Source organism: Actinoplanes sp. NPDC049599 (assembly GCF_044465625.1).
Lineage (GTDB): Bacteria > Actinomycetota > Actinomycetes > Mycobacteriales > Micromonosporaceae > Actinoplanes.
The window spans coordinates 65,017-108,269 of sequence record NZ_JBITLX010000031.1; the positions used below are offsets into that span (position 1 = coordinate 65,017).

31 protein-coding genes are annotated in these 43,253 nt (G+C 74.1%); 14 read left to right on the forward strand and 17 right to left on the reverse strand.

Annotation, left to right across the window (positions count from 1 at the left end; translation table 11 throughout):
* Positions 1-198: 198 nt before the first annotated feature.
* The gene (locus tag ACIBQZ_RS36285; protein WP_396093400.1) at positions 199-1,047 is read right to left on the reverse strand and encodes a LysR family transcriptional regulator; all 849 of its coding nucleotides are present in this window, start codon (positions 1,045-1,047) and stop codon (positions 199-201) included.
* Between the two features lie 94 nt (positions 1,048-1,141).
* On the opposite strand from ACIBQZ_RS36285, the gene ACIBQZ_RS36290 reads away from it, so the two are divergent.
* Positions 1,142-1,873 carry an SDR family oxidoreductase gene (locus ACIBQZ_RS36290; RefSeq protein WP_396093401.1) on the forward strand — a complete coding sequence of 244 codons (732 nt, stop codon included), beginning with the start codon at positions 1,142-1,144 and terminating at the stop codon, positions 1,871-1,873.
* A 2-nt stretch (positions 1,874-1,875) separates the two neighbouring features.
* Here the strand turns inward: ACIBQZ_RS36290 and ACIBQZ_RS36295 are convergent, their stop codons facing one another.
* A complete protein-coding gene (locus ACIBQZ_RS36295) occupies positions 1,876-3,141 on the reverse strand; it encodes a vanadium-dependent haloperoxidase (protein WP_396093402.1) in 1,266 nt (421 codons plus the stop codon).
* Between the two features lie 245 nt (positions 3,142-3,386).
* Between ACIBQZ_RS36295 and ACIBQZ_RS36300 the strand changes: the two genes are divergently transcribed.
* A complete protein-coding gene (locus ACIBQZ_RS36300; protein ID WP_396093403.1) occupies positions 3,387-4,457 on the forward strand; it encodes a hypothetical protein in 1,071 nt (356 codons plus the stop codon).
* A gap of 10 nt (positions 4,458-4,467) precedes the next feature.
* Here ACIBQZ_RS36300 and ACIBQZ_RS36305 read toward each other — a convergent pair whose 3' ends face one another.
* A complete protein-coding gene (locus ACIBQZ_RS36305) occupies positions 4,468-5,748 on the reverse strand; it encodes a methyl-accepting chemotaxis protein (protein WP_396093404.1) in 1,281 nt (426 codons plus the stop codon).
* A 178-nt stretch (positions 5,749-5,926) separates the two neighbouring features.
* Here ACIBQZ_RS36305 and ACIBQZ_RS36310 point away from each other — a divergent pair, with 178 nt between their 5' ends.
* The 3 genes from ACIBQZ_RS36310 to ACIBQZ_RS36320 all read left to right on the forward strand — a co-directional run bounded on the left by ACIBQZ_RS36310 (position 5,927) and on the right by ACIBQZ_RS36320 (position 8,802).
* Positions 5,927-6,490 (forward strand): RNA polymerase sigma factor, encoded by a 564-nt coding sequence (locus ACIBQZ_RS36310; RefSeq protein WP_396093405.1) that lies wholly within the window; start codon positions 5,927-5,929, stop codon positions 6,488-6,490.
* The gene (locus ACIBQZ_RS36315) at positions 6,487-7,539 is read left to right on the forward strand and encodes a hypothetical protein (protein ID WP_396093407.1); all 1,053 of its coding nucleotides are present in this window, start codon (positions 6,487-6,489) and stop codon (positions 7,537-7,539) included. The genes ACIBQZ_RS36310 and ACIBQZ_RS36315 overlap by 4 nt, the downstream gene beginning before the upstream one ends.
* A gap of 75 nt (positions 7,540-7,614) precedes the next feature.
* Complete coding sequence (locus tag ACIBQZ_RS36320) at positions 7,615-8,802, forward strand: glycosyltransferase 87 family protein (RefSeq protein ID WP_396093409.1); 1,188 nt, start codon at positions 7,615-7,617, stop codon at positions 8,800-8,802.
* Here ACIBQZ_RS36320 and ACIBQZ_RS36325 read toward each other — a convergent pair.
* From ACIBQZ_RS36325 to ACIBQZ_RS36335, 3 genes are all read right to left on the reverse strand, one after another.
* Positions 8,786-9,649 (reverse strand): P1 family peptidase, encoded by an 864-nt coding sequence (locus ACIBQZ_RS36325; protein WP_396093410.1) that lies wholly within the window; start codon positions 9,647-9,649, stop codon positions 8,786-8,788. The two genes, ACIBQZ_RS36320 and ACIBQZ_RS36325, sit on opposite strands and share 17 nt — an antisense overlap.
* Complete coding sequence (locus ACIBQZ_RS36330) at positions 9,646-10,815, reverse strand: MFS transporter (RefSeq protein ID WP_396093434.1); 1,170 nt, start codon at positions 10,813-10,815, stop codon at positions 9,646-9,648. The genes ACIBQZ_RS36325 and ACIBQZ_RS36330 overlap by 4 nt, the downstream gene beginning before the upstream one ends.
* A gap of 88 nt (positions 10,816-10,903) precedes the next feature.
* The gene (locus ACIBQZ_RS36335) at positions 10,904-11,074 is read right to left on the reverse strand and encodes a hypothetical protein (RefSeq protein WP_396093411.1); all 171 of its coding nucleotides are present in this window, start codon (positions 11,072-11,074) and stop codon (positions 10,904-10,906) included.
* 279 nt (positions 11,075-11,353) lie between these two features.
* Here ACIBQZ_RS36335 and ACIBQZ_RS36340 point away from each other — a divergent pair, with 279 nt between their 5' ends.
* From ACIBQZ_RS36340 to ACIBQZ_RS36350, 3 genes are all read left to right on the forward strand, one after another.
* Positions 11,354-12,376, forward strand: coding sequence for a 5'-3' exonuclease H3TH domain-containing protein (locus ACIBQZ_RS36340; protein ID WP_396093412.1), 1,023 nt, complete (start codon positions 11,354-11,356; stop codon positions 12,374-12,376).
* A gap of 65 nt (positions 12,377-12,441) precedes the next feature.
* A complete protein-coding gene (locus ACIBQZ_RS36345; RefSeq protein ID WP_396093413.1) occupies positions 12,442-13,806 on the forward strand; it encodes a transaminase in 1,365 nt (454 codons plus the stop codon).
* A gap of 31 nt (positions 13,807-13,837) precedes the next feature.
* Positions 13,838-15,190, forward strand: a complete 1,353-nt coding sequence (locus tag ACIBQZ_RS36350) for a serine/threonine-protein kinase (protein ID WP_396093414.1) — start codon at positions 13,838-13,840, stop codon at positions 15,188-15,190.
* A gap of 281 nt (positions 15,191-15,471) precedes the next feature.
* Here ACIBQZ_RS36350 and ACIBQZ_RS36355 read toward each other — a convergent pair whose 3' ends face one another.
* Positions 15,472-16,482 (reverse strand): LacI family DNA-binding transcriptional regulator, encoded by a 1,011-nt coding sequence (locus tag ACIBQZ_RS36355; RefSeq protein WP_396093415.1) that lies wholly within the window; start codon positions 16,480-16,482, stop codon positions 15,472-15,474.
* 59 nt (positions 16,483-16,541) lie between these two features.
* Positions 16,542-18,704, reverse strand: a complete 2,163-nt coding sequence (locus ACIBQZ_RS36360; RefSeq protein ID WP_396093435.1) for a penicillin-binding transpeptidase domain-containing protein — start codon at positions 18,702-18,704, stop codon at positions 16,542-16,544.
* Positions 18,705-19,034: 330 nt separating this feature from the next.
* Between ACIBQZ_RS36360 and ACIBQZ_RS36365 the strand changes: the two genes are divergently transcribed.
* On the forward strand, positions 19,035-21,299 hold the full coding sequence (locus ACIBQZ_RS36365) for a putative bifunctional diguanylate cyclase/phosphodiesterase (protein WP_396093417.1): 2,265 nt from the start codon (positions 19,035-19,037) through the stop codon (positions 21,297-21,299).
* Here ACIBQZ_RS36365 and ACIBQZ_RS36370 read toward each other — a convergent pair.
* Positions 21,280-22,044 carry a DeoR/GlpR family DNA-binding transcription regulator gene (locus tag ACIBQZ_RS36370; RefSeq protein ID WP_396093418.1) on the reverse strand — a complete coding sequence of 255 codons (765 nt, stop codon included), beginning with the start codon at positions 22,042-22,044 and terminating at the stop codon, positions 21,280-21,282. The genes ACIBQZ_RS36365 and ACIBQZ_RS36370 overlap by 20 nt on opposite strands.
* A gap of 140 nt (positions 22,045-22,184) precedes the next feature.
* Positions 22,185-23,945, reverse strand: coding sequence for an alpha/beta hydrolase-fold protein (locus tag ACIBQZ_RS36375; protein ID WP_396093419.1), 1,761 nt, complete (start codon positions 23,943-23,945; stop codon positions 22,185-22,187).
* A gap of 299 nt (positions 23,946-24,244) precedes the next feature.
* Here ACIBQZ_RS36375 and ACIBQZ_RS36380 point away from each other — a divergent pair, with 299 nt between their 5' ends.
* Positions 24,245-26,188 carry an endo-1,4-beta-xylanase gene (locus ACIBQZ_RS36380; protein ID WP_396093420.1) on the forward strand — a complete coding sequence of 648 codons (1,944 nt, stop codon included), beginning with the start codon at positions 24,245-24,247 and terminating at the stop codon, positions 26,186-26,188.
* On the opposite strand, the gene ACIBQZ_RS36385 is transcribed toward ACIBQZ_RS36380, so the two are convergent.
* From ACIBQZ_RS36385 to ACIBQZ_RS36395, 3 genes are all read right to left on the reverse strand, one after another.
* Positions 26,185-26,802, reverse strand: a complete 618-nt coding sequence (locus ACIBQZ_RS36385) for a hypothetical protein (protein ID WP_396093421.1) — start codon at positions 26,800-26,802, stop codon at positions 26,185-26,187. The two genes, ACIBQZ_RS36380 and ACIBQZ_RS36385, sit on opposite strands and share 4 nt — an antisense overlap.
* A gap of 87 nt (positions 26,803-26,889) precedes the next feature.
* Positions 26,890-28,008, reverse strand: a complete 1,119-nt coding sequence (locus tag ACIBQZ_RS36390) for an arabinogalactan endo-beta-1,4-galactanase (protein ID WP_396093422.1) — start codon at positions 28,006-28,008, stop codon at positions 26,890-26,892.
* Positions 28,009-28,193: 185 nt separating this feature from the next.
* Positions 28,194-28,961 carry a pectate lyase gene (locus ACIBQZ_RS36395; RefSeq protein WP_396093423.1) on the reverse strand — a complete coding sequence of 256 codons (768 nt, stop codon included), beginning with the start codon at positions 28,959-28,961 and terminating at the stop codon, positions 28,194-28,196.
* Positions 28,962-29,093: 132 nt separating this feature from the next.
* On the opposite strand from ACIBQZ_RS36395, the gene ACIBQZ_RS36400 reads away from it, so the two are divergent.
* Positions 29,094-29,795: a hypothetical protein gene (locus ACIBQZ_RS36400; protein WP_396093424.1), complete on the forward strand. Its 702-nt coding sequence runs from the start codon at positions 29,094-29,096 to the stop codon at positions 29,793-29,795.
* Between the two features lie 110 nt (positions 29,796-29,905).
* On the opposite strand, the gene ACIBQZ_RS36405 is transcribed toward ACIBQZ_RS36400, so the two are convergent.
* Positions 29,906-31,906 carry a beta-galactosidase gene (locus ACIBQZ_RS36405; RefSeq protein ID WP_396093425.1) on the reverse strand — a complete coding sequence of 667 codons (2,001 nt, stop codon included), beginning with the start codon at positions 31,904-31,906 and terminating at the stop codon, positions 29,906-29,908.
* Positions 31,907-31,954: 48 nt separating this feature from the next.
* On the opposite strand from ACIBQZ_RS36405, the gene ACIBQZ_RS36410 reads away from it, so the two are divergent.
* Positions 31,955-34,240 carry a glycosyl hydrolase family 95 catalytic domain-containing protein gene (locus ACIBQZ_RS36410; protein WP_396093426.1) on the forward strand — a complete coding sequence of 762 codons (2,286 nt, stop codon included), beginning with the start codon at positions 31,955-31,957 and terminating at the stop codon, positions 34,238-34,240.
* On the opposite strand, the gene ACIBQZ_RS36415 is transcribed toward ACIBQZ_RS36410, so the two are convergent.
* Genes ACIBQZ_RS36415 through ACIBQZ_RS36425 form a run of 3 tightly spaced genes read right to left on the reverse strand, consistent with a single transcriptional unit; the run spans position 34,230 to position 37,845 of the window.
* Positions 34,230-35,147 carry a carbohydrate ABC transporter permease gene (locus tag ACIBQZ_RS36415; protein ID WP_396093427.1) on the reverse strand — a complete coding sequence of 306 codons (918 nt, stop codon included), beginning with the start codon at positions 35,145-35,147 and terminating at the stop codon, positions 34,230-34,232. The genes ACIBQZ_RS36410 and ACIBQZ_RS36415 overlap by 11 nt on opposite strands.
* Positions 35,144-36,175 carry an ABC transporter permease gene (locus ACIBQZ_RS36420; protein ID WP_396093428.1) on the reverse strand — a complete coding sequence of 344 codons (1,032 nt, stop codon included), beginning with the start codon at positions 36,173-36,175 and terminating at the stop codon, positions 35,144-35,146. The genes ACIBQZ_RS36415 and ACIBQZ_RS36420 overlap by 4 nt, the downstream gene beginning before the upstream one ends.
* Positions 36,172-37,845: an extracellular solute-binding protein gene (locus tag ACIBQZ_RS36425; RefSeq protein ID WP_396093429.1), complete on the reverse strand. Its 1,674-nt coding sequence runs from the start codon at positions 37,843-37,845 to the stop codon at positions 36,172-36,174. The genes ACIBQZ_RS36420 and ACIBQZ_RS36425 overlap by 4 nt, the downstream gene beginning before the upstream one ends.
* 204 nt (positions 37,846-38,049) lie before the next feature.
* Between ACIBQZ_RS36425 and ACIBQZ_RS36430 the strand changes: the two genes are divergently transcribed.
* Both ACIBQZ_RS36430 and ACIBQZ_RS36435 read left to right on the forward strand, forming a co-directional pair.
* Complete coding sequence (locus tag ACIBQZ_RS36430; protein WP_396093430.1) at positions 38,050-39,258, forward strand: ROK family protein; 1,209 nt, start codon at positions 38,050-38,052, stop codon at positions 39,256-39,258.
* 198 nt (positions 39,259-39,456) lie between these two features.
* Positions 39,457-42,273 (forward strand): glycoside hydrolase family 3 C-terminal domain-containing protein, encoded by a 2,817-nt coding sequence (locus ACIBQZ_RS36435; protein ID WP_396093431.1) that lies wholly within the window; start codon positions 39,457-39,459, stop codon positions 42,271-42,273.
* Positions 42,274-43,253: the final 980 nt, after the last annotated feature.

The following is a 43,253-nucleotide window of genomic DNA, read 5'->3' on the forward strand; positions in this document are numbered from 1 at the left end:
ACGGGTCACGGCCCGGACCAACCCGCGAGGCGACGGGTCACGGCCCGGACCAACCCGCGAGGCGACGGGTCACGGCCCGGACCAACCCGCGAGGCGACGGGTCACGGCCCGGACCAACCCGCGAGGCGGCTGCCATCGGGGCGTCGCGGCCCGGATAGCCCAGCGGGGAGGCGGCCAGCGGCCCAGCGAGAAGGGCGGTCAGCGGCGCGTCGCGGCCCGGACCAGCCCCGCGAGGGCCAGGGACCGGCTGTGCGGCGGCCAGGCGATCACCGTGGTCACCGCCGGCGCGTCCGGGACCGGCACCGCGGCCAGGTCCCGGCTCAGCTGGGTCCGGCACGATTCCGGCAGCACCGCCGCCGCCCGGCCGAGCGCGATCAGCTGCAGCAGCTGCGCGTGGTCGCGTACCCGGGGACCGGGACCGTCCGGATAGGCGCCGCCCGGGCCGGGCCAGACCGGCAGCGGCAGGCCGGGCAGCGCCGCGGCCTCGGCCATCCGCAGCTCGGCCCGGCTCGCCGCCGGGTGACCGGCCGGCAGGACCACGACCTGCCCCTCGGTCCGCAGCTCCTCGGTGTCGAAGCCGGTCGTGGAGTCGAACGGCCGGTGCAGCAGCGCCACGTCGGCCCGGCCGTCGCGCAGCAGCCGCTCCTGCTCGCCGATCCCGCACAGCAGCACGTCGACGGCGACCGCGCCGGGCTCGGCGGCGTACGCGTCGAGCAGCTCCGCCAGCAGCTCGGGCGACGCGCCCGCCTTGGTGACCAGGACCAGTCCGGGCCCGCCGGTCCCGGCCAGCGCGGCCCGCCGGGTGCGCCGGCCCGCCGCCTCCACCGCATCCAGGGCCGCCCGCCCCTCGGCCAGCAGCACCGAACCCGCCTCGGTCAGGCTGACGCTGCGGCTGGTGCGTGCCAGCAGCGCCACGCCGAGCCGCCGTTCCAGCTGCCCGATCGCGCGGGACAGCGGCGGCTGGGCGATCCCGAGCCGCTGGGCGGCCCGGCCGAAGTGCAGCTCCTCGGCGACCGCGACGAAGTACCGCAGCTCCCGCGTCTCCATGCCGCCACGGTACCGCCGGACCGATACCCGGCGGGTATCGCTGCCCACCCACACGGTGTTGGTCGTCCGCCGGCCCGCGGCCAGGATCGCAGCTATGAGCGAACAGACGATCGCGCTGGTCACCGGCGCGAACAAGGGAATCGGGTACGAGATCGCGGCGGGCCTGGGCGCGCTCGGGTGGGGCGTCGGGGTCGGCGCCCGCGACCCGGAACGCCGGGAGACCGCCGTGGCGAAGCTGCGCGCGGCCGGCGTCGACGCGTTCGGGGTGCCGCTCGACGTCACCGACGACGCGAGCGTGACCGCCGCCGCGGCGCTGATCGAGGAGCGGGCCGGGCGCCTCGACGTGCTCGTCAACAACGCCGGCGTGACCGGCGGCCGGCCGCAGGAGCCCAGCCGGGTCGACCTCGCAACCGTCCGGACGGTCGTGGAGACCAACGTGCTCGGCGTCATCCGGGTCACCAACGCGATGCTGCCGCTGCTGCGCCGCTCGGCGTCGCCGCGGATCGTGAACATGTCCAGCAGCGTCGGCTCGCTCACCCGGCAGTCCGGCCCCGCCGACGATCTCACGACGGGGCCGGTGGCGGTCGCGTACTCGCCGTCGAAGACGTTCCTGAACGGCGTCACCGTCCAGTACGCCCGGGAGCTGCGGGACACCGGCATCCTGATCAACGCCGCCTGCCCCGGTTTTGTCGCCACCGACCTCAACGGCTTCCGGGGCGTGCGGACCCCCGGGCAGGGTGCGGCCATCGTGATCCGGCTCGCGACCCTGCCCGACGGCGGGACGAGCGGCGGGTTTTTCGAGGACGCCGGCGTGGTGCCCTGGTAGCCCTACCGCTGCCGGTGGAACTCGCGGGCGAGCACGTCGCGGGTCACCCTCGTGCCGACCTCGACACCCTGGACATCGGCGCTGCGGAAGTGCACGCCGGCCCAGATCCGCGCCTCCACGACCTCGGCCAGCGCCTGGGAGAAGCTGGTGAACGTCCGGGTGGTGCCCGAGTCCTGGCTGTAGGCGCTGAACGACAGGTCGTCGCGGCCGAAGAAGGTGCGCAGCGCGAGCATGACCGCCGAGGTCGAGCAGGTGTGCCCGGAGGTGTGGTCCGGGAACGGCGGCGTGACCACCAGCGGCGTCCAGGACGGGTCGGCCGTGGTGGCCGGGTTGCCGTCGGTGTCGGCCAGCGTCACCGCGGTCACCGGGCGCCAGAAGTTCCAGTGCTTCTTCTCGGCGAAGCAGGCGGTCAGGGCGTCCGCGTTGGCGATGTCGGCCATCGCGAACATCCGGGCGGTCTGCAGCGGGCTCAGCCGCCGGCTCTGCGCCAGGTCGCGCTTGATCTGCCACTCGCCCAGCCGCCGGTCGTGCCACCAGCGCGCCGCCTCGGTCTGATCCGCCGTGCGGACCGTGCTGGTTTCCGAGCCGAGGGCCTTGATCTCGGTGAACTCGCGCACCCAGGCGGCGCTGCTCAGGGCGGGCGGCCCGGCGGTGCGGTAGCCGGCCGCGTCGTCCACCACGAACGGCTTCAGGTCGGCGAGCCAGGCGCCGTCCTGGGCGTACCCGGGCGGGGTGGGCCGCCACTGCCCGGGCGCGGTGCTGACGTTCCAGGTGCCGGGGCCGAACGCGCCGTCGTCGCGGCGGGCCTCGAGCATCGCCGTGGCGGCCTGCTCGCCCACCGCGATGCCGCCGCGCTTGCCCCGCCCGTCGCGGATCGCCGCCAGCGCCTGCTCGTACTGCGCGGTCAGGGTGGCGGACTGGGCCGGGAACATGTCCAGCAGCACGCGGTAGGCCGCGGCCGCGACGGCGGCGTCGGCCGAGTCGCCGGGCCGGCTGGGCGGGGCGATCAGGTACGGCTGGTACGGCTGGCCGGCGATCGCGTTCACCGCGTCGTAGACGGCCCCCTGGACCATCGCGAAGCTCCGGCCGGTCACGTTGGGCGCCTGCCGGGCCACCTCGTAGATGGCCGTCTGCGCGTGCGAATTCCAGACGATGACGGCGTTGACGGCCGGGGTGTCACCGGCCTGCGCGGCGGCCGGCGTCGGCACCGCCGGCCCGGCGAGTGTCACCACGGCCAGCACGGCCACGGCACGACTTCTCCAGAGCATCGTTCCCCCGTCTGCTCGGTTCGCGCGGCCGGTGTGCCCGGCCGGGTTCAGCCTGCGACCCGGACCGGCCGCCGACAAGTGATCAAAATCGGGAAATGTCTGGGGTATCAGCCTCGGCGTCTTATGGCTCTTTGTCCTCGCTGCGGAGGATGCGTGCTGCATGCTGCACGACCGGTGCCGGCGCGGCACCCGCCGGGACCATGGCTATCATCGGCAGCCACGGACGCCGGTGGAGGTCGACGAGCATGAGCACAGCGCGCTCGCGGTTCGGCCTCGCCGCCGCCCTCGTCGCCGGCGCCGCCCTGCTGGTGCTGCCGGCCGGCGGGAACGCGCAGCCCGCGGCGCCGGTGACCGCGGCGGCGGCCTGGCCCCAGGCGCAGCGCGGCACGGTGCAGGCGAGCCTGCCCGACGGCGCCGCGTACCGGCCCGGCCTCTTCCTGGACGCCCGCACCTCGATCGGCACCGCCGCCACCCCCGACGACCGTTACCTGCGCCTGGTCCGGGTCGGCCCGGACGGCGCGGTCCGGCAGCTGCGCCGGCTGCCCCGCTCCCAGCACCCGTCCTTCCCGGCCCTGACCGTCACCGGCGACGTGCTGGCCTGGGTGGAGAGCACCGACGGCGGCAAGCTGCGGCTGCTGACCGCCGGGCTGGGCGGCACCGGGGCGCCCCGGCAGCTCACCACCGACCTGGGCCGGGCCGAGTTCTACCGGTCCCAGTACGACCTGGTGATCGCCGACGGCCGGGTGCACTGGGTGGCGGCCGACCGCGGCGACGTCACCCAGGTGCGGTCGGTGGCGCTGACCGGCGGCCCGGTGCGGATCCTGCGCCAGCCCGGCACGTGGAAGCTGTCCGCGTACCCGTGGCTGGTCAACGGCGTCAACGACAGCTCCGGCAGCACTCTGCTGCGCGACCTGACCACCGGCCGGGACAGCCCGGTCCGCGATGCCGGCGCCCGGACCATCACCGCGTGCAGCCCGGTCTGGTGCCGGGTGGCCTCGCTGACCCGCGACGGGCAGAACCGGATCGAGCTGATGCGGCCCGACGGCAGCGACCGGGCCCGGATCGCCGGGGACACCGCGGCCACCGTGATCGTCGACGTGGCCCCGCTGGACCGCTTCGAGGTGCTCGCCCGGATCGGCCCCAACTCGGAGCTGACCGGCAACAACGAGCTGATCGCGGTGGAGCTCGCCACCCGGCGCACGGTGACGGTCAGCCCGGACGCGGGCTCGGTGGCCTACCGCAACGGGATGCTCTGGTGGTCGACCGGCAACCTGGACGCCGTGGTCTGGCACGCCCTGGACCTGCGGACGGTCTGACCCGGCCGGGTCAGGCCGAGGCGGTGAGCTGCTCCAGCCCGACGAGCACCTGCCCGGCCGCCACCGTCGCCGCCGCAAGCTGGCGGGTCACCTCGGCCAGCACCACGGCCTGTTCCTCCACCGACGCGGCGATGTCGACCTGGATGGCGTGGATGTCGCCGACCGCACTGGTCGTCGAGTCGAAGGTCGTGGCCACGTCGCCGGTCTGCGCGACGATCGCCTGGATCACCCCGTTGACCCGGTCCACCGACTCGGCCGTCTGCTGGGCCAGCTGCTTGACCTCGTTGGCGACCACGCCGAAGCCCCGGCCCGCCTCGCCGGCCCGGGCCGCCTCGATGGTGGCGTTCAGCGACAGCAGGTTGGTCTGCCCGGCCAGCTGCGCGATCAGCGCGTTGACCTCGGCGATCTCCCCGACCGACGCCTCCAGCGCGCGGACCTTGGCCGCCGCGGTGAGCGCCGTGTCCTTGCCCGCGGAAGCGCTGCCGGCCGCCTCCTGCGACCGGGTGGAGATGTCGCGGACCGCGCCGGCAAGCCCGGCCAGCTCGGTGTCGACCGCGGCGACGGCGGTGATCGCGGCGCGGGCCTGCTCGCCGATGGCCAGCGCGTCGGCCGAGAGCCGCTCGGCCCGGGCCGAGACCTCGGCGGACCGGACCCGGTCCGCGTCGGCCGCGCGGGCCGCGGACTCCTGCTCGGCGCGGACGGTCGCCAGCCGCTGGGCCTCCGCCGCCTCGGCCAGCGCCTCGCCCTCGCGCTCGGCCTGCTCGGCGAAGTGCCAGAACACGATGATGCCGATGACCTCGAGGGCGGCGAGCCCGGCGTGCAGGACCACCTGACCCAGCCCTTCCAGCATCGACATGGGCATGCCGAACACCCGGTGCGGGTGCAGCAGGCCCAGCGAGCCGTGGTGCAGCACCACGATCACCACGGCCCAGAGCAGCGGTGTCCACTGCTGGTAGAGCGCGACGAAGATGAGCACCGCGTACAGGTGGATGTGCATGGCCATCTCGCCGCCGGACAGCTCGATGGCCGCGAAGGTGCAGGCGATCAGGCCGATGCTCGCGGCCGAGGCACGGGCTCGCGGCGCGGGCAGCACGGCGGCGGCCACGGCCAGCACGACGATGCCGGCGGGCACGGCGGCGGCCTCCCAGGCCGGCATCGGCCCGAGCAGTCCGAGCAGGACCAGCGCCGGCACGTGCAGCCACAGCAGCCTGGTGACGATGCGGTGTCGGGCGGCCCAGGACTCCTCGGAGAGCCGGGCGCCACGCGGGAGCCGATCGGCAAGCGTTGCCATGGCACCATTCTCCGGTCCGGGCCGCGCCGCGGAGCCGATTTTGGAATTTCGCCCCGGCGCAGGTCAGCGCGGTTCCCGCGGCGGCGCCGGAAAAGAAGTCGGCCGATCCGGTAACCGGAGCGCGCCGGCCGGACCTGAACCGGACGACGAGGCGGCGCGACGAGGGGAGAGGGCCGGCGTGAGCGACGAGGAGGAGTTCACGGCGATGTTCCGCCGGCACTACCCCCGTGTGCTGGCGTTCGTGTCGCGCCGTACCGACCAGGCCCGGGCCCACGACGTCGTCGCCGACACCTTCGCCACGGCCTGGCGGCACTTCGGCCGGCTGCCGGGCGAGCCGCTGCCGTGGCTCTACCGGGTCGCCCGCAACAGTCTGGCCAACGAGGAGCGGGCCGCCCGGCGCCGGCTCCGGCTCACCGAGCGGATCGCGGGCGGGGGCGTGCCGCCGGCACCCGACCATGCCGTCTCGGTGGTCGCCGACGCCGGGTTGCGCGAGGCGCTGGGCCGGCTGTCCCGGCCCGACCGGGAGGCGTTGCTGCTGATCGGCTGGGAGGGGCTGAGCCACGACGCGGCCGCGCACCTGCTCGGCTGCACCGCCGTGGCGTTCAAGGTGCGGGTGCACCGGGCCCGGCGCCGGCTGGCCCGGCTGCTCGAGGCGGCGGACCGGGACCAGGACCAGGCGCCGCCGGCGCCCCGACCGTACGAGTTGCACAGTGCCGCGAGCCCGAGGGGAAAGTCCGCATGACCGACCAGGACGCCATGGCCCGGCTGGCCGCCGCCAACCCCGTGCCCGACACCGAGCTGGCCGGCGCCGCGACCTCGCCGCGGGCGCTCTCGCTGCACCGGGCCGTGCTGGCCCAGCCCCGCCGCCGCCTGACCCTGCCGCCCGCGCCGCGATGGCGGTACGCGCTGGTCCCGGCCGCGCTCGCCGCTGTGGCGGCGGCCGCGTTCATCGTCGTGCACCGCGGTCCCCCGCCGCGGCCACCGGCGGTGACCAGCGTCGCCACCCCGCAGTCGATCCTGTCGGCGGCCGCGGCCCGGGCCGGGCAGGAGGGCCGGCGCGGGCAGTTCGTGCTCGCCACCGGCAGCGTCGCCCGGGTCGTGCACCTCGGCGCCGGGCCGGGTTACGACGTGATCCGGGTCGACTCCGTCCAGAGTGTCCAGCCCGCGGACGGCCTGCCGGGCGAGGGCTGGGTGACCATCGGCGAGCAGGGCTCGAGCGTCCGGCCGCTGACCGCCGCCGGCGCCGCCGCGTACGCCTCCGACGGCTCGCCCGGCCCGGCCGAACTGCCCGCCGACGACGACCGGGGGCTCCACCCGGACCTGGCCGGCGACCAGGCGTTCGCGGGTGAGCTGGGTGAGCTGCCCGACGATCCGGCCGCCACCGGGCCCGCGATGCTCGCCTGGCTGGCCGAGGCCGGGCTGACCACCCCGGCGGACCCGCAGGGCTGGCTGTTCCGCACCGGCACGAAGCTGCTCGACACGTTCACCGGCCGGGCCGGCGGCGCGGACCGGGCGAAGATCTTCCGGATGCTGGCCGGGCTGACCGGGGTGCGCACCCTGGACGCCGGCGCGGATCCGCTGGGCCGGCCCGCGCGGGCGCTGGCCTACACCGCGCCGACCCAGCGGTACGGCCTGGTCGAGTGGCAGGTGTACCTCGGGCCGGACTCCGACCGGATCACCTACACCCAGGCCGTGGTGCGGCAGCCGGGGCCGGACAACGCCGGCCTGCCCGCCGGCGCCGTGCAGTACAGCACCGCCGTCACGGCGGTCGCCTGGAGCGACAAGCCCTAGAACCCTGTCCGGTCCCGCCGTCGCGCCCCCGCGCCGATCGGCCGGTTCCTGCTGCCCCGACCCCGGGAGACCCCTGTGACGCTGCTCGCCGAGCCCGCGCCCCGCACCCGCCGGCGCTGGGTCCGTACCCTCGTGATCTGCGGCCTGGCCGCGCTGCTCGGCCTGGCCGTGCGCGCCTTCGCCGCGCACTACCGGTTCTTCGACATGGTGATCTATCACGACGCGATCCGCTGGTGGGGCAACGGCGGCGAGCTGTACGACTACGCCGCGCCGGTCCGCGGCGAGCTGGGCTTCACCTACCCGCCGTTCGCCGCGTTCGTGCTCCAGCCGGTGGCCCGCGTCCCGGCGGAGACGGCGGGCTGGCTGAACGCCGTCGGCAGCGTGCTGGCGCTGACCGTGGTGCTGGCGGTGCTGCTGGCCCCGATCGCCGCCCGGCACGGCCGCCCGCCGCGGCACGTGCTCGCGGCCGCCGTGCCGCTCGCGCTCTGCACCGAGCCGGTCCGTCAGACGCTCGGCTTCGGTCAGGTGAACCTGTGGCTGTTCGCCCTGGTCGTGCTGGATCTGCTGGTGCTCGGCCGCGCCGGGTCGCGGTGGGCCGGCGCCGGCGTCGGCATCGCCACCGCGATCAAGCTCACCCCCGGGCTGTTCATCGGGTACCTGCTGGTCACCGGGCAGTGGCGGGCGGCGCGCACCGCGACGCTGACCACGGCCGGGCTGACCGTGGGCGCGTTCCTGCTGGCCCCGGCCGAGTCGCTGCGCTACTTCGGCGACCTGCTGTGGCAGACCGAGCGGGTGGGCGCCGCGGCCGCGCTGACCAACCAGTCGCTGAGCGGCCTGCTAGCCCGGCTGGCCGGCACGGTGTCGGCGCCGGCCGGCTGGTGGCTGACCGGCTGCGCGGTGGTCCTGGTGGTGGGCCTGCGCCGGGCCCGGCTGGCGCACGCGGCCGGGGACGAGCCGGCCGCCCTGACCCTGACCGGCCTGACCGCGAACCTGGTGAGCCCGATGTCCTGGACCCACCACCTGGTGTTCCTGCCGGTCGCGGCGCTCCTGCTGGCCGATCTCGCGGCCCGGCGCCGCGATCCGCTGCCGGCGGTGGCCGCGGCCACGGTGTACGCCCTCAGCGTCGTGTCCCCGATCTGGCTCACCGCGGCCGGCCCGGGTGGCATGCGCACGGTGCTCCTGCAGAACACGTTCACGCTGATGCTGCTGGCACTGGTCGCGCTGCTGCCGTGGCGGGAGCCCGCCCTCAGGCCGGTGGCATGACGGCGGCGCGCACAGCGGCGGCGACAGTGTCGACGGCGACCGCGCGCAGCAGGTCAAGATCGGCGTCCACCGTGGAGCCGCCGGTCGCCAGGGCCACCACCGCGTCGCCGTCGTACCGGGAGTGGGCCGGGTGGATCGCGCGGGCGAAACCGGTGTGACCGCTCTGGGCCAGCAGGTAACAGTCGTTCTTGGACAGCCGGGCGTCGGTCAGCACGACGCCGACCGTGGTGTTCTGCATCCCGTACGCGGGCTCGGGCCGGACGGGCCCGGCGGCGCCGCCGAACACGGGCTCGCCGTCGCGGCCGATGACGTCACCCCAGGCGTTGACGGCGACGACGGCCGCCACCCGGGCCGCGCCCGCCGTCCGCTCGGCCCAGCCCAGCCCGCCCGGGTCGGTGCGGCCGCGCCACTTGCCCGTCGCGGCGCCCGTGCCGGCGCCGGCCCGGCCGGAGGCCAGCGCCACGCCGGAGTACGCGGCCAGCACGGCGGCGCGCCCGCTCGCCGCGTCGGGCGGGCCGGTCCGCACCGAGCCGTCGAAGATCGACATGCCGACGACGATCGGCACCGGGCCGGCCGGGGTGGGGAAGCCGCTGCCCCGCTCGCGGAGCAGCGCCATCACCCCGTCGGCGGCGGCGAGCCCGAACGCGGACCCGCCGGAGAGCACCACCGCGTCCACCCGGTCGACCAGCCGGGTCGGTTCGAGCAGCGCGAACTCCCGGGTGGCCGGCGCGCCGCCGCGGACCTCCCCCGAGCCGACCGTGCCGGCCGGCGGGAGGATCACCGTGACGCCGGTGCCGGATCCGGTCCAGTGCCCGGCCCAGGCGGACAACAGCTGCGGTTCGCTCATCGCCCCATTCTCCCCCGCGGTCGCGCCACCAGGGCCAGGGCCATGATCAGGTACGGCAGCGCCAGCACCGCGAAGGCGACCCCGTGGCCGGCCCCGGTGGCGAGCAGGGCGTAGCCGCCGTACACGGCGATCGTGCCGAGGTCGGTGGCGGTGCCGGCCAGCGAGGTCACCGTGGCCCGGGCAGCGCCGGTGATCCGGGCCTGCAACCGGGCGTCGGCCAGCACCGTGGCCAGCTGGAAGCCGCAGAACCCGGCCGCCACCGCCACGAACCCGGCCGGCCGGGCGAGCAGGGCGCCGGCGCCCAGCGCCAGGGCGGACCCGGCGAGCAGCACGGCGTACCCCCGGTCGGTCAGCCGCTCACCCAGCGGGGCGAGCAGACCGCCCACCGTGACCCCGGCCCAGAGCAGCAGGAGCAGCGCCGGCACCGTCTCGCGGGCGACACCGGTCTCCTCCGCCAGCAGCGGGGTGTACTCGTCCAGCGCGCCCCACACCGCCGTCACCACCGCGAGCAGGACGACGGCGGCCCGGACCGCACCGTCGGCGCGGACCTCGGCCAGCCCCGCGAGCAGGCTCGCCGCCCAGCCGAGGTCGTCATCGTCATCGTCGTCCCCCGCGCCCGCGGCTCCGCGGTGCTCGGGGAAGGTGGTGGCGACGGCCGCGGCGAGCAGGCAGGCCAGGATGCTGGCCGCGCCGATCGCCGGGTAGCCGCCTGCGGCCAGCACCGGGCCGGCCAGCACGGTGGAAACCAGCACCCCGATGGTCTCGGCCGTCCGGGCCCGGCCCATCACGCGGGCGTAGCGGCCGGCCGCGCCGAGGCGGTCGAGCTCGCTGAAGACCAGCGCCTCCAGGGCACCGGAGCTGAGCGCGCCGCCGGCACCCCAGAGCAGGAAACCGGCCGCGAAGGCCGGATACGACGGGGCCAGCACCCAGAGCGCGAATCCGGCCGCGGCCAGCAGCGGCGCCAGGCACAGCAGCAGCCGCCGGGAGACGGCGTCGGCCCAGGCGCCGGAGGGAACCTCCAGCAGGGTGCTGCCGGCCGACCAGAGCACGAACAGCGAGGAGATCTGCCCGACCGACAGGCCGGTGTCGGCGAACAGCAGCGCGTACACCGGGTAGAACACGACAAGATCACCCAGGAACGCGTACGCGTACAGGGTGGCCGCCAGCCGGCGGTCGTTACCGGAGGGTCACCATCGCCAGGTCATGCGGTGATGGTAGGCGCGGCGGTCCGGGGGCCGCCACGCCTTTTCCGGTTCAGACCCCGCCGCGCAGCCGGTCGGCCGCGTCCGGCTCGGTCTCCTGCGCTCCCGGCACCAGCAGGCCGAAGAACACCATGACGAACAGGGCGGCCCAGCCCCACCAGGGCACGCCCAGGCTCGCGATGCCGGCCATGATCGCGGCGGTGATGTCGGCGGCGGCGGCCATGGCAGCTCCTCTGTTCCGGGGTTCGGCCCCGACAATCGGACGGCCCGCGCCGCAGCTGAGGCTTTTCGCGCGGATCGGCCGGCACTGCGAGCCGCTGGAGACGCGGCCGGACGGGCGGGCCCGGGTGCGGGTCGCGGCCCCGATGGCGCTGTCCATCGCGGAGCGGCCGGCCGGCTGGGGCGCCGCCGTGCCGGTGCCGGAGCCCGCCGCGGTCCGGGCCGAGCTCACCGGCCGGGTGCGGCCCTCGTCGCGCGGTACGGTCCGGCATAGGCTGTCCGGGTGTCGCCCCCGGCCCCCCTGCTGCTCGTCCTGGACGGCAACAGCCTGTTGCACCGCGCCTACCACGCCGCGGCGATGGAGGGGCTGCTGGACCGGGCCGGCCGGCCGGTGTGGGCGCTGCGGGGACTGGTCGGCTACCTGGCCCGGGCCGCCGCGCACCTGCGCCCCGACGCGGTGGTGGTCGGCTTCGACTGCCCGCGGGAGTCGGCCCGGCGCACCGAGTATCCGGGTTACAAGGCGCACCGCCCGGACAAGCCGGCGGACCTCAGCGAGCAGATCGCCGGCGCGCCCGCGCTGCTGAGCGCGGCCGGCGTCTGCACGGTCGTGCCACCCGCCTACGAGGCGGACGACGTGCTGGCCAGCTCTGCCGCGCACGCCCGGGAGAACGGCTGGCGCTCGGTGCTGATGACCAGCGACCGGGACGCGTTCGCGCTGATCGACGAGCACACCTCGGTGCTGCGGGTGCGCAACGGCGGCTTCGACGAGGCCGTGCTGGTCGACCCCGAGGGCCTGCTCGCGCTCTGCGGCGTACGGCCGGAGCAGTACCGCGACTACGCCGCCCTGCGCGGCGACCCGTCCGACAACCTGCCCGGCGCGCGCCGGTTCGGCGCGGCCACCGCGGCCCGGCTGCTGGCCGCCTTCGCCACCGTCGACGCCGCCTGGGCCGCCATCGACGCGGGCGACGCGCAGGCGGTCCGCGAGGTGGTCGGCGCCCAGTGCACCGACGAGCTGGGCCGGCCGGAGACCCGGGCGCTGGTCGAGCGCAACCGCCGGCTCATGCGGATGCGCGCCGACCTGCCGATGCCGGGCCTGCACCGGGCCCGGCTGCCGCTGCGCCTGGGCGACATGCGCGCCGTCCTGTCCGGACGCGGCATCAACTTCGGGCCGTCGCTGTGGGCGCTGACCGGCGGGGTCCCGCCGGTGGTGGTCACCGAGCCGATGCCGGAGCTGCAACCCTGGAAGCTGCGCGGCGGGCTGACCGGCCGGCGCGATCCCACCCCGGGCCAGCTTGCGCTCTTCTGAGCCGCGGTCCGGAATCGGTCGTCCGGCCGGTCGTTGCCCGCGTGGATCATTGGTAGCGTCGCGCCATGCCGACGGATTCCATCGACCGCGCCCGCTTGCAGACCCTGACGGAGCGCGAGCGGGCCGCCTTCGCCGACCGGCACCCCCGGTCCGCGGCGGCCTACGCCCGCGCCGACCACCTGTTCGGCCGGGTGCCGATGACCTGGATGAACAAGAGCGCGGCCGGCTACCCGGTCTACCTCGACCGGGCCCGCGGGGCCCGGCTCACCGACATCGACGGCCACGAGTACGTGGACTTCTGCCTCGGTGACACCGCCGCGATGGCGGGCCACTCCCCCGCGCCCGTGGTCGCCGCGGTCACCCGCCGACTGGCCGACCTGGGCGGCGCCGGCACGATGGTGCCGACCGAGGACGCCGCGCTGGTCGGCGCCGAGCTGAGCCGCCGCTTCGGGCTGCCCGCCTGGAGTTTCGCGCTCACCGCCACCGACGCCAACCGGTGGGCGATCCGGCTGCTGCGCGCGGCCACCGGCCGCCCCCGGATCCTGGTCAACAGCTACTGCTACCACGGCTCGGTGGACGAGTCGCTGATCGTGGTCGGCCCGGACGGCCGCCCGCGCAGCCGCGAGGGCAACGTCGGCGCCCCCGGCGACGTGACGCTGACCAGCCGGGTCGCCGAGTTCAACGACCTGGACGGGCTGGCCCGGGAGCTGGCGCACGGCGACGTCGCGGCGGTGCTGATGGAGCCGGCGCTGACCAACATCGGCATCGTGCTGCCCGAGCCCGGCTACCTCGCCGGGGTCCGGGCACTGACCCGCGAGCACGGCACGTACCTGGTCAACGACGAGACGCACACGTTCTCCGCCGGGCCCGGCGGCGCGACCGCCGCCTGGTCCCTGGACCCGGATGTGATCACCATCGGCAAGGCCATCGGTGGCGGCATCCCGATCGGCGCGTACGGGCTGAGCGCCGAGCTCGCCGCGCGGCTGGCCGGGCGCACCGACCTCGACCTGATCGACATGGGCGGGGTCGGCGGCACGCTGGCGGGCAACCCGGTGTCGATGGCCGCCACCCGGGCGACGCTGGAGGAGGTGCTCACCGCCGCCGCGTTCGGCACGATGACCGAGGTGGCCGGGGCGTTCGCCGACGGCATCCGCAAGATCATCGACGGGTACGCGCTGCCCTGGTCGGTGGCCCAGCTCGGCGCTCGGGTGGAGTACCGCTTCACCGCCCCGGCGCCGCGGACGGGCACCGAGTCCGCCGCGAGCGCCGATCCGGAGCTGGCGGACTTCCTGCACACATACCTGATCAACCGGGGGGTGCTGCTGACGCCGTTCCACAACATGGCGCTGATGTGCCCGGACACCACGCCGCGCGACGTCGCCCGCCACCACGAGGTGTTCGCCGCGGCCCTGGACGACCTCACGAGTTGACACGTCGCGTGCGCTGGGCGAGTGTTCCGAGATGAGCGACGACTGGCCGGCGGCGGGCACCCTCCTGGCGTTCCGCTACCGCCTGGTCTCGCGCCTGGAGACCGGCGGGATGGCCGAGATCTGGCACGCCCAGGACGAGCTGCTGGCCCGCCCGGTCGCCCTCAAGCTGCCCACCGGCCTCGACCGGGCCCGCGCCGACGTGCTCCAGCTGGCCTGGCGCGAGGCCCGGATGGGGGCCCGGCTCTCGCACCCCGGCATCGCCGCGGTGCACGACTACGACGAGGCGGTCCGGCCGGACGGTTCGGTGGCGCCGTTCGTGGTGATGGAGCTGCTCGGCGGCGAGACCCTGGCGGCCCGGCTGGTGCGCGGGCCGCTGCCGTGGCGGGAGGCCGCCACCATCGGCGCCGCGGTGGCCGAGGCGCTGGCCGCCGCGCACACCAGCGGCGTCGTGCACCGCGACGTCAAGCCGGGCAACGTGATGCTGACCCCGACCGGCGTCAAGATCCTCGACTTCGGGATCAGCGCGGTCACCGGCGAGCCGGACGACGACGAGACCGGGGCGACCTTCGGGACCCCGGCGTACGTGGCCCCGGAGCGCCTCGACGGCAAGCCCGCGGAGCCGGCCACCGACGTGTACGGCCTCGGCGTGCTGCTGTACGAGATGGTCACCGGGCAGCCGCCGTACCCCGTGGACACCTGGGAGGAGCTGGCCCAGGCCCGCGCGGGCGGCACGGCGGCACTGCCGGCCACGCTGCCGCCGGCGTTCCGGGAGCTGGTGTGCCGGTGCCTGGTCGACGAGCCGGACCGCCGCCCGGCCGCCGCCGAGGTCAACGAGATCCTGACCGAGCTGGCCGAGCCGGAGCAGCCCGCGCCCGCGGAGCCGGCCGGCGCGGGCGGCACCCGGCGCTCCGGACGGCGGCGGCTGGTGCTCTGGTCCGGGCTGGTGGCCCTGGCCGTGTCCATGCTGGCCGTGTTCGCGTCGCTGGGCACGTCACGGCAGACCGAGGACGCCGGCCGGGCCCCGGCGACCGCCCAGCCGCCGGCCAGCCCGTCACCCGCACCCCGCGCGACGACGGCGTCCGTGACCCCGCGATCGGCGGCCACCCCGGCCGCGCCGCTGGACGTCGACGTGGCGCTGGCCCGGGTCCGCTCGGCGATCGAGGCCGGCCGGGCGCAGGGGCAGATCCGGCCGGACGTCGCGGTCGACCTGCTGAACCTGCTCGGGACGCTGGGCCGCGCGGACGGCCGGCAGGCCGAGGAGCAGGTGAGCGAGCTGCGCCGCAAGCTGCGCGACCGGGTCAGCGAGGGCAGTGTGGACGCCGGCCGCGCCGAGGTGCTCCGGGACCGCCTGGCCGACCTGGACCAGGCGGTCGGCTCCGGCTGACCCTGCGGGCCGGCGCTCCGGGCCGGCGCTCCGGGCCGGCGCTCCGGGCCGGCGCTCCGGGCCGGCGCTCCGGGCCGGCGCTCCGGGCCGGCGCTCCGGGCCGGCCTGGCCGAACGACGAGCCGGGCGGGACCGGCCGGGCGGGACCGGCCGGGCGGGACCGGCCGGGCGGGACCGGCGGGGCGAGCGGGACCGGGCGAGCGGGCGGCTCCGGCTGGCCCGCCGGCCGGCTTTCCGGGCCGGGCGGGTCTGGCGGGCGGGACCGGGCGGGCGGGGCGGCGGTCAGGCTGAGCCGCGGACGACCAGGCGGGTGCTCAGCACCGGGCCGCCCGGGCCCGGGTCGGCGCCGTCGATCTTGGCCAGCAGCAGCCGGACCATCTGCCGGCCCATCTCCTCGATCGGCTGGTGCACGCTGGTCAGCGGCGGGTCGGTGTGCCGGGCGATGACCGAGTCGTCGAAGCCGATCACCGCGATGTCGCCCGGCGCGACCAGCCCGCGCTCGCGCATCGCCCGCAGCGCGCCCGCGGCCATCATGTCCGAGGCGGCGAAGACGGCGTCGACGCCGGGGTGCCGGTCGAGCAGCCGGTGCATCGCCGCCGCGCCGCTCTCCTCGCTGAAGTCGCCGTGCTCGACGATGCCCTCGCCCACCACGTCGCGGTAGCCGTCGAGCCGGGCCACGCCGGGCGCCATGTCCATCGGCCCGGTGATGGTGGCGATCCGCCGCCGCCCGGACCGGCGCAGATAGTCGACGGCCTCGCGGGCGCCACCACGGTTGTCGGCGTCCACGAAGCAGCCCTGCTCCGCCTGGGTCGGCCGGCCCGCGCGGACCGTGGCCACGCCGCGCTGCTCCAGTTTCGACAGCAGGTTGTCGGTGCCGTGCAGCGACAGCAGCAGGGCGCCGTCGACGTGCTGGCGGGTCAGGTAGCCCTCCAGGCGTTCCCGCTCCGGCTCCGACTGGGAGATCATCAGGACCATCTGCAGGTTGCGTTCCACCAGCACGGACGCGATCGACTGGACGATCCGGCCGAAGAACGGCTCGGCGAAGAACCGCTCGCCGGACTCGAAGATGACCAGCGCGATCGAGTCGGTCCGCTGGGTCACCAGGGTGCGGGCGGCCCGGTTCGGCACGTACCCGAGTTCCGCGATCGCGTCCTCGACCGCGGCCTTGGCACCCGGGCTGACCTGCGCCGACCCGTTGACCACCCGGGACACGGTGCCGCGGCCGACACCGGCCCGCTCCGCGACCTGGTCGAGGGTCGGGCGTCCGGTGGATCGGGACCGATCGGTGGTCATCGGGCCTCCCCCTCAGCCTTCCTGGACACGCCTCGCCAGCCACAACTTACCTTGCGGGATCACTCGAACGACGGAGGGCGGGCCGTCGAGGGCGGCACCCGGTACCGGCTCAGGGTCAGACCCATGATGCTGCTGAACACCGGGGCCGCCACTTCACCCCCGGCGCCCCGCGGCACCGCGGCGGAGACGGCGACCACGTAGCGGGGCGCCTCGGCCGGGGCCATGCCGATGAACGAGACCGCGTTCGCGCTGGTGTACCGGCCGTCGACGAGCCGGTCCAGGGTGCCGGTCTTGCCCGCGACCCGGTAGCCGGGCACGGCCGCGCGGCGCCCGGTCGCGCCGGGGAGCACCACCACGGCCTCCAGCATGGTCCGCACCTCGGCGGCCACCTCCGGGCTGAGCACCCGGTGGGTCCGGGGCGCCGGGCCCGGGGTCACCGTGCCGTCGGCGGCGACGGCGGACTGCACCAGGCGCGGTGCGACGTACACGCCGTCGTTGGCGATGGCCGCGTAGCCGGCGGCCATCTGCAGCAGTGTCGCGTCCACGCTGGCGCCGATCGGCACCGAGCCGGTGGCCGAAGGGCTCCACTGTGGCGGGGCCAGCAACCGTCCCGCACTCTCCCCCGGCATCCCCTCTCCGGTGGTGGCACCCAGCCCGAACCGCCGCTGATAGTCGAAGATCCGCTGCGGGCCGAGCCGGTCGGCGACCGCGATCGTGCCGACGTTCGACGAGTACGCGAGCACCTCCGGGATCGTCAGCCGGGTGCCGGCCGGTTGCGGGTGCTCGTCGGCGAACGGCGTACCGCCGCGCACCAGCGGACCGCCCGCCGGCACCGTGGTGTCCGCGGTGATCACGCCCTCCTGCAACGCCGCGGCGACCACGAACGCCTTGTGCGTGGAACCCGGTTCCGCGGCGACGCTGCTGGCCACGTCCGCACGCTCGGCGGGCTCGAGGTCCAGCGGCTTCGCCGCGTTGAAGCCCGGACAGCTCGCCTGGACCAGCACCTCGCCGGTCCGCACGTCGAGCACCACCGCGGCGCCGAACGCGGCCGCCGCCCGCGCCAGCGTCGGGCACAGCGCCCGCTGGGCCTGGAACTGCAGGTCCCGGTCGATCGTCAGGTGCAGGGTCGCGCCCGGGCGCGCGGGGGTGAGCCGGTGGTAGCCGCTGGGGATCTCCTTGGCGAGCCGGCCGTCGTCGACCTGGGGGTTGCCGCGCTCGTGCACCAGCCGGCCGTCCCGGCCGCGCAGCACGTCGTCGTACCGGGCCTCCAGGCCCTCCAGCCCGGTACGGTCCTCGCCGGTGAACCCGATCAGGTTGCTGGCCAGGTCGGCGCCGGAGGAGTCCCGGCGCTCGTCGCGGCCGGTGCCGATGCCGGCCAGCCCGAGGTCGTCGACGCGCCGGGCGAGCGGGATGTCCACGCCGCGGGCCAGGTACTCGAAGCGGGAGTCGGCGCCGCTGGGCCGCTTCTGCCGGGCCATGAGCCGGGTCAGCCGCGACGGCGCGATGCCCAGCAGCGGGGAGAGCCGGGCGGCCGCGGCCGGGGCGTCCTCGATCAGCTGCGGGTCGGCGTACACGTACCGTGCCTCCACGCTGCGGGCCAGCACGGCCCCGGACCGGTCCACGATGCTGCCGCGCGCCGCGGGCAGTTCGATCTCCACGAGCCGGCTGCGCTGCTGCGCCAGCAGCAGGTCCACCTCGGCGGGCGACTGGCCCACCTGCAGCACCACCAGCCGCACCCCGATGGCGGTGAACAACGCGAGCGAGAAGACGGTGGCCAGCCGGATCCGCCGGCGACTGCCGGCCGGCCGGGCCGGCCCGGGAGCGGGGGTACACCGCACCGGGGCGGGCGCCGGCTCGCGGGCTCCCCGCTGCCGGGGCGGAACGGACCGCCGCTGCCCCACCGGAGAAAGCCGCTGCCCCACCGGAGAAACCGGGTCCGACCCACCGGAGGCCCGCGCGCCCGACGTCGACCGGTCCGAGCCAGGCCGGGCCGGGGTTACCGCATCCACGCCGGGCAGGGGCGCAACACGCGAACGCGGCCGGACCGGCGCCGTCACAGCCGTGTCCGGCGGGAGCGCTCCACGCGAACGCGGCCGGACAGGGGCCGGGGCAGCCGCGCCCGGCGGGAGCGCAACACCCGAGCCCGACCGGACCGGGGCTGCCCCATCCGAGGCAAGCGACGGCGCCGGGGCCGAGCCATCCGAGGCCGGGGCGGGCGGGATCGGGGCCGGGCCGGGGCCGGTGGGGCGGCGGCCGGCGCGCGGCGCACCGAGCAGGTCCAGCGCGTCGCGCAGCGGGTCCCCCGCGCCGCCCCGGGGCGCGGCCCGGTCGCGCGGGACGTACGGGCGGTCGCGGGGCATGGCGGCGGTCCCTCGCATCAGCGGCGTTGACGAAAGGGGGATCTTGTCAGATCGACGCGCGCCGCTGGGGCAGCCGCGCGGGAGTGTCGGCCACGGCGCCGCGGCGAAAAACAATTCCGCGCTTTGTCTCCGGAGTCGGGCCGGACCGTCCGACATAAGGGCGTGCAGCAATGGGCCGGATCCGACGCCTCCGTGGCGCATTACCATGCCCGGCAGGTCCGACTCGATTTGTGGATCATCGCCGCGCTCACTCTGATGGGGGCGATCCGGGTCCAGGTCGCCTGGGCGCCGGAGTACCGGTGGTGGCTCGTCCCGCTCGCGTTGAGCATCGTCGTGCTGCTCGCCGCCAGCGCCCTGCCGTGGCCCCGGATCCTGCGCCGTCCCGGCGTGCCCGCCGGGCTCACCGCCTGGTACGCAGCCAGCCTGGCCGGCGTCTACGTCTTCAACCTGTTCGACGACGACGGCCTGGCGATCTACCCGGCCGGCGCCATCGTGGTCGTGGTGGCCGCCTCCGCGCTGCTCAAGCCCGGCACGACCGTCGGCCTGGGGCTGTTCGCCCAGGCCGGCTACCTCCTGCTCGCGGTCACCGCGGCGCAGCCGAGCCCGGTGCTGGTGGCCTCCCTGTCGATGGTCCTGACCGTGGTGATCGGGCTGTGTGTGCTGACCGCGCACAGCCGCCGCCAGCAGGAGACCGAACGCGCGGTCGCCGAGCGCCGCAGCGAGGCGATGCTGGAGAACGGCTCGGACGCCGTGCTCGCCCTGGCGGACGGCCGGGTCGTGTTCGCCAGCTCGTCGTCCGGCCGGGTGCTGGGCCGGGACGCCTCGAAGTTCGGCACCGAGGACCTGGTCGCGATGACCCACCCCGACGACCTCGCCCCGGTGACCGCCTGGATGGTGGAGCTGAGCGCGGCGGCGCCCGGGCACACCGCCCGGATCGACTCGCGCTGCCTGCACACCGACGGCCGCTGGATCAACGTGCAGGTGACCGGCACCAACCGGCTGCACGACCCGCACGTCGCCGCTGTCGTGCTCACCATCCGTGATGTCAGCGAGCAGAAGGCGCTGGAGGGCGAGCTCACCCGGCAGGCGTTCCAGGACGCGCTGACCGGGCTGCCCAACCGGTCCCTGCTCCGCGACCGGATGAACCAGGCGGTCGCCCGCAACCTGCGCAGCGGCGGCCGGGTGGAGCTGCTGCTGGTCGACCTGGACGACTTCAAGAAGGTCAACGACACCCTCGGGCACGCGGCCGGCGACGAGCTGATCCGGGCCGTCGCCAGCCGGATGGGCGGCTGTATCCGGCCCGCCGACACGCTGGCCCGGCTCGGCGGCGACGAGTTCGCCGTGCTGGTCGAGGGCCTCGACGACCTGGAGCTGGCGGCGCTGGCCGAACGGCTGCTGGAGATCGTCCGGCTGCCCGTCCGGGTCGGCAACCGCGACCTGGTCACCACCGCCAGCATCGGCATCGCCTCCGCCAAGATCACCCACACCATGACCGAGGCCGACACCCACGAGCTGCTGCGCGACGCCGACCTGGCGATGTACGCCGCCAAGACCGCCGGCCGAGACCGCTACGTGGTCTTCGACGAGTCCATGTACGCCGACGCCGTCCAGGAGGCCGAGGCCCGCGTCCGGCTGGAGCAGGCGCTGGCCGACGACGAGTTCGTCGTGCACTACCAGCCGATCGTGGACCTGCCCTCCGGCCGGCTGATCGGCGTCGAGGCGCTGGTGCGCTGGCAGCACCCGGAACTCGGCCTGCTCGCCCCGGACACCTTCATCAGCCTCGCCGAGCAGACCGGCCTCATCGTGCCGCTCGGGCACCGGGTGCTCACCGAGTCGTGCCGGCAGGTCGCCGCCTGGCACCGGGACGTGCCGGGCGCCGAACAGCTGCGGGTGAGCGTCAACCTGTCGGCCCGCCAGTTCCAGCACACGGACCTGGTCGCGGACGTCGCGGGCGCGCTGCGCGACTCCGGCATCGACCCCGGCCGGGTGGTCCTGGAGATCACCGAGTCGCTGCTCATGCAGGACACCGACGCCACCATCCGCACCCTGCACGAGCTGCGTGACCTGGGCGTGCAGATCGCCATCGACGACTTCGGCACCGGCTACTCGTCGCTGTCGTACCTGCGCCGGTTCCCGATCGACATCCTGAAGATCGACAAGGCGTTCATCGACGGCATCGCCACCGATCCGGACGACGCCACGCTGGCCGAGGCCGTGGTGCAGCTGGGCCGGGCGCTGCGGCTGCAGACGGTGGCCGAGGGCATCGAGAACCTCGATCAGCACTCCCTGCTGAGCGCGCTGGGCTGCACGTACGGCCAGGGTTACCTGTTCGCCCGGCCGGCCGGGCCGGTGCAGATCGAGGCGCTGCTGCACCAGTCGCGGGACACCGGCGAGCCGGACGACGACCCGGCCGACTGGTGGAGCACGCCCGAACCGGTCAGCCCGCCGCCAGCATGAGCTCGCCGACGTGCTCGCGCAGCGCCGCCCGGGCCGAGCGGCTCAGCCCGTCGTCGCTGACCAGCACGTCGACGCCGGCCAGCGGCGCGACGGTGGCCACGCCGGTGACGCCCCACTTGCTGTGATCGGCGAGCACCACCACCCGGCGGGCGGCGCGCACCAGCATCCCGTGGGTCTGCGCCTCCGCCAGGTCCGGAGTGGTGCAGCCGGCCCGCGCGGTCATCCCGTACGTGCCGAGGAAGAGCACGTCGAGGTTGATGCCGGCGGCGGTGTGCCGGGCCACCGGCCCGACCAGGGCGTCCGTGGCCGACCGGGTGCCGCCGGTCAGCACCACGGTCCGGTCCGGCCGGCCGGCGCCGTGGAACACGTCCGCGACCGGGATCGAGTTGGTCAGCACGGTCAGGCCGGGCACGTCCAGCAGCTCGGCGGCCAGCAGCAGGGTGGTCGTACCGGCCAGGATGCCGATCGCCTCGCCGGGGCGGACCAGGCCCGCCGCGGCCCGTGCGATGGCCAGCTTCTCCCGCTGCCGGCGCCGTGGGTGCCGGCCGGGGCCGTCCAGGCTGCGGGTCAGCGCGACCGCACCGCCGCGGACCCGGGCGACCAGGCCACGCCCGGCCAGCACCTCGATGTCCCGGCGCGCGGTCACCCCGGAGACGCCTAGGCTGCGGCCCAGATCGGTGATCCGGGCGCCGCCGTCCCGGTTGATCACTTCGAGGATGGTCGCCTGCCGCTGCTGGGGGTACACCGTGATCCGCCCGGCCGCCGTGGTCAGGCGGCCGGGACGGTCAGCGGTACTTCTGCGGTCATGACGCGACGGTAGGCAGGGCGAAAACCGGGGTCAACGCGAGGCGTCCGACAATGTCGCACGCTTTTCGCCGCCGGGTCTCACGGCCAGACGTACGCCGTCCGCGGCGCCCGCGGCTCCCGCGCCTGCCGGTACGGGTGCGCCCGGAACTGCTCGGTGTGCAGGCCGAACGACCGGTCCAGCTTGGGCATCCAGTACGCGTCGTCGTGCCGTCCCGCGCCCAGCTGGTAGTCGTGCCGGATGCCCTTGGCGGCCAGCGCCGTGCTCATCCGCTGGGCGGCGGCGCCGAAGCGGTAGTCGTCCTGATCGCCGCCGTCGAAGTAGTAGGTGTGCCGCCGCAGGTCCGCCACGCTCGCCGCGGTGACCACGGCGATCGGCTGGAGGCTCGCGTTCGCGGCCTGCTCGGCGGGGGTGCCGGCGAGCGGCGCCAGGCTCAGCGCACCCATGTGGCTGGCGATCGAGCTGAACACGTCCGGGTGGGTCAGCCCGAGGGTGAAGGCGCCCTGGCCGCCCATCGAGACCCCGCTGACGCCGCGGTGCTCGCGGTCGGCGATGGTCCGGTACGCCCGGTCCACCAGCGGCACGATCTCCTTGACGATCATCGTACGGAAGTTGCCCACCGAGGTGTCCACGTACCAGCCGCTGTCGCCGTCCGGGAAGACGACGACCGACTCCTCGAGGTCGGCGTCCCGGGTCAGCTTGTCCAGGACGGCGTCCATGTCGCGCGCCTCCCACTCGATGTTGCTGCCGTTGAACCCGTTGAGCAGGTAGACGACCGGGTAGCGCTTCGCCGTGGTGCGGGTGTAACCCTTCGGCAGGTACACGTTGAACTGCACCCGGCGGCCCATCGCGGCGGATTCGTAGCTGTCCCGGAAGAACCGGGAGTGGTCGCCCAGCTCCTGGTCGCGGCGCGGGTCGAGGTAGAGCAGCTCCCGGGTCGGCGGCAGCAGGACCGTGCCGTCGGCGCCGGTCCAGCTGCGGATGGTGTCGACGACCAGGCGGCCCTGCGTGTCGACGAAGAGCTCGGCCTGGCTGTCCCGCAGCGTCGACCGGCCGGGAAAGGCGCGCAGGTCGGCGAGGCGGCGGGCGGCCGTGTCGCCCTGGTGGAAGAAGCCGTCGGCCAGGGTGCCGGCGTAGGCGCGCAGGTCACCCGCGGCCACGGCACGGTGTTGCTTGCCGAGGATGGCGCAGGCGTGGGCGAGCTGGGCCTTGCCGGCCGGCGTACCGGTGATCCCGCCGAGCGTGCGCAGCCGGGCCTTGGAGAACAGGCCGACCGGGCCCTGGTAGAAACCGCCGCCGCCGGTGCCGTCGTAGACACGCACGGCGAGCACGTTGGTGGCGCCCCAGCGCAGCAGCCCGTCCGCCGGGTAGTACTCGCGCGGCACCTCCCAGGTGGAGTCGAAGGCCGGCGGGAAGCCGCCGGTGCGGCCGATCTCCTGGCCGTTGAGGAACGCCTGATCGGCGTCGTCGATCTTGCCGAGGGCGGCGACGACGGCGGAGTCGGTCACCCCGGCCGGGCGCTCGGGCAGCGTGAACGTCCGGCGGTACCAGGCGAAGCCGTCGTAGGAAGACAGCTCGCCGGCGCCCCAGTTGTCCGGCACCGACCAGGCGTCCCAGCCGGTGTCCACGAAGGCCGGGTCGGACCAGGCGGGGTCGTCACCGGTGCGGAACCGCCAGCCGGCGCCGGCCAGGTCCACGCCGAAGTCGACGGAGCCGGTGGTCGCGCAGGAGGTGTCGGCGGGCCGGGTGCCGGCCGTCGCGGCGGCCGGCGCGAGCGCCACGGTCGCGGGGGTGAGCACGAGGAGAAGGGACGCCAGCAGGGCGCGGGGAAGCATCGTCATGAACATGCTCCTAGGTCGAACAAAAACAAACACGAAACACGATGGTCGAACGTTGGCAACAAAACCGCTGCTTGTCAATGGTGATCAGGGCGGACCCAGCACTATGGACGGTAAACACGGCTGACGCATGATGGTGGTTTCTGTCAGATCATGTTCGACAGGACGCGACCAAACGCCGATTCAGGCACCATCGGAAACCTCCACGACATCGCGGCGTTGTTCTGGGAGCGCTCCCATGCAACGATGACCGTCACTGTCCGCTCCCCCGGACCGCGACCCCCATCGTGAGGAACTCCGTCATGCGCCTGACCCCGACCCGCGCCGTGCTGGCGCTGCTCACCGCGGCGGCCCTGACCGCGCCCGCCCTGATCGCCGCCGCACCCGTCGCGGCGGCCGATCCCACCCCGGTCGCCGTGGTGACGAGCGAGTTCGAGGACGGCACCGCGCAGGACTGGACCGCACGGGGCGCCGCCGTGGTGGCGCCCAGCGACGCGGTCGCGCACGGCGGCACCGGCAGCCTGGCGGTCACCGCGCGCGCCGCCACCTGGCAGGGCCCGATGCTGGACGTGCTGGGCCGGTTCACCCTCGGCACCCAGTACACGATCTCGGCCTGGGTGCGGCTGGCCGACGGCGCCGCGGCCGACAGCGCCCGGCTCAGCGTGGAGCGGCGCAGCGCAGGAGTGGCCGCCTACGACCAGGTGGTCGGCAACACCGCCGTCACCGCCGGCGGCTGGGTCAACCTCACCGGCCGCTACACCCTGGCCACCGAGGTCGACTTCCTGAGCGTCTACGTGGAGACGGCGAACACCACGGGCTCGTTCTTCCTCGACGACGTGAGCATCTCCTACGTGCCCGCGCAGCCGATCCAGACCGACATCCCGTCGGTGCGCGACGTGGTGACCGAGTTCCCGGTGGGCGCCGCGATCACGGCCGCGGAGACGGTCGGCGTGCACGGGCAACTGCTCGCCAAGCACTTCGCCTCCGTCACCCCGGGCAACGCGCTCAAGTGGGACGCCACCGAGCCCAGCGAGAACACGTTCCGCTACACCGAGGCCGACCCGCTGATCGCGTACGCGAAGGCGCACGGGATGGCCGTGCGCGGCCACACGCTGGTCTGGCACAACCAGACGCCGGCCTGGGTCTTCACCGACGAGGCAGGCGCGCCGATGACCGCGACGGCGGCCAACAAGGAGCTGCTGCTCGCCCGGCTGACCAATCACATCCGCAACGTCGCCGCGCACTACGGCACGGACATCGCGGTCTGGGACGTGGTCAACGAGGTGATCGACGAGAGCCAGGCCGACGGCCTGCGGCGCAGCCAGTGGTACGCGATCACGGGGCTGGACTACATCCGCACGGCGTTCACCGTGGCGCGCGAGGTGGCGCCGCACGCGAAGCTGTTCATCAACGACTACAACACCAACGTGCCGGCCAAGCGCGACGCCCTGTTCAACCTGGTCAGCAAGCTGCGGGCGGAGGGCGTGCCGATCGACGGGGTGGGCCACCAGATGCACGTGAACGTGGACTGGCCGACCGTCGCCGAGACCGAGGCGATGCTGCAGAAGTTCGTACCGCTGGGCCTGGAGCAGCAGATCACCGAGATGGACGTCAGCATCTACCGCAACAACAGCGAGACCTTCCCGGCGCCGCCGGCCGACCGGCTGCTCCAGCAGGCGTACGTGTACCGCGACATGTTCGCGCTGTTCCGCGAGTACGCCGGGGAGATCACTTCGGTGACGTTGTGGGGGCTGGCCGACGACAACACCTGGCTGGACACGTTCCCGGTGACCCGCAAGGACGCGCCGCTGCTGTTCGACACCACCCTGCAGGCCAAGCAGGCGTACTGGGGCGTGGTCGACCCGAGCCGGATCAGCCCCAGCAGTTCACCATCCGCCTCCGCCTCCGCCTCCGCCTCGCCGGCGCCCGGCGGGGGCTGCGCGGTGTCCTACCGGGTCACCGGCAGCTGGCCGGGCGGCTTCCAGGGCGACGTGACCCTCACCAACCTCGGCCGGGCCGCGCTCACCGGCTGGTCGCTGTCCTGGTCGTACGCCGACGGTCAGCGGATCACCCAGGCCTGGAACGGCACGGCGGCCCAGACCGGCGCCGCCGTCACGGTCACGAACGCGTCCTGGAACGGCACGGTGGCCCCGGGCGGCACGGTGTCGTTCGGCTTCCTGGCCTCCTGGACCGGCGCGAACCGCGCACCGACCGCCTTCGCCCTCAACGGGGTCAGCTGCACCTAGGGTGCCGCTTCCTGCCGCTTCTGCGGCGCCGGGGGGTTCGGCTCCGCCGTCCCCTCGGCGAGTCGCGCCTGTCCCGCCTGTCCCGGCCGGGCCAGGAACTGCCGTTTGAACTCCGCCGACCGAGCGCCGATCTTCCGCAACCGGAGACCCTCATGGATCTCCGCCAGGTCGGCCTCGGCGATCATGCAGACCAGATGTTCGAAGTACGCAAAATGGGTGGGCGACCGCAGCGTGCGCTCCACCATGATGTACGGCTCCAGCGCGAACCACGACCGGCGCGCCCGCCACGGCATCAGGCTGACGACCATCTTCTCCTGGATGCCCCCGAAGACGGCGAGAAAGCCCAGGCTGCCGTAGTAGAGGCCGATCCGGCTGACGTGCCGCCGGGCGTCGGCGGGCAACGCGCCGATCCCGCCCTCGGGGGAATGCTTCCGCAATTCGTTGACCACGAACTCCTCGCTCTCGAGGAACTCGGTGGTCCGGCACTCGCGGGTGAGCAACTCGATCGCCACCAGCGTCTCGTTGGACCTGCGCATCGACCGGAGCTGATGCACGGCGAACAGGCTGGACGCGGCGACCGCGGAAACCGAGATCAATACGGCGATGAGGTTCACGGCCAGGCTCAGATTCAATCCGGGACCCCCGTCGTCCGAAGTGGCTCGGCCATGACCCCGAGATTATCGACAGCGGTCAACCGGCGCTCAGCTGATCCACTTCACCAGGCCGTTGAAGACGTTGGTCCAGTTGAAGACGGCCATGTTGTCCCAGCCGTCACCGGAGCCGGCGATGTTCCGCGGGTCCCAGCCGTTGCCCGGCACGGCGGTCCAGGTCGGCTCCCAGTAGAAGACCCCGGTGGCACCGCCGGCCTTGGCCGCGTTCTGCACCGCGGTGAAGGCCGCTGCCTGTCCCGCCCAGGTCGCCGGGTAGCCGGAGCAGGCGGTGGTGATGCTGTTGCCCGTGCCGTCGGCGTTGTTGGTGGTGAACGGGGTCGCGGTCTCGGCCAGGATCGTCGGCTTGCCGTACCGGGAGATCATGTCGGCGATGACGCTGGTCATGTTGGCCATCGTGCCGTGCCAGTTGCAGTAGTACGACAGGCCGGTGATGTCCCAGGCGACGCCCTTGGCCCGGATGCCGTCGTAGAACCAGCGGGCGTGCGCGTCGCTGTCCGAGTTGGCGGTGTGGATGATCACCTGGGTGGACGAGTTGCAGGCCTTGGTGGCGTTGTACCCCGACTTCAGCAGCAGGCTCAGGTTGGTGAAGTCGTTGTTGACCACCTTGCCGTCGTTCCACAGCATGCCGACGTTGATCTCGTTGCCGATCTGCACGCTGTCCGGCGTGGTGCCCTGCGCCTTCAGGCTGGTGCACAACCCGTACGTGTAGTCGTAGACGTCCTTGGTCAGCGTGCTGATCCCGTGGCTGGACCAGGCCGCGGGCTTGGTCTGCACGCCCGGGTCGGCCCACGTGTCGGAGTAGTGGAAGTCGATCAGCAGCTTGAAACCCTTGGCCTTGACGGTCCGGGCGTACGCCAGCACCTTGGCGGCGTTGTTGTAGCCGCTGACCGGGTTGTTCCACACCCGCAGCCGGATGTAGTTCACCCCGGCGCCCTTGAGGATGTCGAGCGGGTCGGCGACGGCCCCGGCCGCCGTGTAGTACTTCGCACCCAGCTCGACCGCGCGCTGCAGGGTCGAGACGTCGGCGCCGCGCATCGACAGCGTGGCGGCCTGCGCCCCGGCGGGAGCCGCGACCGCCGCGGCGGGCAGGGTGACGGCGAGGAGGGCGCCGAGGACGCCGAACCGCTTCCGGACTGCACGGAGGAACATGGGCGACCGCCTGTCGATCGAATCCTGTCAATACTGGGAGCGCTCACAGTAATCGTGTTTCCGGCTCGCTGTAAACAGGTGACAGCGAGATGAACCAGCAGGTCATATCGTATGGTGCGAAATTTGGGAGCGCTCACAGCAGAGCGCCCCCGACCGGCGGGTCGACGGCGCTCTGCGGGGTGGCGCTACTGCACGGTGATCCCGGTGGCGACGCAGGCCACGCCGTCCGGCTCGGTGGCGATCTTGACGGGCTCCGCACCCGTGTCGTTGCCCTCGAACAGGTCGCACACGTGCACGTCATCGGCGCCCGAGCCGGTGATGGTGATGCCCGACAGCGTCACCCTGTCGCCGAGGTTGACGTTCACCGCGGCGATCACCTTGCCTGGCGCGGTCGCCGTGACCCCGGAGATGGTGACGGTCCGGGCCGCCTGCTCGTCACAGTTGCCGCAGGAGCGGTAGAGCTTGCCGAAGTCCGTGACGGCGAAGTCGCGGATCGTCACGGAACCGCCGGCGAGCCGGTTGTCCTGGAACACCTTGTCGGTGCCCTGGGCCGCCGAGCCGCCCTCGACCAGCACGGTGGCGCCGGCGCCGGTGAAGGTGGCCGCGTCCTCGCCGACGTCCTCCCAGTTCACGTTGCGCAGCGTGCAACTGCCCAGGCAGTGCACCCCGTCGGCGGCCGGCGCGCCGAGCGTCACGTTGGTCAGGGTGGCGCCGTCGGCCAGCTCGAACATGGCGTCCTGCCCCTCGGCCTGCCCGCCGTCGCCGAGTTCCGGGCCGGCCACGAAGCGCCCGCCCTGCCCGTCGAAGGTGCCGGTCACCCGGACGGTCGCGGTCACCGTCTCGGTCTCCGCCGCGGACGCCATCCGGGTGCCGGCCACCGCCGCGGCGATGCTCAGCGCGACGACCCCGGCGACCAGTACGCGACTCCTGCGGCGCTGTGCTGCTCGTGCCATGTGCGTGCCTCCTCGGTTGCGGACCTCACGGCTGTTACACGGACCCGCCACCGCTCCGGATCACCGCCGCCATCAATCGACATGTATCGTTGCACTTAGTTGCGATTCCAAACTAACGAAGGAGGAACGGCCATGAGACGTTCCCTGCGGGTGCTCACCGGCACGCTCGTCGCCGGGCTGCTGACCGCCGCATCCGCCCTGGTCGCGGCGCCGGCCCAGGCGGCGGTCTGGTCGTCGACGGACCGGTGGGGCACCTGGTCGAGCAACGGCTACACGCTCTACAACAACGTCTGGGGCAACGGCTACGGCCCGCAGACGATCTGGGCCAACTCGGCGTCGAACTGGGGCGTGTGGGCGAACCACCCGAACACCGGCGGCATCAAGTCCTACCCGAACGCGACCCGCTACCTGGGCAAGCGGGTCAGCGCGCTGGGCACCACCACCAGCAGCTTCAACGTCACCGTGCCGACCAGCGGCGTCGCCTTCACCACCGCGTACGACATCTGGTCGTCCGACAACGCCCACGAGATCATGCTGTGGATGAACAAGTACGGCGCGGTCGGCCCGCTGGGCACCCTGCAGACCACCACATCGGTGGGCGGCCACACCTGGGCGATCTACCGCGGCTCGAACGGCGCCAACCAGGTCTACTCGTTCGTGCGGACGAGCAACACGTCGGCGGGCACCGTGGACATCCGGGCGATCGCCCAGTGGATCCGGGCCCGAGGCTGGTTCGGCGACGTGACGATCGGCAACGTGCAGCTCGGCTACGAGATCACCTCGTCGGCCGGCGGCAAGGACTTCAGAACGAACTCGTTCTCGGTCACCGGATGAGCGGACGCCGCGGCCGTCCCGACCGGCCGGCCGCGGCACCACGCACCCGGCTGGAGCCGCGCGGTCCGGCCCCGCGGATGATCGCGGTGCGATCCTGTCGGTGCCGGTGGTCAGGATTCGCGGATGACCGCGGCGCCGCCCGGCGGGAGCCGCAGCACGCCGGTCACGGTCGCGCCGGTCAGCAGGTCCGTCCCGGCGGCCGGCACCTCGTGCCCCTCGCCCGTGTGGTTCAGCAGGAACAGCCAGGTCCGGCCGTCCTGGTGCTGCCGGACCGCCTCCACGCCGGGCACCGCACCGGCCGGGTCCGGCGTCACTCCCGCCGACGCCGCGACGGCGGCGAGCAGGTCTCCGTAGCCCTCGTCCGCCGGGCGGGTGGAGACGTAGTAGGCCACCCCGGCACCCACCGCGTGCCGGGTGACCGCGGGCAGTCCATCCAGGACACCGCCACGGTAGGACAACAGGGCCTCGGCGCCGGCGAGGTGCACGGTCTCGCTCCACAGCTCGCCGGCCATCGCCGCGCCGGCGTCTGTCCCCGGGCCAGGGGACAGCTTGACGCGGTCGTCCGGGCCGAGCGGATGGAATTCCTCGACCCGCACGCCGAGCAGCTCCCGCAGCGCCCCCGGATACCCCCCGGTCCGCACCCGGGCGCACTCGTCCGCGACCCCGCTCAGGAACGTGACCACCAGCGTCCCCCCGGCCTCCACCCACGACCGCACCCCCGCGGCCTGCGCGTCGGTCATCAGGTAGTGCATCGGCAGCACCAGCATCCGGTACGCCGCCAGCCCCTCCAGCGCCCCGATCACGTCCGTCCCGAGGCCCCGCCGCCACAGCGCCCGGTGCACCAGCTCCGCCTCCTCGGCGTGGTCCAGCCGGTTGGACGGCAGGCCTGCCCCCTGCAGCGCCCACGCCGACGGTTCGTCGTACCCGATCGCGATGGCCGCCCGCACCGTGCCGCCGGCCGTCTCGCCGAGCCGGTCCAGGGTCTCGCCCAGCGCGACCGCCTCGCGGAACACCCGGCTGTCCGGGCCCGCGTGCGGCACCAGCGCCGAGTGGAACAGTTCGGCGCCGCCGCGTGGGGCGCGCCACTGGAAGAACAGCGCGCCGCGCGAGCCGCGGGCCACCGCGGCCAGGCTGTGCCGGGCCATCCGCCCGGGTTCCTTGGTGTGCATCCGGTCGGCGGCGTAGATGAGGTTCGGGGCGGTCTCCATCAGCAGCCAGCCGGGTCCGCCGGGACTGTGCCGCGCCCAGCCGCGGGCCAGGTCCGCCGCGAACGCCGCCTGCTCCTGCGCGCCCGCGCCCGGATCGGACGGGTAGTGGTCGATGGCGACCAGGTCCACCTCGCGGGCCCAGCGGGCGTGGTCGACCGGCACCCAGCCGCCGAGCACGAAGTTCGTCGTCACCGGCACGCCGGGGGTCGCGGCGCGCAGCACGTCGCGCTGCTCGGTGTACGCCGCCAGCAGCTCGTCCGAGGTGAACCGGCGGAAGTCCAGCACCTGGGCGGGATTGGGCAGGTACTGGGTGCGGCGCGGCGGCCGGGTCTGCGCCCAGTGCGTGTAGTGCTGGCCCCAGAACGCGGTGGTCCAGGCGTCGTTGAGCTCGTCGAGGCCGCCGTACCGGTGCCGGAGCCAGGAGCGGAAGGCCTCGGCGGTCAGGTCGCAGTGGCAGGTGGTGCCGTACTCGTTGTGCACGTGCCACATGGTCAGGGCGGGGTGGCCGCGGTAGTGCTCGCCCAGGGCGGCGGCGATGCGGCGGGCGGCGTCGCGGTACGCCGGCGCGCTCGCGCAGTACGTGTCGCGGCTGCCGTGGCTGAGCCGTACGCCGTCCGGGCCGACCGGCAGCACCTCGGGGTGGGCCACGCCGAGCCACGGCGGCGGGGACGCGGTGGGGGTGGCCAGCACCGCGCCGACCCCGTGGGCGGCCAGCCGGTCGAGCACCTCGTCCAGCCAGCCGAAGGCGTACCGGCCCGGCGCGGGTTCGAGCCTGGACCAGGCGAAGACGCCGACGGTCGCGGTGGTGACCCGGGCGCGGCGCATCAGCTCGGCGTCCTCGGCGTGCACCTCGGCGGGCCATTGTTCCGGGTTGTAGTCCCCGCCGTACAGCAGCCGTGGCATGCCGCTCCCCGCTTGTAGTTTGTTGGGATTCCCGCCAAACTAGGGCCGGTGCGGGACGCTGTCAATTGGGAGCACGCGCTGGTGACCGGCAACGGCCGGCAGGGCGCGCTGTGCTGGGGCACGCCCGCGGCGGTGCGGCTGACCGTCTCGCACGAACGGCTGTTCCTGCCGCTGGGCCCGCCCCTGCCAGCGCCGGACACGGCCCCGATCCTGCCCCGGCTGCGGGACCTGCTCGATCGAGGGGAGTACGCGCGGGCCGCCGAGGCGGTGTGCGAGCGGGCGGTGGCCGGCGAACCGGCGTACGCGGAGACGGTCTGGATCGATCCCCTGGTCGGCGCCGCGACGCTCACCGTGCGCCCGCACCGGCCGGGCACGGACCTGGACCGCAGCGTCGACCCGGCGACCGGCGTGGTCGTGCTGCGCTGGCGCGACGAGCTCGGCGAGGCGCGGGTGGAGGTCTTCGCCTCCCGCCCGGCGGACGCCATCGTGGTGCGGCTGACCGCCACCGGCGGCTTCTCCGGCACCCTGGACCTGCGCCTCATCGACGGCACCCCACCGCGCCCGGTGCGGGCCCGCACCCGGGCGGTCGCCGGCGGCCTCACGCTGCACGCCACCTTCGACGCGCCGTGGCCCGGCGCCCTGAGCGGCTACCGCGTCCGCTGCCAAACCCTGACAGCCGACGTCACCGGGCAGCACCCCCGCGAGACCGGCACCCGGACCGTCGCGGGCGCCGCACAACCGGAGAGCAGCAGGCACCCCGGCACGGGCGCCAGACCGCCAGAGACCGGCATCCACCCCACCCCGGGCGGCGCCAGCCTGGAAGTGCGGTCGGACGCCACCCTCGTCATCCGCACGCTGCTGCCGGGAGACCCGGAGCCGGAGCTGCACGGCGACTTCGACTCCCTGCTGGCGGCGCACCGCGCCGTCCACGGCGAGCTCATGGCCCGCGTCCACCTCGACCTGGCCGCCGACCCCGCCGACCGCGCCGCCCCCACCTCGGCCCTGCTCGCCCGGCCGGTCGGCCCGGCCCTGGTGGAGCGGCTCTTCGAGGCCGGCCGCTACGCCATCGTGAGCAGCACCGGCGACCTGCCGCCCACCCTGCAGGGGGTGTGGAGCGGCACCTGGACCCCACCCTGGTCCAGCGGCTACACCTTGGACGGCAACCTGCCGGCCGCGGTCGCCGCGCTGCTGCCGACCGCCACGCCCGAGCTGCTGCTCCCGGTCTTCGACCTGCTCGAGGCGCACCGCGACGACATGCGGCACAACGCCCGCCGGCTGTACGGCGCCCGCGGCCTGCTCGCCCCCGCGCACCTGTCCACCCACGGCCGGCAGAACCACTTCGGCCCGGTGTGGTGCCTGACCTTCTGGACCGCCGGCGCCGCCTGGATGAGCCGCCTCTACGTGGACTACTGGCGCTACACCGGCGACCGGGAGTTCCTGCGCCGCCGGGCGTTGCCGTTCCTGCGCGAGGCCGCCGACTTCTACCTCGACTTCGTCCAGATCCGCGACGGCCGGGCGGTGTTCAGCCCCTCGTACTCGCCGGAGAACGCGCCCGCCTCGACCGGCTCGCAGGCCTGTGTGGACGCCACCATGGACGTCGCGGTCGTCCGCGACCTGCTCACCAACCTGCTGCGGTTCGCCGCCGACGACCCGGCGGCGCCGCGCTGGCGGGCGCTGCTCGACGCGCTGCCCGCCTACCGTGTCGCCGAGGGGATGCTGGCCGAGTGGTGCCGCGACGGGCTCGACGACCAGCCGGCGCACCGGCACGCGTCGCACCTGTGGCCGCTCTGGTACGAGCCGGACCCGCTGATCACCGGCGATCCCACGCTGCGCGCGGCGGCGGTCGCGGCGGTGCGCAGCCGGCTGGCCTGGTGGGCGGGCGCGGAGTCCGACGAGATGGGGTACGGCCTGGCACAGCTCGGCCTGGCCGCGGCCGCGCTGGGGCTGGCCGAGGAGGCGTACGGCACCGTGGTGACCATGGCGAGCCGCTACTGGCGGGACAACCTGGTGCCCACCCACAACCGCGCCGCGTTGTTCAATGTGGATATCGCCGGCGGCCTGCCCGCGGTCGTCGCGGCGATGCTGGTGCGCTCGTCGCACGGCCGGCTGGACCTGCTGCCGGCGCGGCCCGGGGCCTGGCCGCGCGGGCGGGTCATCGGGCTGGCCGCCCGCGACGCCGTCCGGATCCTCGACCTCAGCTGGGCGCCGGACCGGGTGGAAGCGGTGCTGTGCGCCCGCCGGGAGACCCGGGTGGTCGTCGGCGCCCCGCTGGGGACGCCGACGACCGTGACGTTGCCGGCCGGCCGGCCGGTCTCGCTCCGGTTCAGCCCTTGACCGCCCCGATCATGACGCCGCGGGTGAAGTACCGCTGGACGAACGGGTAGACCAGCGCGATCGGCGCCACGGTGACCACCACCACGGCCATCTTGATCGCCAGCGTAGGCGGCAGGGTGACACCCGTGGCCCCGGAGAACTGCGGTGCCTGCCCGGCCAGGATGTAGCTCTGCAGCACCCGCTGGATCGGGAACTTCTCGTTGTCGTCGATGTAGAGCAACGCGTTGAACCAGACGTTCCAGTAGCCGACGGCGTAGAAGAGACCGACCACCGCGATCACCGCCCGCGACAGCGGCAGCACGATCCGGGCCAGGATGCGGAACTCCCCCGCGCCGTCCACCCGGGCGCTGTCGAGCAGCTCGGCCGGGATGTTCTGGAAGAACGCCCGCACCACGACCAGGTTGAACACGCTGACCGCGCCCGGCAGGATCAGCGCCCAGATGCTGTCCTTGAGGCCCAGCCCGGTCACCACGAGGTAGCTCGGCACCAGCCCGGGATAGATCAGGAAGGTCAGCAGGAAGTAGAAGAGCAGGCCGCGGTGCAGGACCGAGCCCGGCCGGGACAGGCCGTAGGCCGCGAGCACGGTGAGGATCAGGCTGAAGGCCGTACCCAGGACGGTGAGCAGGGTGGTGAACAGCAGAGCCTTGCTCACCTGGCCGCCGGAGAAGATGATCCGGTACGCCGAGAGGTCCAGCTCGCGGGGCACCACCACCAGACCCCCGGCCGCGTTGATGGTCTGCCGGGACGCCAGGCTGGTCACCAGCACCACCCAGAGCGGCACCAGCACGGCCAGCACGACCCCGGTGAGCACCACCCCCTTGGCGGCCTGGCCGGCGACCGTGGGGTCCTCCTCCCAGGCCGGGCGCTCGGGATGCCGCCGGCGCACCGGGCGCAGGGTCGTGGTCATGAGCGTGAATACACCCCCCGTTCGCCCAGCACGTGGGCGAACTTGTTGGCGGCCAGGATGAGCACCAGCCCGACCATCGCCTTGAAGAGCCCGGCGGCGGCGCCGAAGCCGTAGTCACCGGTGGCGATGGCCTGGTAGTAGACGAAGGTGTCGAGCACCTCGGCGGCCTGCCGGCCCACCGCGTCGCGTTGCAGCAGGAACTGCTCGAAGCCGACCGACAGCGCGTCGCCCAGCCGCAGGATGAGCAGCAGCACGATGACCGGGCGCAGGTTGGGCAGGGTGATGTGCCACAGCCGGCGCCACCGGCCGGCGCCGTCCACCGCCGAGGCCTCGTACAGGTTGGGGTCGATCGCGGCCAGTGCGGCCAGGAAGACGATCGTGCCCCAACCCAGGTCCTTCCAGACCGCCTCGGCGGTGACCAGGACGATGAAGGTCTCCGGGTTGGACATGATCTCCGGTGGCGTGATCCCGGCGTCGCGCAGTTCCTGGGAGAGCAGCCCGGCGCCGCCGAGCATCTGCACGAAGAACGTCACCACCAGCACCCAGCTGAAGAAGTGCGGCAGGTAGACCACGGTCTGCACGAAGCCGCGCAGCCGCCGGGACAGGATGCTGTTCAGCAGGATGGCCAGGGCGATCGGCAACGGGAAGAAGAAGACCAACTGGAACGCCGTGATGGACAGCGTGTTCCAGAACGCGTCCCAGAAGGCCGGATCGCCGAACAGGTCCTCGAAGTTGCCCAGGCCGATCCACGGGCTGTTCAGCAGGGCCTGCAGCGCGCTGTCGCCGAGGTAGGGGTTGTAGTCCTGGAAGGCCACCACGTTGCCCAGCACCGGCAGGTAGTGGAAGACCAGCAGGACCAGCGCGCCCGGCGCCACCATGACCAGCAGCGGCCAGTCACGGCGGAGCCGGGCGCTCAGGGGGGAGCGCCGGGGCCGCTCAGCGGGCCGGCGGCGGGACGCCGGCGGCCCCGGCGCGGCCGGCTCCGGAGGTACCTCCGGAGCCGGCCGGCTGGCCTGGTCAGCGCTCATCGACCGGCGTCGGTCAGCGCCGTGCCGAGCATCTGGCGGGCCTCATCACCGCCGGCCGCACGCCACTCCTGGATCACGACGTCGAGGTCGGACATCGGCCGCCGGCCCCGGAGGATGTCGGTGATCTTGTCCTCGGTGGGCACCTGGCCGGCCTTGTACTTGGCCGGCATCTCGAACTTCAGCCCGTCCCAGGGGTCCTTCTCCAGGTACTTGATCGTCTCGTTGGAGTACGCCATCACCTGCGGGACGTAGTCCGGCGTCTGCGGGTACGGCTGCACCACGGGGCTGCGGCCGCTGATGAAGAAGTACTGGTTCTGGATCTCCTTGAAGCCCAGGTCGGTCTTGGCCGGGCCGGCCGGGGTCTGGGTGCTGTGCTTGCCGTCGACGCCGTACTCGCGCAGGGCGAACTCCTTGGTGCCGAACGGCGCGGAGCACCAGTTGCTGATCCGCAGCAACTCTTCGACCCGCGCCTTGCCGAGCCCCTTCTTGATGAACAGGTACGAGATCGGCTCGTCGTCGCCCCAGGCCAGCGGGTCGCCACCGGTGGCCGAGAAGAGCGGGACGGGCTGCAGGTTGAAGCCCTTGGTGATCTTCTGCTGCTCGGCCTGCATCGGCTGCCACATGCCGGGGCCGCCCTGGGCGAACATGATCTTGCCACCGGCCAGCAGCGCGTTGGCGTCGCCGCCCTTGCTGGCGACCAGGTCCGGATGCACCAGACCGGCCTTGTAGACCTTGGCCATGAACTCGGCGGCCTGCCGGTACTCCGGGGTCTCGTACTTGAACTCCGGGGTGCCGTCGGCCTTGAGCCGCCAGCCCTGCTTGCTGCCCGGTGCCTTGTAGTACATCTGGACCATCTGGAAGATGTCGGTGAAGGCCCAGACCCCCTTCTTGGGATCGGTCACCTCCTGGCCGATCGAGAACAGCTCGTCGATCGTCTTCGGGGCGGTCAGGCCGGCCTTGTCGAGCAGGTCCTTGCGCTGGAACATCGCCCAGGGGAACGGGCCGTCGGTCGGGTTGGGCACGGCCATCAGCCGCTGGTTCCAGCACGCGTTGCGCCAGGCGCCGGCCGGGAACGTGGCCAGCATCGGATACGCCGCCACCGCGCCGCCCTGCAGGTACGGCGTCAGGTCCTCGAAGAGCGCGGCGACCGCGTCGCTGAACCGGGCCAGCTTCTCGACCTCCCAGCTCGGCACGCAGAGCAGGTCGGGGACGTCCCGGGCGCCGAGGATCGCGCCGAGCTTGTCCGCGTAGGTGGCGCCGTCCTGCACGCTGAAGTCGATGGTGGCGCCGAGTTCGGCGTTGATCGCCGTCAGGTAGGCGTTGCTCGCCCCGGCCGGCGGCGCGGGCCCCCAGACCGGCACCATCGCCCGGATCGGCGCGCCGCCGGCGCCGGGCTTCTCGGTGATCGCGTCGACCAGGCTGGCGGGGTACCTGGTGTAGCCGTCCGGGACCGGCCGGGTGCCGAGGATGTCGGGCTTGGGCGCCCCGGCGAAGGTCTTCTGCTCCGGCAGCACACCGGAGAGCTTGTCCAGGTTCTGGGTGGCGCCGCCGCGGGTGGACTTCTCGCCGCAGCCGGCCAGTGCTCCCCCGCTCGCAACGGCGACGGCGCCCAGGCCGAGCAGGCTCAGGAAGCCCCGGCGGTCGGCGGACGGGCCCGTGGGTGGTGTCACGGCGCGCTCCTTTTATAACGGTCGACGGGAGCGACAGCCTCCCGCTACAGTTTGTTTGGCTTGTAGCCAAACAAATTAGCCGACCGTCGATGGACCCACAAGAGCTGCCCACGCTCCGGTGGCGGGGCGGTGCGGCATGATGAACGGGCCGGCCGGGGAAGGCCGGCGGCGAGAGGCAGGACAAACGTGATCAGTACGCACGGCATGACGCGGCCGGCGGACTTGTCCGACGTGCGGACGACGAACCTGGCCGTCGTGCTGCGGTTCGTCCGCACCCATGCGCCCTGTTCGCGAGCGGACATCGCCGCGTCCACGGGACTGAACAAGGCGACCGTCTCCAGCCTGGTCACCGACCTGCTGGAGCGGCGCTTGCTGCGCGAGACCGGGCTGACGGAGAACCGGATCGGCCGGCCCGCCTCGATGCTGACGCTGCAGAGCCGGCCGTACGCCGCCATCGGGATCGAGGTGGCCGCCGACCATCTGGTGGCGATCGCCGTGGACCTGACCGGCGAGCGGCTGCTGACCTGGCGGCGCACGTACCCCGGCTTGGACGGCACCCCCGGGCGGGCCGAGGCCGCCGTCGCGGCCCTGGCCGGCCGGGTGGTCGCGAAAATGGCGGCGCAGGAGCGCCGGGTGCTCGGGCTGACCGTGGCCGCACCGGGGCTGGTCGGTCCGGGCGGCGCGGTCCGGTTCGCGCCACACCTCGGCCGGCCCGCCCTGGAGCTGGGCGCGGCCCTGCAACGCGGCCTGCGCCACCCCGAGTTCGAGGTGACCATCGACAGCGCGGCCAACCTGGCGGCCCTGGCCGAGCACCGCGGCGGCGCCGAGGCCGACACGCCCCACCTGCTCGCCCTGATCGGCGACGTGGAGATCGGCGCCGGCATCGTGACCGACGGCCGGCCGCTGCGCGGCAGCCGGGGCTTCGCGGGCCAGGCCGGCCACCTGCAGGTGGACTGCGCCGGTCCACCCTGCCGCTGCGGGCGGCGGGGCTGCCTGGAGGCGGTCGCCGGGCTGCCGGCGCTGGTCCGGCGCGCGCTGCCGGACACCGAGCAGGACGGCCCGATCACCGACTACGCCCCCGAGCTGGACCGGATCACCGCGCTCGCGGCCAACGGGGACGCGCACGTGACCGCGGCGCTCGCCGAGACCGGCCGGCTGCTGGGCCGCGGCGTCTCGATGCTCACCGAGCTGCTGGACCCCCAGGTCGTCGTGCTGGGCGGCAGCTTCGCCACGCTGGCGCCCTGGATGCTGCCCGCGGTGGAGGCCGAACTGGCGGCCCGGGCGGTGACCGCGGGCGACGCCGGCTGCCGGGTCACCGCGTCCACCCTGCACCCGGACGCGGCCGCGCTGGGCGGCGCGATGCTCGCCCTGGACCGGCTGGAGACGGGAAGGTTGCCGGCCCCGGCCGCCTGAACATCGATCGATCTCGCCGTTCCTCTTGACCGGCGTCGATGCCTGGTGCCAACCTCAGAAGGCTCCGCCGTAACACGGGTGTAACCACATCGTTCCGGCGGAGCGTTTTCCGCATCCTCATCGAAGCGCTTCGACAGTCGGGCCGCAGCCACGGCCGGACCGCACCGCTTGGATCCCACGCCGAGGAGAACGCCCGCCATGACCGACCCCTATGAGGACAGCGGCGCGCCGCTGTCCGAGCGGGTCACCGACCTGCTCACCCGCCTGACCCTGCCGGAGAAGGTGGCGCTGCTGCACCAGCACCAGGCCGCGGTCCCCCGCCTCGGCGTCGGGCCGTTCCGCACCGGCACCGAGGCCCTGCACGGGGTGGCCTGGCTCGGCGAGGCCACCGTGTTCCCGCAGTCGGTGGGCCTGGGCGCCAGCTGGGACCCGGACCTGGTGCGCCGGGTCGGCGCGGCGGTCGGCGACGAGGTACGCGGGCTGCACCAGAAGGACCCCGCCGGGGTGGGCCTCAACGTGTGGGCGCCGGTGGTCAACCCGCTGCGGGACCCGCGCTGGGGGCGCAACGAGGAGGGCTACGCCGAGGACCCCTGGCTCACCGGCGTGCTGGGCAGCGCGTACGCCCGGGGCCTGCGCGGCGACGACCCGCGCTACCTGCGGACCGCGCCGACGCTCAAGCACTTCCTCGGCTACAACAACGAGACCGAACGGCACCTGACCTCCAGCGACCTGCCCCCGCGCGTGCTGCACGAGTACGAGCTGCCGGCCTTCCGGGCGCCGATCGCCGCCGGGGCCGCGGTCGCGGTGATGGCCTCGTACAACCTGGTGAACGGGCGGCCGACGCACCTCAGCCCGCTGCTCGCCGGCGAGCTGCGCACCTGGACCGCCGACGACGTGCTGGTCGTCGGCGACGCCGGCGCCTGCACCAACCTGGCCGGCGCACAGGGCTACCTCGGCGACCACGCCGCCGGTTTCGCCGCCGCCGTGCGCGCCGGCATCGACTGCTTCACCGAGGACCCCGGCACCACCATGACGGCGCTGCACGAGGCGCTGGACCGCGGCCTGCTCACCGCGTCCGACGTGGACACCGCGGTGCGGCACATCCTGGCGATCCGCTTCCGGCTGGGCGAGTTCGATCCGGCCGGGCCCAACCCGTACGCGGGCACCACGGCCGAGGTGATCAACTGCGTCGAGCACCAGCGGCTGGCCCGCGAGGCCGCCCGGGCGAGCGTAGTGCTGCTGAAGAACAGCGAAGCGGTGCTCCCGCTGGCGGCCGGAAGCACGGTCGCGGTGCTGGGCCCGCTGGCCGACACGGTGCTGGCGGACTGGTACAGCGGCACCCTGCCGTACGCGGTGACCGTCCGCGCCGGGCTCGCGGAGCGGCTCGGCGAACAAGCCGTCCGCACCGCGGAGGGGGTGGACCGGGTCAGGCTGCGCACCACGGCCGGCACGGTGCTCGGCGGCGACGGCCCCGAGGGCGCCCCGCTGCGGATCGGCGAACCCGGCACCGGACCGGCCGCGGCCTTCGACCTCGTCGACTGGGGCGGCGGCACGATCACGCTGCGGTCCGCCGCCAACCGGCGCTACGTCCGCGCCGACGAGAACGGCGTACTGGTCAACGACCGCCCGGAACCGGGCGGGTGGGTGGTCCGGGAAACCTTCGAACCGGTCCGCCACCGGGACACCGTCGTGCTGCGCCACCTGGCGAGCAACCGGTACGTCGCAACGGGCCCGGACGGCGTGCTGCGGGCCGACGCCGCCTCCGAGGAGACGGCCACGACGTTCACCGTGGAGCTGGCGGAGGACGGCGTGGCGGCGGCCGCGGCGCTGGCCCGGGACGCGGACGTCGCGCTGGTGGTGCTCGGCAACCACCCGATGGTGGCGGGCCGGGAGACCGAGGACCGGGTGGACCTGGCCCTGCCGCCGCGCCAGGAGGCGCTGCTGCGGGCGGTGCGGGCGGCGAACCCCCGGACCGTGCTGGTGCTGACGAGCAGCTACCCGTACGCGGTGAGCTGGGCCCAGGAGCACCTGCCGGCGCTGCTGTGGTCGGCGCACGGCGGCCAGGAGCACGGCACGGCCCTCGCCGACGTCCTGCTGGGCGAGGAACCGACCGGCCGTCTCCCGCAGACCTGGTACCGCGGCGCGGACGAACTGCCGGACCTGCTCGACTACGACATCATCGGCAGCGACGCGACGTACCTGTACTTCCGCGGCACCCCGCTGTACCCGTTCGGCCACGGCCTGGGCTACACCCGCTTCGAGCACCACAACCTGAGGCTGAGCACCCCCGAGGCCGAGTCCGGCGCCGAGGTGGAGATCAGTGTTGAGGTCGTCAACACCGGCGACCGGCCGGGCACGGAGGTCGTCCAGTTCTACACCCGGCAGCGCCGTTCCCGGGACAAGCAGCCGCTGCGCCAGCTGCGCGGCTTCCGCCGGATCCACCTGGCACCGGGCGAACAAGCCACGGTGACACTGCCGCTGCGAATCGCCGACCTGGCATTCTTCGACGTCGTGCAGAACCGCCCGGTCGTGGAGAGCGCCCGGCACACCGTCCTGACGGGCCGATCCTGCAAGGACATCACGGCATCAACAACACTGACGGTCCGGGGCGAGGAACTCCCCCACCGCCGCGCGGACATCCTCCGCGCGGCCAACCGGGACGACGAATACGGCACCACCCTGACGGACGAGACCCTGACCCACGGGGACGCGGTCCTGGCGCTGCGCGACGGCGCCTGGCTGGCCTTCGACCGGGTCGACTTCGGCTCGGGCAGCAACCGGATCACGGCAGCAACGACGGCGGCGCACGGAGCAGGAGCCCGGATCGAGGTCCGCCTGGACGAGCCGCTGAGCGGACCGGTCGCGGCGATCCTGGACGTGCCGGAAACCGCGGACAGGCACGAGTGGGCAGAGGTGGCTGCGCCGCTGTCGGGAGCGGTCGGCCACCGCGACCTGTATCTGGTCTTCCCTACGGCGGGGGCGAGGGTAAGCAGCGTCCACTTCGGCGAGGGGTGAGAGGGGTCGAGGTGGGTGGGTGGTCGTTGCCGGCTTGAGTCCCTGGGTGGGGCGATCCCTGCCCGCGAGGCCGGGGCGGGCGCGGATCCGTCAGCCGGCCGGCGTCCGCTCATGGCCTGCCGACCCGGCGCAAGGCCAACTGCGGCACGTGCCCGACCGGCCACCGGGCGGGCGTCCCACCGTCGGGCCAACGCGGGACGGTGACCGGCGCGATCCGGGTCACGAGCGCAGGCCGGGCCCCCAGCGCAAGCCGAACCACCAGCGTGGGCCAGACCATCGCCGCCGGGCCCATCCACCAACGCAAGCGAGCCATCGGCGCTGGTAGGCCGGCAGCGAGAGTCCGGCCGCCAGCGCAAGCGGGCCACCAGCGCTGGCGGCCCCGCCCACCGCGCCCCGGGCCCGGCCACCAGCGCGAGCCAGACCACCAGCGCGAGCCAGACCACCAGCGCGAGCCAGACCACCAGCGCGAGCCAAACCACCGCAGCCGGGCCCATCCACCAACGCAAGCGGGCCACCAGCGCAAGCGGACCACCAGCGCAGCTAGGCCTATCCACCAATGCGGGCGAGCCACCACCGCAGGCACGCCGTCGGCGTGGGCCAGACCACCGCACCAGGCCTCGGCCGCCAGCGCAGGCAGGCCACCACCGCAGGCGCTGCCGCGGGCCGGGCCGGGCCGGGCTGGGCCACGAGCGCATGCCCGGCACCGCACCCGGGTCCGATACGATGCGCGTCGGATGCATCCTCCATTGCCACGTCTGCTGGCTACCGCGTCCCTTTAATTCGCGGTTTCCGCGGCTGATCGCCAGATCTTGGAGCACGACGGTGAGGAGAGTCTTTTGCGTGGTTGGTGTATCGGGCGATGGCAATAGCCCGCCGGAGTGATGTGGGCCGCGCGCCGACCGCCACCGACGCGCAAGATTTCGATCTTGTTGATGTGGTGTGAGCTCGGCGTTTTCAGCCGGTGGTTGCATCACCGAGGA

What these genes read in the sequence shown, in the direction of transcription:
- ACIBQZ_RS36430 (WP_396093430.1), top strand. Translation starts at nt 38,050, where the DNA reads ATGACGCGGCCGGCGGACTTGTCCGACGTGCGGACGACGAACCTGGCC.
- ACIBQZ_RS36305 (WP_396093404.1), bottom strand. Translation starts at nt 5,748, where the DNA reads ATGGCAACGCTTGCCGATCGGCTCCCGCGTGGCGCCCGGCTCTCCGAG.
- ACIBQZ_RS36325 (WP_396093410.1), bottom strand. Translation starts at nt 9,649, where the DNA reads ATGAGCGAACCGCAGCTGTTGTCCGCCTGGGCCGGGCACTGGACCGGA.
- ACIBQZ_RS36345 (WP_396093413.1), top strand. Translation starts at nt 12,442, where the DNA reads ATGCCGACGGATTCCATCGACCGCGCCCGCTTGCAGACCCTGACGGAG.
- ACIBQZ_RS36380 (WP_396093420.1), top strand. Translation starts at nt 24,245, where the DNA reads ATGCGCCTGACCCCGACCCGCGCCGTGCTGGCGCTGCTCACCGCGGCG.
- ACIBQZ_RS36355 (WP_396093415.1), bottom strand. Translation starts at nt 16,482, where the DNA reads ATGACCACCGATCGGTCCCGATCCACCGGACGCCCGACCCTCGACCAG.
- ACIBQZ_RS36300 (WP_396093403.1), top strand. Translation starts at nt 3,387, where the DNA reads ATGAGCACAGCGCGCTCGCGGTTCGGCCTCGCCGCCGCCCTCGTCGCC.
- ACIBQZ_RS36415 (WP_396093427.1), bottom strand. Translation starts at nt 35,147, where the DNA reads ATGACCACGACCCTGCGCCCGGTGCGCCGGCGGCATCCCGAGCGCCCG.
- ACIBQZ_RS36285 (WP_396093400.1), bottom strand. Translation starts at nt 1,047, where the DNA reads ATGGAGACGCGGGAGCTGCGGTACTTCGTCGCGGTCGCCGAGGAGCTG.
- ACIBQZ_RS36315 (WP_396093407.1), top strand. Translation starts at nt 6,487, where the DNA reads ATGACCGACCAGGACGCCATGGCCCGGCTGGCCGCCGCCAACCCCGTG.
- ACIBQZ_RS36335 (WP_396093411.1), bottom strand. Translation starts at nt 11,074, where the DNA reads ATGGCCGCCGCCGCCGACATCACCGCCGCGATCATGGCCGGCATCGCG.
- ACIBQZ_RS36405 (WP_396093425.1), bottom strand. Translation starts at nt 31,906, where the DNA reads ATGCCACGGCTGCTGTACGGCGGGGACTACAACCCGGAACAATGGCCC.
- ACIBQZ_RS36435 (WP_396093431.1), top strand. Translation starts at nt 39,457, where the DNA reads ATGACCGACCCCTATGAGGACAGCGGCGCGCCGCTGTCCGAGCGGGTC.
- ACIBQZ_RS36375 (WP_396093419.1), bottom strand. Translation starts at nt 23,945, where the DNA reads ATGACGATGCTTCCCCGCGCCCTGCTGGCGTCCCTTCTCCTCGTGCTC.
- ACIBQZ_RS36400 (WP_396093424.1), top strand. Translation starts at nt 29,094, where the DNA reads ATGAGACGTTCCCTGCGGGTGCTCACCGGCACGCTCGTCGCCGGGCTG.
- ACIBQZ_RS36395 (WP_396093423.1), bottom strand. Translation starts at nt 28,961, where the DNA reads ATGGCACGAGCAGCACAGCGCCGCAGGAGTCGCGTACTGGTCGCCGGG.
- ACIBQZ_RS36390 (WP_396093422.1), bottom strand. Translation starts at nt 28,008, where the DNA reads ATGTTCCTCCGTGCAGTCCGGAAGCGGTTCGGCGTCCTCGGCGCCCTC.
- ACIBQZ_RS36290 (WP_396093401.1), top strand. Translation starts at nt 1,142, where the DNA reads ATGAGCGAACAGACGATCGCGCTGGTCACCGGCGCGAACAAGGGAATC.
- ACIBQZ_RS36350 (WP_396093414.1), top strand. Translation starts at nt 13,838, where the DNA reads ATGAGCGACGACTGGCCGGCGGCGGGCACCCTCCTGGCGTTCCGCTAC.
- ACIBQZ_RS36295 (WP_396093402.1), bottom strand. Translation starts at nt 3,141, where the DNA reads ATGCTCTGGAGAAGTCGTGCCGTGGCCGTGCTGGCCGTGGTGACACTC.
- ACIBQZ_RS36420 (WP_396093428.1), bottom strand. Translation starts at nt 36,175, where the DNA reads ATGAGCGCTGACCAGGCCAGCCGGCCGGCTCCGGAGGTACCTCCGGAG.